Genomic DNA, 49,127 nt, shown 5'->3' with positions numbered 1-49,127 from the left:
TAATGATAAAAGCACTCGTACTTCAATTGGTACGAGTGCTTTATGATGTTTACTATTTAATAATATCAATCAATTCTTTTTTAGAAGCTGCTCTAGCTGGGATCCAACCGAAGACGATACCAATTAATGTGGATACGCCCACTGCTAAGATGACTGACCCGAGACTGACGGAACTCTTAACCATATCTGGTGTTGCTAAGTCGACAAGTGTGGCAATAATAATACCGAGTATCAGTCCGATAATACCACCGAGTAAACACAACACAACACTTTCTACTAAGAACTGGATTTCGATATCTCGACCTTTGGCACCAAAGGCACGTCGTATCGCAATTTCTTCTGTCCGTTCAGTTACAGAAATATACATCACATTCATAACACCGATTCCGGCTATAAATAATGAAATACCTGCCACAGCTGCGACGAAGTAGGTAATCATATCTAATACTTTGCCGATACCTTTCATCATCTCTTCATTATCCGCAAAGCTATATTGGCCATCAGATACGCCCGTACCTTTTTTATTCAGCTCTTTTTCAACTTTCTTACCAACATCTTTCTTATTTTCACCATCGTTAACAGTTACTAATAGTTGTGGCGTCCCTTGAGATAAGTTGCTCATGTAGTGATCCGCTGTTTTAGTTGGCATTTGAACGACCGATTCAAGTGGCATACCATTCGCATCTTGACCACTTGCATCGCCAACACCAACCACTTTAAATCCTTCACCATTAATATAAATGGATTTGCCAACAGCTGCTTTCGCATTGTGGAATACCTTTTTCGCCACTTTACTATCAATCACGACGACTTTCTCCTGTGTATCGTTATCATCTTTCGTAAAACCATGGCCTTCATCGACCCCTGACACATGAGAAGCCTTTTTTAAACTGATTTCACCACTGCCATGTGTATTCGTTACTTTGGCAGAGTATGTACTATCTTCGCTTTCTTTAATTTTTGCACTTTTGACACCATTAATTTGTTCTACAACACTAATATCTTCTTGTTTAAATGGATTGTCTTTCGGTGCGCTCATGTCTTGTGTCATATATGATATCGATGCCTGATTTTTACCTGCACCAGCGTCGTCAAACTGTTCTGTCGTTGATTTTTTAAAGCCATTACCTAAAGCCATAATTGTAATCACGGCCGCTATACCGATAATAATACCAATCATCGTAAAGATATTACGACGCTTATTTTTTAAAATAGAGCGAAAGGCGACGGATAAAATATTAGAAAAGTTATTCATGCGTCAACACCTCTTCCTCTTTCACACGACCATCTAAAATATGAATAATACGATCAGCTTTATTCGCTACCTCACGATCGTGGGTTACCATAATCATGGTTGTTCCTTTTTCTTTGTTTAACGACACAAACAAATCCATAATATCTTTTGATGTTTTTGAATCTAATGCCCCTGTTGGCTCATCGGCAATGATAAATTTAGGTTCATTAATAATCGCTCTCGCAATCGCTACACGTTGTTGTTGTCCACCTGATAATTTATTAGGAAGTAAGTCTTCCTTCTGATGTAGACCAACATCTTCCAATCCTTTTAACACTTTGGCTTTACGGTCTTTACTACTCATTCCATTATATATGAGTGGAATACTGACATTTTCAAGAATGGTATTATTTTGAATTAATTTAAAGTTTTGAAACACAAATCCTACTGTATGATTTCGTATCGTTGCGAGACGATTATCTGATGCTTTTTTATAATTGTCACCGTTAAAAAGGTAATTGCCTTCATAACCACGGTCAATAAATCCTAGAATATTAATTAATGTACTTTTACCTGACCCTGATGGCCCCATAATGGCGATAAATTCACCTTCATCAATATGAATATCAATATCTTTTAAAATATGATTCGTTTCGTCTCCATTTTTGAAATGTCGATTGATTTTTTTCAATTCAATCATGATGACACCTCAACTTTTTCTCCATCATTTAAATTACCTTTAGGATTTTTGATGACTTTATCACCAGCTTTAAGTCCTTTTTTCACAATAATTTGGCCATTGTTGCGGTCGATTTTAATATCACGTTTGTGAACTTTATTTTTTTTATCTAATACAAAGACATCGTTATCTTTTGTTAAAACATCGTTAGGTAGTTTTAAAGATTTTAATGGAATTTTCGCGTCCATTGAGAACCCTGAACGTACTGGAATATCTAAATCACCAATAATGACATTGTATTTAGATGTATCACCTTCTTTGCCACCAGATGGATTATTTACCGTTGGATTTGAAGCTTGTGCGGCACTACCACCCTCTTGACCTTCGTCACCTTGGCTACCTGCACCTGCTTGTGCGCCACTTGCTTCACCACTAGCGCTGTCATCATAACTCGTTGGTAATTCATCTATTTTAAGAATCTTACCTTTACCTTTTTTACCATTACTATTAACTGTGACATCGACTTTGTCACCTTCTTTGATTTTCTCAACATCAAACTCCGTGACAGTTGATTTAATTTGTGGATTGTCTGAAATAAGTTGTAAGACAGGTTGTCCGTCACCAGCATCTTCCCCATTTTTAATATTGACCTTACCATCAAATGCAGCATAAATACTATCGTTCATTTGTTTATCATGTTGTGCCAGTTGTTGTTGTGCTTCGTTAAGTGAACTTTGATCTTGTGTCAGTTTAGATTGTAGTTGATTATTGTTAGGACTTTGATTGATTTTTTGATAATCATCATTCACTTGTTGTTGTGCTTGATCCACTTTGTTTGCGAGTTGTTGACGCTTACTATTGTTCGTATCATAACTTAGGAGACGATCCCCTTGTTTGACCTTTTGACCGTCATCAACGGCTGGACTCTGGAATGTGCCAATTTGACTATTGTTGTTATATGTTTTGACCGATTTCGGAGATGCCTTACCCTCTAGACTAATCGGTGTTTCTTTCTTAACTGTATATGTATCGTAACCTTTACTATCTTTATTACCAGAGCCAGTTGTCTGTTTCACGATGAACGCTGCAATAACTAGAAGTAGAATGATTGCCACGCCGATAATACTCCATAATATGTTTTTCTTCATGTCCTATGCTCCTTAAAATGTATTATATTTTGCATGATAACATACTTTAATTATTATATATATTTAATTTAAGGAGATTTAAGCTTATTTTAAGTTTAATAATAATGAAAAAGTTTTTGTATTTCTTTTACTTACTCTATTTTTTATACTTATTTAAAATAAAAATTGATATTTTAAAAATTATTTAACAATGTTATTCTGTTATTAAAATAACAATAAGGGGAGATACATATATGGAACAAACGAATACAACACAACCTGAAGCATCACAATCTAACTTACCTTTTTTAGACCATTTTAGAAAGATACGACAAAATCCAAAATGGCTTGTAAAGTTAATCATATTTATTGTTTTAACTTTTGTATCTATGGCATTAGCATTAAATATTACAGATAATACCAAAGCCTTGAAGCAAGCAGGTTTAAGTCAATCTGAAATTGATAAGCAAAACCAATTTAATGTAGCAACTTTTATCGGGCAATCTATTGGAGCAATTATTTTTGGATTACTAATAACTTTCGTTATCTTCTTAGTTATTACAAAAATTATGAAATCTGATGCAAGTGCTATTCAGATTTTTTCCGCTACAATTTCATATTCAATAATTACAGTAGTTTTTACAATTATCGTATACGGTATTCAAGCCTTGTTTGGTTTAACTATTCCAGAAACACAATTAGATAGTCTCAATGTATTTGATAAAGGAAATAATTACTTAGTACCATTCAGTTTATCTAATTTATTATCAGCTTATTTAATATTTGCAGTTTATTTTGGTACTAGTAAATTATCTAAAAAAGCATCTATTATTTGGGCAGTAGTTGCCTTAGTATTAACTATTGGCTCTGGCTTAATTGGTGCAGGTATGCAGGATTCTATGCAAAGTTTATCTGGTATGTAATCAATATTAAAAATTCCCAGAACCGCTTCGGAACTGGGAATTTTTTATTGATTATATTCAATTACTTTTCAAATGCTTTTGTTTCAATATCTTTATCTTTTAAGAAGTTCTCTACTTTCTTCTGTTGTTTACCGTTTACTTTATCTTTATATTTTGAATTTAATTTATCGATTTCTTTTGTATCTTTTTTATCTAACTTTTGTAATTTTGAAGTTAATTGATTTAAATAGTCATTGGTTTCTTTAGTATATTTTCCTGTTAATTCAGTACCTTCTTTATATCCTTTAGGTAATTCATTTTTTCTAATATAATCTTCAAAGTTTTGATCATTTTCTTTAGACATATGTTGCAATTTGTTTAGTTTCTTTTGATCTTTTTTATTGAGTTTAGTTTCTGAGCCTAAATCAGTGATATTGTCTGCTAAATCCTTATTCGTATTTAAGTATGTCTTAATACTTTTCTTTAATTCCTTTTCAGATAATTGCTTATTTGATTTTTGATCTACAAACACTTTCTTAGGAATAGGTGGTAACTTTTCATCGTCATTTTTATTTATCTTTTCATGATCATCATGTCCAGAACATGCTCCTAATATCAAAGATGACGTAAGTAATACCGAAGTTAGCCTTTTATAACGCATGCAACCATCCTTTAAATTATATTTATTATTAAAATATATGCTATCAAAGGACTTTTAAAATGTAAAAATATTTTCTATTTCACTTACAAAAATTTAAAAGCTAAATAAATACTTAGCCCTCCTATTGCTCCATAGCCACCACTTACTAGAATAAAGATGATAATATCCGTTAAGACTGCTCTTCGTTTACTAACATTTACTTCATTAGGATCTTTTCCATTCATAAAAGCAACAATTCTATCGTAATTATCCATGCCATTTTTATATTTAATTTTATCAACATTTCCACCTGCATATATCCCGACCAAATACAATAATAAAAATATAGCAAAGCCCCACCAACTTAAATACACAATTAAGGGCCCTAATAATATCAGTGAACCTATCAGAAGTATTAACATTATATACGTCCAAAAATCAAACTTCTTTTTTACTAATTCTCTTTGCTCCATATGAATTTCTCCTTGAACTAGATCATCCAAGGACACATTGAATAACTCACACATCATTATTAAGTTATGTACATCTGGATAACTACGCTCATTTTCCCAATTCGAAATAGTTTGTCTAGATACATATAGTTTCTCAGCTAAATATTCTTGAGAATATCCTTTATTTTCCCTGCATAATTTAATTTGATGGCTTATATTCATGCTTCTGTCTCCTTAATTTTCTAGTTAAAAAGTATTTCACTTTTCTTCAAAGTGATACTCATATAGAAACGTTTTCTTTAAAATAAAACTACCAAATTTGATTTACAATTTCATTAATTGTTCTGTCAAAATGTTTTTACACCATGTCATAACAAGATTTCAAAGACTTACCTTAGACTACCCTTTATATATTATTTCAAAATAAAAACGCTCCTTAGTCAGGAACGCTATCGAACTATAACTATACGTCATATGCTTTTAAAATCATTTTTAACATTTTCTCAATATATGCTTCTGTCAGAGACTGCGGTTTGATTAATATATTGAAATAGATAGGAGAGAATATGATATCGATGAATAAATCTTGATTGTCTTCTTCGATATGTTGACTAATGATGGATTTTAAAATCGTTCTATTATGTTCAAAGTAATCTCTCATAAATTTTTCTCGTGCTTCTGTCTGTTGATTACTTATCAATATTTCAATAACAGCACTTCCTAATGGTGTCTTATAGATTTTCATAACTTTAATTAGGAAATCATATAGATTATCAAACAGATTATCATATTCTGGTTCAATGATTCGTGATTGATCTACAAACATATCTACAATCATAGACTCTTTGTCTTTCCAACGACGATATATCGTTGCCTTAGAAACACTTGTATTCTCAGCAATTTGATCTATCGTCATATTTTTAAAATGTGTTGTTTCTAATAAACGATTAATTTCTTCATAAATTTTTTTATTTACTGTTGGGTCTTTCGGTCTTCCAGCCATATTTTCCCCTTCTTTTACGTGCTACGTACTCCACGATTTCAAATATTATAAATGCACTTACAAACCATACTATAAATCCAACAATAATGCTAAGCAACCACATATGTGTTACGTTGAGCATTGCCCATGTTGCTAATATACTAAACAGAACGCCAGTCATACCAAAGACTGCTCCTCGACTCACATGCATTGCCACTTTGTTACCATATTGCATTCCAGAAATGCACATAGATACTAAAAATACTGCCGGGAAAGTAGCAAATATTCCTCCAAATTCTTTCCAAGGAAGTACCACTGAGACGATATAACTAATTAATACTGCTAATCCACCAACTAAAAATTTAATAATTGTTAATTTCATTAAAATGTACCTCCTTTTATATATGTCTTACTACAAAAATCGCCACAGAAATCACAAGCCAACACAATATGGCAAATACTGTACCACTTTTATAGTCTTTCTTATAAATAAAAATTGAGGTAAAAAATACAGTTAAAATACACGATATAATGCCTACTATCGCACCTGTACTTAAATGCATAGACATTTTAATGAGTTCATCGCCCTCATGATCTATGGTTAATGCTATCACTGCTGCTAAGTAGACTGCGGGCATTGTAGCTATAATACCACCTAGTTTACCGCCAACTTTCTCTGCCATAATTGATGCTAAAGCAACCGCAAATCCACCGATTACAAAATGAAGTATCGCACTTGATATAGATATTCCGAACACAATAATCCTTCTTTGCTAATTATTAAACGAAACGTTTCGTTTACTTTTAGTGTAAAACGCACTTTATCAATTGTAAACAATAAAATCAATAGACCTAATTTTCTAATTATTACTTAGCTAGTTTGAACTCTCTATAAATATAAAATCATAATAAAAACTCCTTTCATCTCAATGACAAAAGGAGTTCTACTTACTTCTTATAAATTCTGATTTTAATTTCATAATAATCATCGTGATCTCTATCTTTTTGCTCAACGTGTAAGCCCGATTGTTGAATTGCTTCGATACTTTTACCTACTTCATCTCTTGCTTGCGTTACATCTTGTGAGAATTGGAATGACTGTGCTTTAATCTTTTCAGGTCCTGTCTTTTGACGTACTTTATCTTCTGTTTGCTTCACATTAAGCTTTTGAGCTATGACCTGTTCAATTAATGCTTCTTGATCTTCTTCGGATAATACGAGTACAGCACGTGCATGTCGTTCAGTTATTTTACCTTCTCTTAATCTTGTAATGACTTTAGGTGCTAATTTTAGTAAGCGTAGCTTATTAGCAATGAAGCTTTGGCTTTTACCTAAACTTTTCGCTAATTCACTCTGTGTCACATCACCAAGTTCAAGTAGCTTTTTATATGCTTCCGCTTCTTCGACTACGGATAAGTTTTCACGTTGAATATTTTCAATTAATGCAACCACTGCAGTTTCTTCATCATCCATATCTCGGATAATGACATCTGCTTGAGACATATTTAAAGATTGCATTGCTCTAAATCTGCGTTCACCTGCAATAATTTCGAACATATCTTCTTCAATAGGTCTAACTACAATCGGTTGTAATAATCCATGTTCTTTAATTGATTCTGCAAGTTCATGTATTTTACTTGGTTCAAATACTTGTCTAGGTTGATAACGATTAGGTACGATACGTTCAATATGAATGGACTCAACATTATTATTTCGGTCTTCTTCAATAGAACCCATGATGTCATCTTTGTTTTTTAAACCAAATAATTTTGAAAAAGGTTTCTTCATAATCCATTCGCTCCCTCTCATTCATTTCTATATCATCATATCTTACTTTTCAAGTAAAGGAGATTTATTGGGTGTACCTGGTTTTCTTGGGTATTTCTTAGATGTTTGGCGTCGTTTATCAATGACAATCATTTGTCTTTCTCCCGCTTCTTCTGGCAATTCAAAGTTAAAGGTTTCTTTAACATTGCCACCTAATACATTAATTGCAAATTGAGCTTCGTCTAATTCTTCTTCACCTTTAGATGATTTTAAAGCTATGAATTGACCACCTTTTTTAGCTAAAGGTAGACACAATTCACTTAATACAGTTAGACGCGCAACAGCGCGGGCAGTAACGATATCGTAAGACTCCCTGTAGTCTCCCTTACCAAAGGTTTCTGCACGATCATGCACAAAACTCACATCTTGGAGACCTAAAGCGTCTGCTAAATGATTTAAAAATTGGATACGCTTATTTAATGAATCGACTATTGTCACTTTCAACTCAGGGAAGATGATTTTCAATGGAATACTTGGGAAACCTGCACCTGCACCCACATCACATATTGATAATGAACCCTTAAAGTCATAATAGAAACTCGGTGTGATTGAATCATAAAAATGCTTTAAATACACTTCATGTTCATCCGTAATACTTGTCAAATTCATCTTTTCATTCCATTCAACAAGTAGCTGATAGTATGTTTGAAATTGTTCTTTTTGAGTGTTCGATAATTCGATGTTGTGTTCTTTTAATTTCTCAGATAGCCATTCTATACTCATTATTGATTCACCCTTTGAAGTTTTCCTTGTTCTAAATATACAAGTAAAATTGAAATATCAGCTGGGTTAACGCCAGAAATTCTTGAAGCTTGCGCAATATTGAGTGGCTTAACTTCAGCTAGTTTTTCTCTAGCTTCTGAAGCTAAACTATCAACTTTACTATAGTCTAAGTCTTCAGGAATTTTCTTTTGTTCCATACGTTTTACTTTTTCAACTTGTTGTAATGATTTATTGATATAACCTTCATATTTTGTTTGAATTTCAACTTGTTCTTCAACTTCTGAAGGTAATTGATGATCTTCTTCCAAGATTTCTAATATCGTATCATATGTCATTTCAGGTCTACGTAATAAATCGATAGCTAATATACCATCTTTAAGTTTAGAACCACCATTTGCTTCGATCACTGATTGCGTATGGTCATTTGGTTTGATACGGATATCTGTTAATCTTTGAATTTCATCTTTTATTTGTTGACGTTTATGATTAAACTGCGCATAACGTTCATTCGAAATTAAACCTAGCTCATGTCCTAAATCTGTAAGACGTAAGTCAGCATTATCATGACGTAATAATAAACGGTATTCTGCACGTGATGTTAATAAACGATATGGTTCATTTGTACCTTTTGTTACTAAATCATCGATAAGGACGCCAATATACGCATCCGAACGACTTAAGATCTTCTCTTCTTTACCTAATACTTTACCTGCTGCATTAATACCAGCCATAATACCTTGTCCAGCCGCTTCTTCATAACCTGATGTACCGTTAATTTGGCCAGCAGTATATAAATTCTTAATCATTTTTGTTTCTAGTGTCGGCCATAATTGAGTTGGAACAATTGCATCATATTCAATGGCATAACCTGCACGCATCATATCTGCTTTTTCTAACCCAGGTATCGTCTCTAACATTTGTCTTTGAACGTGTTCAGGTAGACTTGTTGATAATCCTTGTACGTATACTTCATTAGTATTACGTCCCTCTGGTTCTAAGAATAATTGATGGCGTGGTTTATCATTGAAACGTACAAATTTGTCTTCGATTGATGGACAATATCTTGGACCTGTACCTTTTATCATTCCAGAGTACATTGCAGATAAATGTAAATTGTCGTCAATCACTTGATGTGTTTTATCATTAGTATAAGTTAACCAACATGGTAACTGCTCTAAAATATATTCTGTCGTTTCATAACTGAAAGCACGTCCTACATCATCACCAGGTTGGATCTCAGTTTTTGAATAATCGATTGTTTTAGAGTTAACACGTGGTGGTGTTCCCGTTTTAAAACGTACAACCTCGAAACCTAATCCTCTTAAATTATCTGCTAATGTGACAGATGGTAATTGGTGATTTGGACCACTTGAGTACTTCATGTTACCTAAGATGATTTCACCACGTAAAAATGTACCAGTCGTAATAACCACTGCTTTAGAGCGATACTCTGTACCGATATTTGTACGTACACCTTTAACTTCGTCATCTTCAATAATTAATTCATCTACCATACCTTGCATGATATCTAAGTTATCTTCATCCTCGATAACATTCTTCATCTCTTGTTGGTATAGCACTTTATCAGCTTGTGCACGTAATGCTCTAACAGCTGGTCCTTTACCTGTATTTAACATACGCATTTGGATATGCGTTTTATCTATTGTCTTAGCCATTTGGCCACCTAATGCATCAATTTCACGTACAACAATCCCTTTAGCCGGACCACCTACTGATGGATTACATGGCATAAAGGCAATATTATCTAAATTGATTGTTAACATTAATGTTTTAGCGCCACGTCTTGCTGATGCTAAACCTGCTTCAATACCAGCATGACCTGCACCAATTACAATTACATCATATTCTTGAACCAATTGTTGAACCTCCTTATTAAACATTTACCTATTTGTCTGAGAAATATACCCCTGCTGGATGAACTTCCCTATTTATATTCGCTATTTACCTAAACAGAATTGACTAAATAACTGATCAATTAATTCATCACTTGCAGATTCGCCAATAATTTCACCTAAAATCTCCCAAGTGCGTGTTAAATCGATTTGTACCATATCCATCGGTATACCTGATTCAGCTGCATCAATCGCATCTTGGATTGATTGTCTTGCTTGTTTAAGTAATGAAATATGGCGTGAGTTAGATACGTATGTCATGTCTTGATTTTGAACATCTCCACCAAAGAATAAGTCTCTGATTTGTATTTCTAATTCATCAATACCTTCTTGTTTTAGCATAGAAGTTTGGATTAATGGTGTGTCACCAATCATTGCTTTGACTTCATTAATATCTAGATGTGTTTCTAAATCTGTTTTATTGATAATTACAATAACATCTTCATTTTTAACAACATCATATAACGTTTGGTCATCTTCCGTTAGTGCTTCATTATTATTCAATACAAATAAGATTAAGTCAGCTTGACTTAGTGCTTTACGTGAACGTTCGACACCAATTTTCTCTACTATGTCTTCAGTATCTCGAATACCTGCTGTATCTACTAAACGAAGTGGTACACCTCTGACATTAACATATTCTTCTAATACATCTCTTGTAGTACCAGCTACTTCCGTCACAATCGCTTTATTATCTTGAATAAGGTTATTTAGCATTGAAGACTTACCTACGTTTGGTCGGCCTACAATAACAGTGGAGAGACCTTCTCTCATTATTTTACCCTGTGCACCTGTTTCTAATAGTTGATTAATTTCTTGTTTAATATTTTTAGATTGTTGTAATAAGAACTCTGTCGTCGCATCCTCTACATCGTCATACTCTGGATAATCGATATTTACCTCAACCTGAGCAAGTATCTCTAATATTGACTGACGTTGACGTTTTATTAAATCACTTAAACGTCCCTCTATTTGATTCATTGCAACTTTTGAAGCACGATCTGTTTTAGAACGAATAAAGTCCATCACTGCTTCTGCTTGAGATAAATCAATTCTTCCATTTAAGAATGCACGTTTTGTATATTCACCTGGTTCAGCCATTCGAGCGCCATGCGTCATTGTTAATTCCAAAATACGATTAATAGTTAAAATACCGCCATGACAATTGATTTCAATGATATCTTCTCTAGTAAATGTTTTAGGTGCTCTTAAGACGGAAATCATGACCTCTTCAACTGTCTCACTTGTTTCTGGGTCAATAATATGACCGTAATTTATTGTATGTGAATCAACTTCTGCTAATGGTTTCTTACCTTTATATAGTTTATCTCCAATTTCAACTGCTTGTGGACCAGAAAGTCTCACAATACCAATCGCACCTTCGCCCATTGGCGTTGAAATACTAGTAATTGTATCAAAGTCCATTGTTAGGCTGGCCTCCTTATTCAAGTAATTTTTCAATACTATATTGTAAATTGTTTCATTTCAAAAATCTATTATATTGTTCGGAATGTTCGGGTTAGACTTCGGGTTGTCTGAGGTTAGACTTACGTTAGTATAAAATCTATCTCCCCTACCCTATTGAATTTTCTTATTAAATACTTTAGCTATTTTAAGTACATGCTCTAAACTACCTTGAATTTCTAAAGTGGACATAGATTTAGCTGGTTGTCTTGCAATAACGATAATATCTTTCGTTATAATATCTTGTTTATGCACTTTAAAGTTTTCTCTTATCGCTCTTTTAATTTTATTTCTAGTAACAGCGTTACCTAATTTTTTCGAAACGCTAATCCCTAAGCGAAAATGTTCTTGTTCTTTATTATCATAGGTATATACTACGAATTGTCTATTTGCGACAGACTTTCCTCTTTTATATATTTTTTGAAAATCTGCATTCTTTTTTATACGGTACGCTTTTTCCACCAAACATCACTCGCTTATCAAATTCTCTTACCTTAGTATTATAAACCATCTAAATTTTAACCAAAAATAAACCAGCATTTATATTGAAAACGCTGATTTCAGTCAAAAGTTCTTATCTATCATCTATCAATTAACCCAATCAACAATACGTTTGATCGTTAATGTTTGAATAAAATTACTGTATTCAAAACGAAAAAAAAGACCACTGATGAGTCAGTGATCTTATGCAGATAAAACTTTACGGCCTTTACGACGACGGCGCGCTAAGACTTTACGGCCATTTTTAGTGCTCATGCGTTTTCTGAAACCATGAACTTTACTATGTTTACGTTTATTTGGTTGATAAGTACGTTTTACCATGTAAAAACACCTCCATCTTTATTAAGTTATCTAACATCTCCAGGATCAAAGCCCTGTTAAATTTATAGATAGATAATTGTTAAAGTGTGTAACTATTAATATAATAGCAACAAACTTATACATAAGAGATTCCTCTTATTAACTGACTGCTATAAGAAATTCTTGGTTTAATATACTTATTATCTAATCATATTTCAAGCAACTACTACAATATAACAAATTACTACTTATAAAGCAAGCTCATTTTAAATTGATTCTTCCATATTACTATCAAACCAACCATCCCCATTTTACCTATCGTTATATTATATATTCATTTTTCATACAGCTTTATAAATTATTTCCCAAACTGTTATACTCCCCGTTTTTAAACGATTATGAATATTGTGCGAAGTTATCCACTTATCAACAAAGAATCTTATTTAATTTGTGGACAATTACGTTGATATTCACAAGTTTTCACATCTTTTACGAACATATTCACAGTCATTTGACATCTATATTACTGAAAAAGTATAATTGTGTGGATAAGTCGTTTAATCATTGATTTTATAAGGATTTATTTATTAGATTTATATACAAATTGGCTGTGCATAAATCATAGTGTGCTTTAAGTTATCCACTGTCTGTGATTAACTTGTGGATAATTATTAACATGCTGTGATTATTTTTATCCACGGGTGTTATTTTTGTGTATAACTAAAAAAATTTGAGAAAGATGGAGTTATTTATGTCTGAAAAAGAAATTTGGGAAAAAGTATTAGACCTCGCCAAAGAACGAATTTCAAAAATTAGTTTTGATACTTTCGTAAAAGATACGCAACTCTATTCACTCCAAAATGATAAAGCCATCGTATTAGTCAGTGAATCTTTCAATGCGAATTGGCTCAATCAAAAATATATTGAGATTATGCAAAGCATCATATATGAAGTGATTGGTTATGAAGTCAAACCTCGTTTTATAACTGAAGAAGAACTGTCAAAATATATGAAGACCGATCAAAAACAACCTGAAGAACCTGCAACTCCAGAAACGCATCAACATCAGAATGTCGATAATCCAGGTGGTATTGAACAATTTAATACACACAATACATTTGACACATTTGTAATCGGACCAGGCAACCGTTTTCCACATGCTGCGAGTTTAGCAGTAGCAGAAGCACCAGCCGAAGCATACAATCCATTATTTATTTATGGTGGAGTTGGATTAGGAAAAACCCATCTAATGCATGCCATTGGACATCATGTTTTGGATAATAATCCTAATGCTAATGTGATTTATACATCTAGTGAAAAGTTTACAAACGAATTTATTAAGTCAATTCGTGATAACCAAGGTGATGCTTTTAGAGAGAAATACCGTAATATCGACGTTTTACTAATCGATGATATACAGTTCATTCAAAATAAGGAACAAACACAAGAAGAATTCTTCCATACTTTTAATGAACTGCATAACAATAATAAACAAATTGTTATTTCTAGTGACCGTCCACCAAAAGAGATCTCTAAATTGTCAGATCGACTCCGTTCTCGCTTTGAATGGGGCTTAATCGTGGATATTACACCACCAGATTATGAAACAAGAATGGCTATTTTACAGAAAAAGATTGAAGAAGAGAATTTAGATATACCAATGGAATCATTAAACTACATTGCAAATCAAATTCAATCCAATATTCGTGAACTTGAAGGTGCATTAACACGTTTACTGGCTTATTCACAATTACAAGGTAAACCTATCACGACTGAATTAGCTGCGGAAGCTTTAAAAGATATTATACAAGCACCTAAATCTAAAAAGATTACTATTCAAGATATACAAAAAGTGGTTGGACAATACTACAATGTTCGCATAGAGGACTTTAGTGCCAAAAAGCGTACAAAATCTATTGCCTATCCACGACAAATAGCGATGTATCTTTCACGTGAACTTACAGATTTTTCATTACCTAAAATTGGTGAAGAGTTTGGTGGACGTGATCATACAACCGTCATTCATGCTCACGAAAAAATTGTAAATGATATTAAAGCAGATCCTACTTTTAAACAAGAAGTGGAAAATTTAGAAAAAGAAATCAGAAACCAATAGTTGGGAAATAATTTTAAAAATTAAGCTGTTATAGTACAGTTCGAATTGAAGATTAAATTTGATTATAAAAGGGAATAATTACATCGAAAAGCGCATGTCATTTTGTTGTCGTTTTATTATTCTAGAAAAGATAATCAAGTTGTGGATTGTGGACAATGTTGAAAAGGTGTACACAGTATACACACTTTATCCACATGTGCATAACTTTTATATGCCAGACTTATTGTCACTTATCCACTAATTCACAGGCCCTACTACTATTACTATGAATTTAAAACCTATATAATTATATATAAACGACTGGAAGGAGTTTAAATTTTAATGATGGAATTCACTATTAAAAGAGATTATTTTATTAATCAACTAAACGATACATTAAAAGCTATTTCACCTAGAACAACTTTACCAATTCTTACTGGTATTAAAATTGACGCTAAAGAAAATGAAGTCATTTTAACTGGATCAGATTCTGAAATCTCAATTGAAATCTCAATACCAAAACAAATAGATGGTGAAGATATTGTTGATATCTCAGAAACAGGATCAGTTGTACTTCCTGGTCGTTTCTTCGTTGATATTATTAAAAAATTGCCAGGTAAAGATGTTAAATTATCTACTAATGAGCAATTCCAAACACTCATTACATCTGGTCATTCTGAATTCAACTTAAGTGGTTTAGATCCAGATCAATATCCACTATTACCAGAAGTATCAAGAGATGACGCTATTCAATTATCTGTAAAAGTATTAAAAAACATCATTGCACAAACTAATTTTGCAGTGTCCACCTCAGAAACACGCCCAGTATTAACTGGTGTGAATTGGCTTATACAAGATAATGAATTAATATGCACAGCAACTGACTCACACCGCTTGGCTGTAAGAAAGTTAAAATTAGAAGATACATCTGAAAATAAAAATGTCATCATTCCTGGTAAAGCTTTATCTGAATTAAATAAAATTATGAGCGATAGTGATGAAGATATTGATATTTTCTTCGCATCTAACCAAGTATTATTTAGAGTAGGTCATGTTAATTTCATTTCTCGTTTATTAGAAGGTCATTATCCAGATACAACGCGTTTATTCCCTGAGAATTATGAAATCAAATTAGGAATTAACAATGGTGAGTTTTACCATGCGATTGATCGTGCATCATTATTGGCTAGAGAAGGCGGTAATAATGTCATCAAATTAAGCACTGGTAATGAAGTTGTTGAACTATCATCAACATCTCCAGAGATTGGTACTGTAAAAGAAGAAGTAACAGCAACTGATGTAGAAGGCGGCAATCTTAAAATTTCATTCAACTCAAAATATATGATGGATGCATTAAAAGCGATTGATAATGACGAAGTCGAAGTCGAATTCTTTGGTACGATGAAACCGTTCATTTTAAAACCTAAAGACGATGATTCAGTTACTCAATTAATCTTGCCAATCCGTACGTACTAATCATGACTTAAAAAGCGAAAACGAATAATAGCTGAGACAAGATAAAATGTCTCAGCTATTTTTTATTTAAAGTTCATTTTAAAGTGTGTGAGCCTTTGTTTAAGCGTAAGAAATTATTTTTAGGAGGAATTTATCGTTTTATAGAAAAATAAGCTAATATGCCCTTTAAAATTAAAATGACGTTAATACAACTCCAAAAACGTAAGTAAAATAGCATTGAAATTTAAAATAGAGAAATTATCACTATAAGTAAACGTTTACATTCTTTTTTTTACATGAAATTTGAGCGCAAAACAGGTATAATATATTAATGACATAAAAAGAAATGGAGTGATGAATTTGATTCAAGAAGTTGTTGTAGAAGGTGACATTACTTTAGGTCAATTTCTGAAAACAGAAGGTATTATTGAATCAGGTGGCCAAGCGAAATGGTTCCTACAAGATTTCGAGGTTTTAATTAATGGTCAACGTGAAGTTAGACGTGGCAAAAAATTAGAACATCATGATCGTATCGATATACCTGAATTGCCTGAAGATACGGGTGCTTTTTTAATCATTCACCAAGGTGAACAATGAAATTAAATACACTCCAATTGGAAAACTATCGTAACTATGAACAGGTTACAATCGATTGTCATCCTGAAGTGAATATTCTCATAGGTGAGAATGCACAAGGAAAGACGAATCTCCTTGAATCAATTTACACTTTAGCTTTGGCAAAAAGCCACAGAACTTCTAATGATAAGGAACTCATACGTTTTGATTCTGAGTATGCTAAAATAGAAGGTGAGCTAAACTATAGACATGGCACAATGCCACTGACGATGTTCATTACTAAAAGAGGTAAGCAAGTGAAGGTCAATCACCTAGAGCAAAGTAGGCTAACACAATATATCGGACATCTAAACGTGGTTCTTTTTGCGCCGGAAGATTTGAATATCGTGAAAGGATCACCTCTAATACGCCGTCGTTTTATAGACATGGAGTTAGGACAAATATCAGCTGTCTATTTGAACGACCTTTCTCAATATCAACATATTTTAAAACAAAAGAATAACTACCTAAAACAGCTACAAATTGGTAATAAGACTGACACCACTATGCTGGAAGTCTTAAATCAACAATTTGCTGAATATGCGTTAAAGGTGACGTTGCGTCGTGAACATTTTATTAAAGAACTAGAACAATTAGCTCAACCTATTCATGCAGGCATTACGAATGAGCGTGAAGCATTGGCGCTTAAGTATTTACCAAGTTTGAAATTCAGTCATCAAGATCAATCAGAATCAGAAATGTTAGAAGAGATTCTGACATTACTTAATGACAATCTTCAAAGAGAAAAAGACCGTGGTGTGTGTCTCTTTGGACCACATCGTGACGACTTAGGTTTTAACGTTAACGGCATGGATGCGCAAACTTATGGTTCACAAGGTCAACAGAGAACAACCGCATTGTCGATTAAGTTAGCTGAAATTGAACTAATGAATATAGAAGTTGGAGAATATCCAATTTTATTACTAGATGATGTGTTGAGTGAATTAGATGACTCACGTCAAACGCACTTATTGAGTACAATTCAACATAAAGTACAGACATTTGTAACTACGACATCCGTAGACGGTATTGATCATGAAATTATGAATAATGCTAAGTTATACCGTATAAATCAAGGTGAAATTATAAAGTAACAGAAAGTGATGGTGAATACATTGTCAGATGTAAACAACACAGATAATTATGGTGCTGGGCAGATACAAGTATTAGAAGGACTAGAAGCGGTCCGTAAACGACCTGGTATGTATATCGGTTCAACTTCAGAAAGAGGCTTGCACCATTTAGTATGGGAAATTGTTGATAATAGTATTGACGAAGCATTAGCAGGCTATGCTGACGAAATTAACGTAACAATTGAAAAAGATAATTGGATTAAAGTTACTGACAATGGTCGTGGTATCCCAGTAGATATTCAAGAAAAAATGGGACGTCCAGCAGTTGAGGTTATTTTAACTGTACTTCACGCCGGAGGTAAATTCGGTGGCGGCGGATACAAAGTATCAGGTGGTCTACATGGTGTAGGTTCATCTGTTGTTAACGCCCTATCAGAAGATTTAGAAGTATACGTACACCGTAACGATACGATTTATCACCAAGCCTATAAAAAAGGTGTACCTCAATTTGATTTAAAAGAAATTGGTAGCACAGATAAGACGGGTACAGCAATACGTTTTAAAGCAGATAGCAGTATCTTTACCGAAACAACAGTTTACAACTATGAAACATTACAACAACGTATTCGTGAGTTAGCATTCTTGAACAAAGGTATTCAAATCACTTTAACTGATGAGCGAGACGAAGATGATATCAGACAAGATTCTTATCACTATGAGGGTGGGATTAAGTCTTATGTAGAAATGTTGAATGAAAATAAAGAACCTATCCATGGCGAACCTATTTACATTCACCAATCTAAAGATGATATCGAAGTTGAAATTGCGATCCAATATAATAAAGGCTATTCAACGAATTTATTAACATATGCCAACAATATCCACACGTATGAAGGTGGTACGCATGAAGATGGCTTTAAACGTGCGTTAACGCGTGTGTTAAATAGTTATGGTATGAACAGTAAAATAATCAAAGAAGATAAAGATAGACTTTCAGGTGAAGATACACGTGAAGGTTTAACAGCTATTATTTCTATCAAACATGGTGATCCTCAATTCGAAGGTCAAACGAAAACAAAATTAGGAAACTCTGAAGTACGACAAGTTGTAGATAAATTATTCTCTGAACACTTTGAACGTTTCTTATATGAAAACCCTAGTGTTGGTAGAATTATTGTTGAAAAAGGTATTATGGCATCTCGTGCACGTGTTGCTGCAAAGAAAGCACGTGAAGTGACACGTCGTAAATCAGCATTAGAGATTTCAAGTCTACCTGGTAAACTTGCTGACTGCTCTAGTAAAAACCCTGAAGAAAGTGAAATTTTCTTAGTCGAAGGGGACTCTGCCGGTGGGTCTACTAAATCAGGCCGTGACTCAAGCACACAGGCGATTTTACCATTGAGAGGTAAGATTCTTAATGTTGAAAAAGCACGTCTAGATCGTATTTTAAATAACAATGAAATTCGTTCTATGATCACAGCATTTGGTACTGGTATTGGTGGAGAATTTGATATTAGTAAAGCACGATATCATAAAATTGTAATTATGACAGATGCCGATGTTGATGGTGCTCATATTAGAACATTATTATTAACATTCTTCTATCGTTTCATGAGACCGCTAATTGAAGCGGGATATGTATATATTGCTCAACCACCGTTATACAAATTAACGCAAGGTAAACAAAAATACTATGTCTTCAACGATAGAGAATTAGATAAATTAAAAGCAGAATTAAATCCAACACCTAAATGGTCTATTGCCCGTTATAAAGGTCTTGGTGAAATGAATGCCGATCAATTATGGGAAACAACGATGAATCCAGAACACCGTTCAATGTTACAAGTAACATTAGAAGATGCAATTGATGCCGACCAAACATTTGAAATGTTAATGGGTGATGTTGTTGAAAACCGTAGACAATTTATTGAAGATAACGCGGTCTATGCCAACCTAGATTTCTAAGCACTATGAACTGAACTTTTGAAGGAGGATCTCTTGATGGCTGAATTACCTCAATCAAGAATTAATGAACGAAATATAACCAATGAAATGCGCGAATCATTCCTAGACTATGCAATGAGTGTTATCGTTTCTCGTGCATTACCAGACGTCAGAGATGGATTGAAACCAGTACATCGTCGTATACTGTATGGATTAAATGAGCAAGGTATGACTCCAGATAAGCCATATAAAAAATCCGCACGTATCGTTGGGGATGTTATGGGTAAATATCACCCACATGGTGACTCATCTATTTACGAGGCTATGGTAAGAATGGCACAAGAATTCAGTTATCGTTATCCACTTGTGGATGGACAAGGTAACTTTGGTTCCATGGATGGTGATGGCGCAGCTGCCATGCGTTATACCGAAGCACGTATGACTAAAATTACGCTAGAATTACTACGTGATATTAATAAAGATACAATTGATTTTATTGATAACTATGATGGTAACGAAAGAGAGCCGTCAGTCTTACCTGCACGTTTCCCTAACTTATTAGTTAATGGTGCGGCAGGTATCGCCGTAGGTATGGCGACTAATATACCACCTCATAATTTGACAGAGGTGATTGATGGCGTACTTAGTTTAAGTAAGAACCCAGACATCTCAATCAGTGAATTAATGGAAGATATTCAAGGTCCAGATTTTCCAACTGCTGGTCTTATCTTAGGTAAAAGTGGTATTAGACGTGCTTATGAAACAGGTAGAGGTTCTATACAAATGCGCTCACGTGCTGAAATTGAAGAACGTGGTGGCGGACGTCAACGTATTGTTGTTACAGAAATTCCATTCCAAGTTAACAAGGCACGAATGATCGAAAAAATTGCTGAACTTGTACGTGATAAAAAAATTGATGGTATTACTGACTTACGTGATGAAACAAGTTTACGTACAGGTGTAAGAGTTGTCATTGATATTCGTAAGGATGCTAACGCAAGTGTTATCTTAAATAACTTATATAAACAAACACCATTACAAACATCATTTGGTGTAAATATGATTGCCTTAGTTAATGGCAGACCTAAGTTGATTAATCTTAAAGAAGCATTAGTCCATTACTTAGAACATCAAAAAACGGTTGTACGTAGACGTACAGAGTACAATTTAAGAAAAGCAAAAGACCGTGCCCATATCTTAGAAGGTTTAAGAATTGCACTTGATCATATTGATGAAATCATTAGTACCATTCGTGAATCTGAAACAGATAAAGTGGCAATGGAAAGCTTACAAGAACGCTTCAAATTATCTGAAAGACAAGCACAAGCTATCTTAGATATGCGTTTAAGACGTTTAACTGGTTTAGAAAGAGACAAAATTGAATCAGAATATAACGAATTATTAGCTTATATTGATGAATTAGAAGCGATTTTAGCGGATGAAGAAGTATTACTACAATTAGTTCGTGACGAATTAACAGAAATTAAAGAACGTTATGGTGACGAACGTCGTACAGAAATTCAACTTGGCGGATTAGATGATTTAGAAGATGAAGATTTAATCCCAGAAGAACAAATTGTAATTACATTAAGTCATAACAATTATATTAAACGTCTTCCAGTATCTACATATCGTGCACAAAACCGTGGTGGTCGTGGTGTACAAGGTATGAATACATTAGAAGAAGACTTTGTGAGTCAATTAGTTACTTTAAGTACTCATGACAATGTCTTATTCTTTACGAATAAAGGCCGCGTATACAAACTTAAAGGTTACGAAGTACCAGAATTATCTCGTCAATCCAAAGGTATCCCAATTGTTAATGCGATTGAACTTGAAAATGATGAAAGTATCAGTACAATGATTGCTGTTAAAGACCTTGAAAGTGAAGACGATTACCTAGTATTTGCAACACGTAAAGGTATCGTTAAACGATCATCATTAAGTAACTTCTCTCGTATTAATAAGAATGGTAAAATTGCGATTAACTTTAAAGAAGATGATGAGTTAATTGCAGTTAGACTAACCGATGGTGAAGAAGATATCCTTATTGGTACTGCACATGCTTCATTGATTAGATTCTCTGAAAAAGCATTACGTCCACTTGGCCGTACAGCAGCAGGTGTGAAAGGTATCACATTACGTGAAGGTGATGAAGTAGTCGGTTTAGACGTCGCACATGCGAATAGTGAAGATGAAGTATTAGTTGTTACTGAAAATGGATACGGTAAACGTACACCAGTTGCTGATTACCGATTATCAAATCGTGGCGGTAAAGGTATTAAGACGGCAACAATTACAGAACGTAATGGTAACATCGTGTGTATTACAACTGTTACAGGTGAAGAAGACTTAATGGTTGTAACGAATGCAGGTGTGATTATACGTCTAGATGTACATGACATCTCACAAAATGGTCGTTCTGCACAAGGTGTTCGACTTATGCGTCTAGGTGATGACCAATTTGTTTCAACAGTAGCTAAAGTAAAACAAGAAGATGATGCTGATGAAGCAGAATCAGATATTGAAAGTGATAATGCTCAAGGTGAGTCTAATAGCGAAGAAGTTATTGAAGGTGGCGCACCAGGCAAAGCAATTCAAACTGAAGTTACTGATGAAGAACAAGGTTCAGAAGACACTCAAGATGGCGATGAACGAATCGATGTAAGACAAGACTTTATGGATCGTGTAAATGAAGATATCGAAAACGATTCAGAAAATAATGAAGATGAATAAACCATAATATAAAGTGAAAAATAAGACTCCCCTATCATCAGGGGAGTCTTATTTTTTATCTAATAAAAAGGGATATGGCGACTGTTAAATGTGACCATATTCCCTATATAAGCTATTCTTCTAATTGTTTCATTGCGAATGGAATTTCATTGATTAAACGTGATGGAGGTACGACATACATCGTTTCAGAAAGCTTTTCTCCGATATAACTATGTGTATAAGTCGCGCTCATCACCGCTTCTTTAATACTATCGAATTGACCTACGAAGCTAGTAATCATACCTGCTAAAGTATCACCCATACCACCAGTTGCCATAGCTGGGCTACCGATAGATAGTTTATAATCTTCATTTCTAAAGTAAATCTCTGTACCATGTTTTTTAAGAACAACTGTCGCGCCAATACGATCAACCGCTTCACGATTACGCTCATATGTTTGTTCTTCAATTGGGGTACCACTTAAACGTTCCCACTCTTTTTGATGTGGCGTAAAAATTACTCGACATGAAGGTAGTTGAGGTTTAAGTTTACTAAAAATCGTAATAGCATCACCGTCTACTATTAAATTCTGATGAGGTTGGATGTTCTGCAATAAGAAAGTAATCGCATTATTTCCTTTAAAGTCTACGCCAAGTCCTGGACCAATTAAGATACTGTCTGTCATTTCAATCATTTTAGTAAGCATCTTTGTATCGTTAATATCGATAACCATTGCTTCCGGGCATCGAGAATGTAATGCAGCATGATTAGTTGGATGTGTAGCTACAGTAATCAATCCACTACCACTGAATACACATGCACGTGCTGCTAACATGATTGCACCACCTAAATTGGCAGATCCTCCAATTAATAGGATTTTACCGTAATCCCCTTTATGAGACTCTTCTTTTCTTTTAGGAATATTAATAGTATCTAAAGTTTCCATCTACCTAAACCTCCTTTTACCGGATTATTTATTTCTATTATACTGACCGGTCTATGTTCAATGATTCATTTTATATTGAATATAAGTCACAACGATGCGTGTGCTTTTAAATACAATAATGAATACTATACCTGTAATACACTTTCGTCAATAGAAATTTAAGAAATGTAACGATATAGAAACCTAATATAACAGTGACAATATTTTAGCGTATTAAATAATTAAATTGTTAATGTATTATAAAAATTGTAAAAAGTATTGTTTATATAAAAATGAAAACGTATACTTTTTGATAATGGAAGTTTTAATTCTACATAAAGGGGAGCTGTTTCTATGACTTTATTTTTAAATGGAGATGCTTTAACGATTGAGGATATTAAACAATTATTACACCAAGATTTAAAAATTGAAATCACTGAGGAAGCATTAGAAAGAGTTAAAAAAAGTAGAAATGTAGTAGAAAGAATTATTAATGATAAAGAAACCATTTATGGGATCACTACAGGGTTTGGTTTATTTAGTGATGTGCGTATTGATTCGACTCAATATAATGACTTACAAGTTAATTTAATACGTTCACACGCTTGTGGGATGGGCGAACCATTTTCTGAAGAAGTATCACTCGTGATGATGATTTTACGTCTTAATACATTATTAAAAGGAAATTCAGGTGTAACGTTAGAATTGGTCGATCAGCTCAAATATTTCATTAATGAGCGTATTATACCTGTGATTCCTCAACAAGGCTCACTCGGTGCATCAGGGGATTTAGCACCATTATCTCATTTAGCTTTAGCACTTATTGGTGAAGGGCTTGTTTACTTTAAAAACGAAGAAGTTGATAGTCGTTATGTCTTAAATGAATTAGGAAGAGCACCATTACATTTACAAGCTAAAGAAGGATTAGCATTAATTAACGGCACACAGGCTATGACTGCTCAAGGGGTCATTAACTATATTGAAGCGGAAGACCTAGGTTACCAAGCAGAGTGGATTGCGGCGCTCACGCATCAAGCGTTAAATGGTATTGTTGATGCATATGATCATAGAGTGCATGCATTTAGAAACAGTCAAGAACAAGTAGATGTCGCAGCACGTATGCGTGATTGGTTAGAAGATTCAAAGTTAACAACAAGACAAGCTGAGATTCGTGTTCAAGATGCGTATTCTTTACGTTGTATTCCACAAATTCATGGCGCTAGTTATCAAGTGTTTAACTACGTAAAAGAAAAGTTAGAGTTTGAAATGAATGCTTCAAATGATAATCCACTTATCTTTGATGAAGACGGTGAAACAACAGTTATATCTGGTGGTAACTTCCATGGACAACCTATCGCCTTTGCGCTTGATCATTTGAAGTTAGGTGTCAGTGAATTAGCGAATGTTTCAGAACGACGTGTGGAACGACTAGTGAATCCGCAATTGAATAACGGTCTACCTGCATTCTTAAGTCCTGAACCTGGTTTACAAAGTGGCGCGATGATTATGCAATATGCGGCAGCAAGTTTAGTATCAGAGAATAAAACACTAGCACATCCAGCGAGTGTAGATTCTATCCCATCTTCAGCTAACCAAGAAGATCATGTATCTATGGGTACAATTGCTTCAAGACATGGTTATCAAATGATTGAAAATGCACGACGTGTTATTGCGATTGAATGTATTATTGCGTTACAAGCAGTTGAGTTAAAAGGGGTTAATCAACTATCACCTAAAACACGAGACAAATATGACGAATTTAGAAACATTGTGCCATCTATCAAACAAGATAGACAATTCCATAAGGATATAGAAGCCGTAGCACAGTACTTAAAGGATAGTGCGTATCATTAAGACATTCATAAAATGAAAATGATTGAATTTTAAAATAACTTGAAAATTACAAAAAACTTTGCTATATTGTGAGTAAGTTAATAAAACATTGTTCGTAGGCCAAGTAGTATTATTGATGGATTTCAGAGAGCTTGTGGTTAGTGAGAACAAGTAATCCACTTTAATGTGAATCTACCTACATTTAGTGAGCAATCGGCGAATAACCGTTATTTTAGTTAAGTGCAAATGAAGTAACATTTTATTAAGTGTTTGCTTTGTTTGTTAAATAGGGTGGCAACGCGTAGACCACGTCCCTTGTCGGGGCGTGGTCTTTTTGTATGCTTTTATATACATAGTTGGCATGCTAAATATATATTTTTTATGGGAAAGGATGAAGGTTTCATGTTAGATATTAAACTTTTTAGAACAGAGCCAGACAAAGTTAAGAGCAAAATTGAATTAAGAGGAGACGACCCTAAAGTAGTCGATGAGGTATTAGAATTAGATGAAAAGCGTCGTACATTAATAAGCAAGACAGAAGAGATGAAAGCGAAACGTAATAAAGTAAGTGAAGAAATCGCTCAGAAAAAACGTAATAAAGAAAATGCTGATGATGTTATTGCTGAAATGCGTCAATTAGGTGATGACATTAAAGAATATGATACACAATTAAATGAAATTGATAATAAAATGACAGACATTCTATGTCGTATTCCAAACCTTATCAATGACGATGTACCACAAGGTGCTTCAGATGAAGAAAATATCGAAGTAAAAAAATGGGGTACACCACGTGAATTTGATTTCGAAGCGAAAGCACACTGGGATATCGTAGAAGATCTTAAAATGGCTGACTTCGATCGTGCCGCTAAAATTTCTGGTGCACGTTTCGTTTATCTAACAAGAGACGGTGCACAATTAGAACGTGCATTAATGAACTACATGATTACGAAACATACAACACAACATGGTTACACTGAAATGATGGTACCTCAATTAGTTAACGCTGATACAATGTATGGTACTGGTCAATTACCTAAATTCGAAGAAGATTTATTTAAAGTAGAAAAAGAAGGACTATATACAATTCCAACTGCTGAAGTACCTTTAACAAACTTCTATCGTGATGAAATCATCCAACCAGGTGTCTTACCTGAAAAATTCACTGGACAATCTGCATGTTTCCGTAGTGAAGCGGGTTCAGCTGGTAGAGATACAAGAGGTTTAATTCGTTTACACCAATTCGACAAAGTTGAAATGGTACGCTTTGAAAAACCTGAAGATTCTTGGGATGCTTTAGAAGAAATGACTACAAACGCTGAAGCAATCTTAGAAGAATTAGGATTACCATATCGTCGTGTTATCTTATGTACTGGAGACATTGGTTTCAGTGCTAGTAAAACATACGACTTAGAAGTATGGTTACCAAGCTATAACGACTACAAAGAAATCAGTTCATGTTCAAACTGTACTGACTTCCAAGCACGACGTGCCAATATCCGTTTCAAACGTGATAATGCAGCTAAACCTGAATTAGCGCATACGTTAAACGGTAGTGGTTTAGCTGTAGGTCGTACATTCGCAGCAATCGTTGAGAACTACCAAAATGAAGATGGTACAGTAACAATCCCTGAAGCCTTAGTACCATTCATGGGTGGTAAAACTCATATTCAAAAGCCAACTAAATAATTTAGATTGTTAGCGAATAAATAGCTATACAATGCGCGGTAATGAAGAGCCATCATTGCCGCGTATTTTTTATGCGAATAATCAAAAGTAAGAGGGTAGGGGAGGGTCATTAAGTAAAATTTAGATGCAAAAATAGAGGGGACGTCTAATTGTTTACGGAAAATTCTGTCATATTATAAACGCTTTAGTTGCGACGTTTTTAAACCGATGGTTGTCTTACGTCACACATACCGACGTCTAAAGTGATTGCCGTTTTCATCATTGTATATTAGACTTGAGTTTATTATTTAAACGTAAATGCATTTGGTACTAGAAAGGGGAGGCAAGATGACCCATCTCACATTTAGACAAGGTGTTAAAGAATGTATTCCAACATTATTAGGATATGCAGGTGTTGGTATTTCATTCGGTATTGTTGCTGCATCTCAAAAGTTTAGTTTATTAGAAATTATATTACTTTGTTTAATTATTTATGCTGGTGCGGCGCAATTTATTATATGTGCGTTAGTCATAGCTGGAACACCGATAACAGCGATAGTGTTGACAACGTTTATTGTTAATTCACGTATGTTTTTATTAAGTATGACGTTAGCACCTAATTTTAAGTCTTATAGTTTATGGAATCGAATTGGACTTGGTTCTTTAGTGACCGATGAAACATTTGGTGTAGCCATCACACCTTATTTAAAAGGTGAGCCAATTAACGATCGTTGGTTGCATGGTTTAAACATTACAGCATATTTGTTTTGGACCTTTTCTTGTGTAGTTGGTGCTATATTCGGCAAATATATTTCGAATCCAGAGATGTTAGGATTAGATTTTGCGATTACGGCTATGTTTGTATTTTTAGGTATTGCTCAATTTGAATCTGTTAAAAAGTCTAAGATCAACATCTATCTTGTGCTTATTCTATGTGTCATTGTGATGATGTTAACGTTAAGCTTTGTTATGCCTTCATATGTAGCGATTATTATATCTGCGGTTGTCGCTTCTACATTAGGGGTGGTGATGGACAGATGATGACAGATCAACATATGTTAATCATTATTATTCTATGTGGTATTGTTACGATTTTAGTTAGAGTGATTCCATTTATGATGATTTCACGAGTGAATTTACCTGACGTTTTGATTCGATGGTTATCCTTTATTCCAATTACACTTTTTACAGCGCTCGTCTTGGACGGTTTGATTCAACAACATGAGGGTAGTGTAGGCTATACACTCAATGTGCCATTCATTATTGCATTAATACCAACTATATTATTAGCCATCTATACGAGAAGTCTAACCTGGACGATTTTAGGTGGTATTGCATTTATCGCTCTGTTGAGATTCTTTCTATAGAAATCAAGGTCTACATATTGAATTTCGTGATGGAGTTAGTTAAAATTCAAGTAGTTAGAAAATTTAGATAATTAATGTATTTATTCAAAACTTAATCATAAAATCTTATTCAGAGAAGTTGAGGGACTTGGCCCATAGACGCTTCAGCAACCGGCTACAAAGAATACGAGTACGGTGCTAAAACCAACGAGCACTCGAATGATAAGTACTGAACCGCTTCTTACTTTTCATAGAGTAAGAAGCTTTTTTTATTTAAAGGAGGATGGATTCATATATGTCGAATTATACAGTTGATACATTAGAATTAGGCCAATTCACGACAGAGTCTGGAGAAACGATACAAAACTTAAAATTAAAATATGAACATGTAGGTTTTCCTGGACAACCATTAGCATTAGTTTGCCATGCACTAACTGGCAATCATCTTACATATGGTACAGATGAACATCCAGGTTGGTGGCGTGAAATTATTGATGGCGGATATATGCCTATTAATGATTATCAATTTTTAACATTCAACGTGATAGGGAGTCCATTTGGTTCAAGTTCAAAGCATAATGATCCACATTTTCCAGATCATTTAACATTAAGAGATATCGTACGTGCACTTGAGAAGGGGATAGAAGCACTAGGATTTAATAAAATAGATATTTTAATCGGTGGTAGTCTAGGAGGTATGCAAGCACTAGAATTACTTTATAACCGACGATTCCAAGTGGATAAAGCGGTCATACTTGCTGCTACAGATAAAACATCATCGTACAGTTGTGCCTTTAATGAGATTGCTAGACAAGCGATTCATATCGGAGGTAAAGAAGGTTTAAGTATTGCCCGACAATTAGGATTTTTAACTTATCGTTCTTCTAAAAGTTATGAGCAACGCTTCACGCCTGAAGAGGTAGTTAGTTATCAACAACATCAAGGTAATAAGTTCAAAGAATCATTTGATTTATCATGTTATTTAACACTGCTGGACGTCTTAGATAGTCATAATATTGATAGAGGTAGAGATGATGTTGATGAGGTATTTAACTCATTAGACACAAAGGTATTAACGATGGGATTCATAGATGATTTGTTGTATCCAGATGATCAAGTATTAGCGACAGGGCAACGTTTTAAATATCATCGACACTTTTTTGTACCAGATAATGTGGGGCACGATGGTTTCTTACTTAATTTTGAAGATTGGGCACCTAATTTATATCACTTTTTAAATGCGAAACATATTCGACGATAATGACTAAAACCATGTTCTAACGTTAATTTTATAAGGTTGAATATCGATTTTAAAAGTATAGTATATAAAGAGAATACAAATCGAGAAATTAAATAGGTGACTATGAGATGAAACAATTGATAATTATATTAAATGCATTGAATTATATAGTTATAGCATCATTAATAATATTCAACTTCAATAATCTATCTGAAAAGGGATTAGATATATGTAGATATTTCCTATTTATTAGTTGTGTTTTACTTATATTTTCATTAATTATGTATTTATTAACTAAGAAAGAATTTGTTTTAAAAAGTAGTTTTATTAATCTAATTAATTTAATTGCCATATTTCCAATTCTACTTTTAATAATGATTTGATTTTCATATTACTATGCTTGCTTTTAAAAGGTTTATCGTAATGAATTTTAATTAAAAATTTGTAAAAACTATAGATTATTTCACTCTAAAGTACTGCTGGAATTGACCGACATAAATATCAGTAGTACTTTATTGTTTATTTTTTTCAAAGAGGTTAAAATGGTAATTATAGTCAAAAAAAGTATGGGAGTGGCGTGTGTGTTTTCAAAAATACAACCTAAAGCAACTATTATAGGTACATTAGCATTAGTGATAGTCGCTTTAGTAACACATGTATTACCTATTCTCGGCTTAATTTTATGTTTATTTGCAACAATCCCAGGTGTCGTATTATGGAACAAATCTATTCAGTCATTTGGAATTAGTGCCTTAGTAACAGTTATAATTACAACATTATTAGGTAATACATTCGTCTTAAGTATAATGGTTTTAGTGATTTTAACGAGTTTAATCATTGGACAATTACTTAAGGAAAGAGCAACAAAAGAAAGAATTTTATATGTAACAACGGTATCTCTAAGTTTAATGACATTGATAGGATTCATGTTATTACAAGTATTTGATAAAATCCCAAGAGCAGCCGCATTAGTTAACCCTGTTAAAGAAACCGTTCATAACATGTTATTAACAAGTGGAGCAGATGCTGATTACAGACAGATGCTTGAAGAAAGTATCCGCCAAATGACGGTCCAACTCCCTAGTTATCTCATTATTATCGTTTTTCTTTTCGTTTTAATTAATCTGATCATAACATTTCCAATCCTTCGCAAATTCAAAGTAGCTACGCCAATATTCAAACCACTATTCGCTTGGCAGATGAATCGTACGCTATTAACAATCTATATTATTGATTTACTTTGTGTAATGTTTGCGACCCAACCAAGTACGTTCCAGAGTATCGTCTTAAACTTTGAAGTTGTGTTATCATTAGTGATGTACATTCAAGGGATGAGCGTGATACATTTCTTCGGAAAAGCGAAGCGACTACCGAATGTAGTAACTATCATATTAATGGTTATAGGGACATTATTAACGCCAATGACTCACATTGTAGGGTTATTAGGTGTCATCGATTTATGTATCAATTTAAAACAACTAATGAACAATAATAATAAAAAGTGATGAGAGGTGGAAGAATGAACCGTCAATCCACTAAAAAAGCTTTGCTCATACCATTTATTATAATGGTACTGACTGCTATAGCATTAGTCATCGTTTGGTTTATATTTAACCAAATCGTGGCAGGCATAGCTGCAGGAATATTACTAGTAATGATTATTGCTAGTGGATTCTTGCTAAGACAAGCTTTTATGAAAATGGACAGTTATGTGGATGGTTTAAGTGGTCATATTACAACAAGTAGTAATAAGGCGATTAAACACTTACCGATCGGGATGATTGTGTTAGATGAGAACGACCATATTGAATGGGTTAACCAATTTATGTCTGAACATTTAACAACTAATGTTATTTCAGAATCGGTAAACGAAATATTTCCTAATATCTTAAAGCAATTGGAGAAAGTTCAAGAAGTAGAAATTGAACATGAAAATTATCATTATAGAGTACGTTATTCAAGCAATGAACATTGCTTATACTTCTTCGATATTACAGATGAAGTACAAACGAACCAACTATATGAAGATTCAAAACCCATTATTGCAACATTATTCTTAGATAACTACGATGAAATTACGCAAAACATGAATGACACACAACGTTCTGAAATTAACTCAATGGTTACACGTGTAATTAGTCGTTGGGCATCAGAATATAATATTTATTTCAAACGTTATAATTCAGACCAATTCGTAGCCTATTTAAATCAAAAGATTTTAGCAGAAATCGAAGACTCAAATTTCAACATTTTAAGTCAATTACGTGAGAAAAGTGTTGGTTACCGAGCACAATTGACATTAAGTATTGGTGTCGGTGAAGGTACTGAAAATCTTATCGACTTAGGTGAATTATCACAATCAGGTCTAGATTTAGCACTAGGTCGTGGTGGTGACCAAGTCGCTATTAAAAACATGAACGGCAACGTACGTTTCTACGGTGGTAAGACTGACCCTATGGAAAAACGTACACGTGTAAGAGCACGTGTTATCTCACACGCATTAAAAGATATCTTAACCGAAGGCGATAAAGTCATCGTAATGGGACATAAACGACCTGACTTAGATGCCATTGGTGCAGCCATCGGTGTGTCTAGATTCGCTTTAATGAATAATCTAGAAGCATATGTTGTGTTGAATGAATCTGATATCGATCCAACATTACGTCGTGTCATGGATGAAATTGATAAGAAACCAGAACTTAAAGAACGATTTATTACATCTGACGATGCATGGGATATGATGACATCTAAAACAACAGTTGTTGTCGTTGATACGCATAAACCAGAAATGGTTCTAGATGAAAATGTCTTAAACAAAGCAAATCGTAAAGTGGTAATTGACCATCATAGACGTGGTGAAAGCTTTATCTCAAATCCACTACTGGTTTATATGGAACCTTATGCAAGTTCAACAGCCGAACTTGTCACAGAGTTGCTAGAATATCAACCAACTGAACAGCGTTTAACACGTCTTGAATCTACTGTTATGTATGCAGGTATTATTGTTGATACAAGAAACTTCACATTACGTACGGGTTCAAGAACGTTCGATGCCGCAAGTTATTTAAGAGCACATGGTGCAGATACCATTCTGACACAACACTTCTTAAAGGATGATGTGGATACGTACATTAACCGTTCTGAATTAATTAGAACAGTCGAAGTACAAGATAACGGTGTTGCCATTGCACATGGCTCAGATGATAAAATTTATCATCCTGTTACAGTTGCACAAGCAGCCGATGAGTTGTTAAGTTTAGAAGGTATAGAAGCTTCATATGTCGTTGCCAAACGTGAAGATAACCTAGTCGGTATCTCAGCCCGTTCATTAGGGTCAGTTAATGTTCAATTAACAATGGAAGCCCTTGGTGGCGGGGGTCACTTGACGAATGCAGCGACACAATTAAAAGGTGTCTCAGTCGAAGATGCCATTGTACAATTACAACAAGCAATAACAGAACAAATGAGTAGGAGTGAAGACGCATGAAAGTAATTTTCACACAAGATGTTAAAGGTAAAGGTAAAAAAGGCGAAGTTAAAGATGTACCAGTAGGTTATGCAAATAACTTCTTATTAAAAAATAATTACGCCGTTGAAGCTACACCTGGTAACTTAAAACAATTAGAACAACAAAATAAACGTGCTGAAGCAGACAGACAACAAGAAATTGATGATGCTAAAGCATTAAAAGAAAAATTAGCTAACATCGAAGTTGAAGTATCTGCTAAAACAGGTGAAAGCGGTAAATTATTTGGTTCAGTAAGTACGAAACAAATTGCCCAAGCCCTTAAAGATCAACATGACATTAAATTAGATAAACGTAAAATGGATTTACCACAAGGTATCCACACATTAGGTTATACAAACGTACCTGTTAAATTAGATAAAGAAGTTGAAGGTACTATTCGTGTGCATACAGTAGAACAATAAAGATGGATTGAAAATAGAGGTGTAATCAATAATGGATAGTATGTACGAGCAAAATCAAATGCCACATAGCAATGAAGCCGAACAATCTGTCTTAGGTGCCATTATTATTGATCCGGAATTAATTAATACAACTCAGGAAGTGTTACTTCCTGAGTCATTTTATAGAGGCGCCCATCAACATATTTTCCGTGCGATGATGCACTTAAATGAAGATAATAAAGAAATTGATGTAGTGACGTTAATGGATCAATTAACGACTGAAGGAAGTTTGAGTGAAGCGGGTGGCCCGCAATACCTTGCAGAATTATCTACTAATGTTCCTACAACAAGAAATGTTCAATATTATACTGATATCGTATTTAAACATGCACTTAAACGTAAGTTAATACAGACTGCAGATAGTATCGCCAATGACGGATACAATGATGAGTTAGAATTAGATACGATTTTGAGCGATGCAGAGCGACGTATTTTAGAACTATCATCTACACGTGAGAGTGATGGTTTTAAAGATATTCGAGATGTGTTAGGACAAGTGTATGAAACTGCAGAGGAACTCGATCAAAACAGTGGTCAAACACCAGGTATTCCAACAGGTTACAGAGATTTAGACCAAATGACAGCAGGTTTTAACCGAAACGACTTAATCATTTTAGCTGCACGACCATCTGTTGGTAAGACTGCCTTCGCACTTAATATTGCCCAAAAGGTAGCGACACATGAAGATTTATATACAGTAGGTATCTTCTCTCTTGAGATGGGTGCAGACCAATTAGCAACACGTATGATATGTAGTTCAGGTAACGTTGACTCAAACCGATTAAGAACGGGTACAATGACCGAAGAGGATTGGAATCGATTCACGATTGCAGTTGGTAAATTATCTCGAACTAAAATATTTATTGATGATACGCCAGGTATTCGAATCAATGACTTACGATCTAAATGTCGTCGACTTAAACAAGAACACGGTTTAGACATGATTGTGATTGACTATTTACAATTAATTCAAGGTAGTGGTTCACGCTTCTCAGATAACCGTCAACAAGAAGTATCTGAAATTTCACGTACGCTTAAAGCTATTGCACGTGAGCTAGAATGTCCTGTCATCGCACTGAGTCAGTTATCTCGTGGTGTTGAACAACGTCAAGATAAACGTCCGATGATGAGTGACATCCGTGAATCAGGGTCTATCGAGCAAGATGCTGATATTGTTGCCTTCTTATATCGTGATGATTATTATAATCGTGGCGAAGATGAGGATGACGATGATGATTCAAGCTTTGAGCCACAAACTAATGATGATAACGGTGAAATTGAAATCATCATCGCTAAGCAACGTAACGGCCCGACAGGTACCGTGAAATTACACTTTATGAAACAATACAACAAATTTACTGATATAGATTATGCTCATGCAGAAATGTCATAAAATATTTTAAATATAAAAACCGTACAATAAACAACTTTACAGTTTTATTGTACGGTTTTTGTTTTGTATAAAGGTATTTAAAAATTACTAAGTATGTGTCTTGAATTTTTGAATAAACATTTTAAATACCGTCATGAAAGGTTTTATATACATTTTGACTTTCATTATAAAGAAAAACAGATGAATTTGATTATACGAAATCAATGTTCGATTTTTATTTGCATTATAGTATCTATATTGGTAAAATACTTCATGGTTAAATGAGAAAAATTTGGAGGTGCTCTTATGTCATCAATCGTAGTAGTTGGGACACAATGGGGAGACGAAGGTAAAGGTAAAATTACAGATTTCTTAGCAGAACAAGCAGACGTGATTGCACGTTTTTCAGGTGGTAATAATGCAGGACATACCATCCAATTTGGTGGAGAAACATATAAATTACATTTAGTACCATCAGGTATCTTCTATAAAGACAAATTAGCAGTTATTGGTAATGGTGTGGTAGTTGATCCAGTTGCATTACTTAAAGAATTAGACGGTTTAAATGAACGTGGTATTTCAACAGATAACTTACGTATTTCTAACCGTGCTCAAGTGATTTTACCTTATCATATTGCACAAGACGAGTATGAAGAGCGTCTTCGCGGTGATAATAAAATCGGTACAACTAAAAAAGGTATCGGCCCAGCATACGTAGATAAAGCACAACGAATTGGTATCCGTATGGGAGACTTAGTCGAAAAAGAAACATTCGAAAGACTATTAAAACAAAATATTGAACATAAAAATGCATATTTCAAAGGTATGTTTAACGAAACATGCCCAAGCTTCGATGATATATTTGAAGAATATTATGCTGCAGGTCAACGTTTAAGAGAATTTGTTACAGATACACCTAAAATCTTAGACGACGCAATTGTTGCAGATGAAAAAGTACTATTCGAAGGTGCCCAAGGTGTGATGTTAGACATTGATCACGGTACATATCCATTCGTCACTTCAAGTAACCCAGTAGCAGGTAACGTTACTGTAGGTACGGGTGTAGGTCCAACATACGTATCTAAAGTCATTGGTGTATGTAAAGCTTATACATCACGTGTTGGTGATGGTCCATTCCCTACAGAATTATTTGATGAAGATGGTCATCACATTAGAGAAGTTGGTCGTGAATACGGCACAACAACTGGTCGTCCACGTCGTGTAGGTTGGTTCGACTCAGTAGTATTACGTCATTCACGCCGTGTAAGTGGTATTACAGACTTATCAATCAACTCAATTGATGTGTTAACTGGCTTAGATACAGTTAAAATCTGTACAGCATATGAATTAGATGGTAAAGAAATTACTGAATATCCAGCTAACCTAGATCAATTACAACGTTGTAAACCAATCTTCGAAGAGTTACCAGGTTGGACGGAAGATATTACAGGTTGCCGTACTTTAGAAGAACTTCCTGAAAATGCACGCAAATATTTAGAACGTATTTCTGAATTATGTGGCGTACGCATTTCAATCTTCTCAGTAGGTCCAGATCGTGAGCAAACAAACCTATTAGAAAAATTATGGTAATTAATACCGATAGCCGTTAAATGATGTAACAATCATTTAACGGTTTTTTTTATGGGAAAAATGCTTGAATATACTACAAAATAACTAATCAATTGTTCTTTATGATTACTGTCTCAGGCCTAATTAAAAATAATGTTAAAATTATGTAAAAAAATATCTTGTCATTCAAATATTGGCTGTGCTATAATCTATCTTGTGCTTAAGAACGGCTCCTTGGTCAAGCGGTTAAGACACCGCCCTTTCACGGCGGTAACACGGGTTCGAGTCCCGTAGGAGTCACCATTTTTTAGGTCTCGTAGTGTAGCGGTTAACACGCCTGCCTGTCACGCAGGAGATCGCGGGTTCGATTCCCGTCGAGACCGTATTGCCTACCCAAGAGGGTAGGCATTTTTTTATGTCCTTTTATTATCAATGAAAGTAATGCCACTTTATTTAATAATTGTTCCCCATTTTACAAGTCGATGACATTTGGCAATCGAAACTTAACATTTCCCTAATTATCGTTAGAAGCAAATGAAAAACATTGAATTAATCGGTTTTATACTAAATTTTAATATTACAAAATTATGAATTTAATATCTTTTGAATTCTCAGCTTACTGAAAGCATTCAACTTATTTTGTGATATAGAATTTTGGTGGTAAACTTATATATAATATTATTCTATAATTTTTTATACAAAAATAGAATTAACCGTTCATAAATGGTAAATTAGATAGTAGTAACTGTGTTAAAAAAGCACATGCGTTTGAGCCTCGTGAAAGGTCTCAAGCGATACGAATTAAGATAAGTCGAACGGTAGAATTATACTTTGAGAAATGAGGTTTATATATATGGCTAGAAAAGTTGTGGTAGTCGACGATGAAAAACCAATTGCTGATATTTTAGAATTTAATCTTAAAAAAGAAGGATACGATGTATTTTGTGCGTACGATGGTAACGACGCTGTAGATTTAATTTATGAGGAAGAACCAGACATCGTATTATTAGACATTATGTTACCTGGTAGAGACGGCATGGAAGTCTGTCGTGAAGTACGTAAAAAATTCGAAATGCCTATCATCATGTTAACTGCGAAAGATTCTGAAATTGATAAAGTTTTAGGATTAGAATTAGGTGCAGATGACTATGTGACGAAACCATTTAGTACACGCGAATTAATTGCACGTGTAAAAGCAAACTTACGTCGTCATTATTCTCAACCAGCGCAAGAAGTTAATGACGCAACAAATGAAATTTCTATTAAAGATATCGTCATTTATCCAGATGCATATTCAATTAAAAAACGTGGTGATGACATTGAGTTAACACACCGTGAATTTGAATTATTCCATTATCTTTCTAAACATATGGGCCAAGTAATGACACGTGAACATTTACTACAAACTGTGTGGGGCTATGATTATTTTGGAGATGTACGTACTGTAGACGTAACGATTCGCCGTTTGCGTGAAAAAATCGAAGACGATCCATCACACCCAGAATATATCGTGACACGTAGAGGCGTTGGATACTTTCTCCAACAACATGATTAGAGGTTTAGTTGAATGAAGTGGCTAAAACAACTCCAATCCCTTCACACGAAACTGGTCATTGTCTATGTCTTACTGATTATTATTGGTATGCAAATTATTGGTCTCTATTTTACTAATAGTTTGGAAAAGGAATTACTCGATAATTTTAAAAAGAACATTACACAATATGCGAAACAATTAGATGTAAGCATTGAAAAAGTATATAACGAAAAAGGTTCGGTCAACGCTCAAAAGGACATACAAAATCTTTTGAGCGAGTATGCCAACCGTCAAGAAATTGGTGAAATCCGCTTTATAGACAAAGACCAAATTATTATGGCAACAACTAAGCAGTCTAACCGCGATTTAATCAATCAAAAAGCCAACGATAGCTCTGTTCAAAAGGCATTATCACTTGGTCAAAGTAACAACCATATGGTGTTAAAAGACTATGGTAATGGTAAGGAACGGGTTTGGGTTTATAACATACCAGTTAAAGTTGATAAACAAACGATAGGTAATATTTACATAGAATCGAAAATCAATGATGTATATAACCAACTTAACAATATTAACCAAATCTTTATCGTAGGTACCGCTATTTCATTATTCATTACTGTGATACTCGGTTTCTTCATTGCGCGAACCATTACCAAACCTATTACCGACATGCGTAACCAGACGGTCGAGATGTCTAAAGGTAACTATACGCAACGTGTTAAAATCTATGGTAATGACGAAATCGGTGAACTCGCACTTGCATTTAATAATTTATCCAAGAGGGTACAAGAAGCACAAGCAAATACTGAAAGTGAGAAACGTCGTTTAGACTCTGTTATCACACATATGAGTGATGGTATCTTAGCGACAGATAGACGTGGACGTGTCCGTATTGCCAACGATATGGCACTTAAAATGCTAGGCATGGCTAAAGAAGACCTTATCGGTTATTACATGCTAAGTGTATTGAATTTAGAAGAAGAATTTTCATTAGATGAAATTCAAGAAAATAATGACAGCTTTTTATTAGATATTAACGAAGAAGAAGGCATCATTGCGCGTGTTAACTTCAGTACGATTGTTCAAGAAACAGGCTTTGTGACAGGTTACATTGCCGTATTACATGATGTAACAGAACAACAACAAGTAGAACGTGAACGTCGTGAATTCGTAGCTAACGTATCACACGAATTACGTACACCATTAACTTCTATGAACAGTTATATTGAGGCACTTGAAGAAGGTGCTTGGAAAGATGATAACTTAGCACCACAATTCTTATCCGTAACACGTGAAGAAACAGAACGTATGATTCGACTTGTTAACGACTTACTTCAATTATCTAAAATGGATAATGAATCAGATCAAATTACCAAAGAAATCGTCGACTTTAACATGTTTATTAATAAGATTATTAACCGACATGAAATGGCTGCTAAAGATACAACATTTGTCCGTGAAATTCCACAACAAACGATTTTCGCTGAAATAGACCCTGATAAGATGACACAAGTATTTGATAACGTCATTACTAATGCAATGAAGTATTCTCGTGGTGATAAACGCGTCGAGTTCCACGTGAAACAAAATGCACTTTACAATAGAATGACAATTCGTATTAAAGATAATGGTATCGGTATCCCTATTAATAAAGTAGATAAAATTTTCGATAGATTCTACCGTGTCGATAAAGCACGTACACGTATAATGGGTGGTACAGGTCTTGGACTAGCCATCTCAAAAGAAATTGTTGAAGCACATAACGGTCGTATTTGGGCCAATAGTGTGGAAGGCCAAGGTACATCTATCTTCATAACACTACCATGCGAAATCATTGAAGACGGTGATTGGGATGAATAGTAAAGAACACATCAAAACGATTATCCTCGTCTTACTCGTGCTAATGAGTATCGTCTTAACTTATATGGTTTGGAATTTCTCGCCTGATTTATCTAATGCAGATAGTACACCGGAGAATAAGAGGGACAACACTAAACCCATTAGTAAACCGGGAACGGCTAAAATGGATAGTACCATCACACCGTTTCAAATTATTCATTCTAATGGTGAGAAAACAGAAGGTATGCCCGCAACAGGACATGCTATTTCAAAAATAATTAGTCCTTTAAAAGATAAAGATATTGTTTCAGTACAACATTTAAAACGAAATCACAATTTAATTATTCCAGAACTGAGTGATAATTTTATCGTTCTTGATTTTACGTATGATCTACCGTTATCAACATATTTAAGCCAAGTTTTAGATATTGATGCAAAAACACCGCGTCATTTTAACTTTAATCGACTACTAATAGATCAAGACCACGAAGGACGCGTCGTATTATATGCAATTAGTAAAGATAGACATCAAGTCGTTAAAATGAAGACATCCGTTAAAGGTCAAGATGTTAATCAATCATTAACTAATCTGAAACCAGATATGGAGAAATATACTGAAATCATTACTAATAAAGAAACAATTGATAAAGCCACACACATTTTTGCACCTAAAAAGCCAAAAGATATTAAGACATATCGTATGGTATTCAATATTATTAACGTTGAAAAAATGAATTCCGTATTATTCAATGATTCAACGATTGTGAGAAGTGCACAAAGTGGTGTGACAACTTACAACAATAATACAGGTGTAGCCAATTACAATGATAAGAGTGAGAAATACCATTATAGAAACTTATCAGAAGATGAGAAGAGTTCAACTAACATGGAAGATACTATTGGTGGGACATTCGAATTCCTCAATGCTCACGGTGGTTTCTTAGGCGAAGACTACCGTCTGTTTAGTACAGATAATATGAGTGGTGAATTAACATATCAACGCTTCTTAAACGGTTATCCTACGTTTAACAAACAAGATTTAAATGAGATTCAGGTCACTTGGGGTGAAAAAGGCGTCTTTGATTATCGACGTTCATTGCTAAGAACGGATGTAATCTTGAATAGTGGTGATAAAAAGTCACTTGAAAGTGCAGAATCTGTTCGTTCAGGACTTGCTAACAATAGTAATATCGACTTCGAGCGTGTGACTAACATCGCGGTAGGTTATGATATGGATGATCGACCTAACAATGATGATATCGAAGTGCAACGCAATAGTGAGTTTACACCTCGTTGGTATGTCGAATATGACGGTAAGTGGTATGCGTATAAAGATGGGGGGCTAGAATAAATGAACTGGAAATTGACCAAGACCTTATTCATTTTCGTATTTATTCTTGTAAACATCTTCCTCGTCGTGATTTATATTGATAAAGTAAATAAATCACAAATTAATGAAGCGGAAAGCGATAATCGCGTAAACTTCCAACAAGAAGAAATTAAAGTCCCTGAAGACGTCTTGAACAAAGATGTGAAAGATACGCAGATGCAACAAATCACAGCAGAATCTAAAGATTTCTCAAGTTATGCCAAAGAACGTTCAAGCTTAAGCGCATCGGAATCAGGAAAGTTACTTGATGGCGATATCGGTAGTACCGTTAACGTCAGTGATAAAAACCTTAAAGATATTAAGAATTACATGAAAGACAATGTTTATAAAGGTAAATATTATCAATTGAGTAAACTTGGTTCAGATACAATGACCTTTGAGCAAACCTATCAAGGTTACCCAATTATGAATAATAGTAGAGCTAGACTTAGCTTCAATATAGATAATGGCAAAGCAACAAGCTACAAACAGACAATGATGGACAACATTGAAGCGGCTAAAGGATCAAACAGTAGTAAAAACCAAGTCATAGGCCCTAGAAAGGCTATAGAAGCTTTATATTACAACCGTTACCTCAAACGTCATGATGAAGTGATAGACGCACGTCTAGGCTACTATTCAGTCGTTAAAGAAACAAACGTGCAACTACTACAACCTAACTGGGAAATCAAAGTCAAACACAACGGCAAAGACAGCACACAAACCTATTACGTCGAAGCCACAAGCACTAATCCAAAAGTAATAGACAAGTAGGGAGCAAGACTGAATATTAAACTGTCGACAACGTTTTTAACATTGTCGGCAGTTTTTTATGTATATTTTTAAGTTATGAATAAGATTGTGCTTTTTTGAAATATTAAATAGTGAAGATAAAAAATAAAATTATCATTATGCGAGTAGTTTAAAAAACGGAGTATTGGCAGATTAATATAAGAATTGGTATAGTATAATATAAGCTATTTTAAGAACGGGTGGGAGTGGGACAGAAATAACATTTTATTAAAATTGATTTCGTTGTTCCACCACGGCAAGATTGACTAGAATTGAAAAACTTGATTCAAGTGGAATTCAATTCAGTCAGCTACTGCCAATACAAAATGATAGCCTGAAACATTTGTTTATGTCTCCGGCTCAAAAAGTTAATTACTAACTAAAAGAATAATAGAAAAATGATACGGAAGGCACTCTTACGTCACTAAGAGGGATGAGTGCTTCAATTAGAAAGGATGAGCCGCTTGATACGCATGAGTGTATTAGCAAGTGGTAGTACTGGTAATGCCACATTTGTTGAAAATGAAAAAGGAAGTATCCTTGTCGATGTAGGCCTAACGGGTAAGAAGATGGAAGAACTCTTTGGCCAGATCGACCGAAATATTAAAGATTTAAACGGTATATTAGTGACTCATGAGCACATTGATCATATTAAAGGTCTAGGAGTCTTAGCACGTAAATATAACTTGCCTATATATGCGAATGAAAAGACATGGCAAGCAATTGAGAAGAAAGATAGCCGTATTCCAATGGATCAGAAATTTATTTTTAATCCATATGAAACGCAATCAATTGCTGGGTTTGATATTGAGTCATTTAACGTCTCTCATGATGCGATAGATCCACAATTTTATATTTTCCATAATGATCATAAGAAATTTACGATTTTAACTGATACAGGTTATGTTTCAGATAGAATGAAAGGTATGATTCGTGGTAGTGATGCCTTTATCTTTGAGAGTAATCATGATGTGGATATGTTACGTATGTGTCGTTACCCTTGGAAGACGAAACAACGTATTTTAGGAGATATGGGGCACGTATCTAATGAAGATGCAGGTTTAGCAATGACTGATGTGATTACCGGCAATACCAAACGTATATATCTATCACATTTATCTCAAGATAATAACATGAAAGATTTAGCGCGTATGAGTGTAGGACAAGTGTTAAACCAACATGATATAGATACTGAAAAAGAAGTATTGTTATGTGATACGGATAAAGCACAAGCAACACCTATTTATACTTTATAATGACATTTTAGACGGGAGTGAGACGGAAAGTCTCGCTCTTTTTTTTATACTATTTCTGTGGAAAAGTGGTAGAAGTAAGTCTTAAAAGTCATATTTATAGGGGATAACTTGATAAAAATAATTAAGACTATCGGGAAGTTATCCACTGAATTGTTCATAGTTACCCACAACTGTGTACAATACACACAGAAATACCCACATTGTACACATACTTATCCACAAAATAACAGGTTATTCCACAGTTTTTGTGCATAAATCATAAAAATTTATAAAAAATACGAGGGGAAACTGATACAATAAGAGGGAATAGTGTGAACAAGTTGATAACTTGTGGATAACTCTAACAAGTACATCTCGGAGGATATTATGAAAATTACAATTCTGTCAGTTGGAAAACTTAAAGAAAAATACTGGAAACAAGCAATCGCTGAATATGAAAAGCGATTAGGTGCATATACCAAAATTGAAATGATAGAAGTGCCAGATGAAAAGGCACCAGAAAACATGAGTGACAAAGAAATTGAACAAGTCAAAGAAAAAGAAGGCCAACGTCTATTAGCTAAAATCAAACCACAAGCAACTGTGATTACCTTAGAAATTGAAGGTAAAATGTTGTCCTCAGAAGGCCTCGCTAAAGAACTAAACCAACGCATGACACAAGGCCAAAGCGACTTTGTATTTGTGATAGGCGGATCCAACGGCCTACATCAAGACGTCTTACAACGCAGCAATTACGCCTTATCATTTAGTAAAATGACCTTCCCACACCAAATGATGCGCGTCGTGTTGATAGAACAAGTATATCGAGCATTTAAGATAATGAGAGGCGAAGCGTATCATAAATAAAACTAAAAATTAGATTGTGTATAATTTAAAAATTTAATGAGATGTGGAGGAATTACATATATGAAATATTGGAGTATACCTTGCAATATCATACGATGTTTATAGAGTGTTTAATAAACCATTTTTCAACTATTGATGATCTAGAATATATAATAACTGTACAAATTATATTGATTATGGAACTACAATTCAATTAAGAAATTGATGATGAAATTTTAAATTTAAACTAATGGAATCAAGAAAGAATGAAAGGAAATATACAATGCCCACGATTAATAAAAGGAAGTTTATTAGATTTTGTGTTAGAAACAGTAGATGTTTTTGTAAATGGAAGTAAAAATGATTGCGAATTAGTAAATTTTAATTATAAAGAAGGAAAAGTAGTTTCACGTTATAGTACAAAATTTGAAAGCAATCCTAAATTAAGAAAAAAGCAATTGATATCGACGGTAAAAGTTGTAAGGTATGTTATTTTTGATTTTGAGAAAATTTTATGGGGCATAGGGAAAGTTTTATTGAAGTTCATCATATTAAGGCAATGTTTACTATAAGAAAGTTGAAATACACTCAGAAACAGACTGGATTCCCGTTTTTTTCAAATTGGCACAAAATGATACATAGGCCCACCTATATATTGAAGATTTAAGTTAAACGATAAATAATATTTTTCTCTTTTGTATAGAAATTTTTTTGGGAATGATATTAATTAGTATAAAAATGAATATGTCTACAAAGAAGGAGAGATTTTATTGAAACACATTAATCAATTTTCTGAATCGACACTAGCACAACTAGAAAAAGATCAACAACACGTATTTTATGTATACTGTTTGATGGACCCAAGAAATGATGAATGCTTTTATGTTGGTAAAGGTAAGGGGAATAGAATATTTAAACATAAACAAGATGCGCAGAAAAAAGTATTGTACGAAGATATATTTATAGAAGAAAATAAAGATAACTTGAAATTTAATAGAATTAACGAAATTTGTAGCAATGATTTGAATGTTTTAGGATATATAATCAGTTATGGATTAACCGAATCTGAAGCATTTTCTGCAGAAAATGTTCTTATAAACTTTCTTAACCTAACAAATAAAACTACATTAACAAATATGATTAACGGTCATGGATCTAAGGCATACTTAGTTGAAGATTTAGAAAATGAATTTGGCTACGATTCAATTAATCTTGAAAACATAAATACGAATGAATTAATTTTAGCAGTGAAAATCAGAGATGCATTTCTATTAGATAAGGATGAAAGTAAAGAGTATCCTATTAATGAAAGTAAACGTGATAGAAATAACCTTAAATCGCGTACATTAGGTAGTTGGATAATAGGAAAAGATAAAATACATAAAATAAAATATATTATTGGTATCAATACAGGTGCTAATAATGCAGTTGTCTCAGCTTATGAAGTATCATTTGAACAAGCGGAGAGTATCGAAACAAATAATGGTAGAATGAGATATGCGTTTATTGGGCTTTCAGAAAGAGATGCTACTCTAAAAAAATTGAATTTATACAAAAAAGCACTACCAGATTTAAGATTTGGTAGTGGTAGCGCTACAGCATATATAAATAATGGGACAATGAAAGTTGATTAAATGAATAAAAACATCCAATTCCTTAAATTAGCCTTTGAAAATTTTATACTCGTATATATAAGTGAAAAACTTAAAAGAATTAGATGTTAATTAAAGGAGAGAATGCTATGCCATCAGATGATATTGTAAAAAAACTATACTCAAAAGAGGATATTCGATTAGAATTAGGACTTACTCCGCATAAGTTTAATAAAAAAATGGAAACTATTGCTAAGCTTTTTAAAATTGATATGAAAATTTTTCACAATTACAAAGGCCAAGATAAAAATAATCAGTATACATTTAATGGTGTCGCAAAAGAATTAATCAAAGTGTTGCTAAAAAGTGTTGATTATTACCCAGTGGATATCAATTCCAAAAAATTTAAACAAAATGGAAAATCTAAAAAAGAAATGATTGAAAATATAGATAACTCTAGTTACATGAAATATATTTATCAGTTAATGAAATCTATCAATGAAATTCAATACAAAAGGTTAATTGCTGATATACATATGAAAGATGTGTACCAGAATACAAAAGCATGGTTAAATAATGGTGAATCAATTAATAAAAAAGAACAAGAGCTATACCAATATATGACAATTTTACCATTACATAAAAGAGTTGAACTGCAAAATGAGGTATTAAAATCTATAGACGAAACAATTTTTCAATTTCTCGCAAAAGAACATAGAAATAATCAAATTGAAGAAAATAATGAATTAGAAGCATATACAAAAGCAATAAAAGAAGGTAGAAATCCTAAAAATGATTATGAATTAAATCATCTCCTATATAAAAAAAATCAATTACCCTTAGATAGTCTAATAGAAGATATATGGGACTATGAGGAAACAGAGTATACTGAGCTTGATTGGTTAATTGCAGATATGCTAAAACGTTCACAAAGAGCTGATAGTAATTTTATCGAAAGTTTAGAGAAGAAAAACAAATTGAGAAAAAATATTCATAAAGATTCCATTAAAAGTATATCTAAGTTGATTGATCATGAATTAGTTAAAAATAATAGAAAGTGGGACGTAGCAGAATTTTATAAAAATCAACAATTTTGGAATAATAGTACATTAAGACGTAGCTCTCAAAATTTTGGAATTTTATATTACAAAAAGAATAGGTTACATACAATGAATCAAAGTAATATTATTAAGAAAATAAAAATTATCGAAGCTAATATAGAGAGTGCAAATAAACAGCCGAGCTATTTAGATTTCTTTTTACAAGCTAAGTTTGATTTAGAGAGGTTAGAAAGTGAATTAATGAAATATAGCATTAATCCGAAATATTTTAATAAGATAAATAGTGATTACGTAAGATATGCTATTGAAGATGTACATAATGCAATTATTAAAATTGACAGATATATAAGTAACGATAAAGTGAAGTTAAACTATTCAAATGTCCAAATGGTAGTGAGAAACGAAATAACAGAACAAGGAAGCTACTTTGTAACCCAGGCATTGAATACACTGTCAAAGGTAGAAGAGTCTGGCTACAGCTTTGATAATTTCATGGTAGGACCTTTCGTAGAAGACTTTAAAAAAGCAATTAAAAATCGTAGATTTGGTTCTAAAAAAGATTAAGATTGTTTTTTAGAGTTAAACATAAGAATAAATTTAAATAAAAAAATAAACCCAACAAACCTTGTTATATCAATGTTTGTTGGGTTTATTTTTTTTGGTGATTTTTTAATAACTCAATTACATCTTAGGATAATATCGCTAAATTATACATTGTCGAGGCCAAGACAAATAAAAAATTAAAGCAAAAGTTAGCGCGCAACTTTCTGCTATAAAGGAGCAAATTTATATGGAGACAAGAGACAAACTGATGTCATTGACTCAAAGTGACAAAACACAGCAATGGCTAATGGACAAGTCATCTAACCAAGATGACATTCAACAATTGCAGCAACAATTCAGTCAGCAGCTTGATCAACAATATAATGCACTTTTAGCTGATGAAAAAGCTAAGTTAGACCAATACGTGGAAGTACATCAAGGATTGGAATCATTAAAGGAAGAGATTGAATCAGAACCTATTACGCTTAATATCGATAAATTACCCGATATCAAAGCAACAATGCTTGAAAGAGCCAAGAATGATGAACATTCTGATAAAATCGAAAAGCTATTTGATAGGTTAGAACAGGCATTAAATGGTACGAATCGATTATATACGCAATTATCGTTGATTGGTACACGAACACATCGAATTACAACTAAAAATTTTAATCTTCAAGGCTTACCTAAAGCAGTCCAACATACGATTTTACCTTCAAAATTTAAGAAGGTGTATACAGTCGATTTTAAATCGTTTGAACCATCAGTTGCAGCGTACATGACTCAAGATTCAAAACTGATTGACTTGTTAAATCAGAAAGACGGACTGTATGACGCATTGCTAAGTGAATTAGGCTTATCAGATGAGCTACGTGTATTTGTTAAACGTGCATTTATTGGTTCGTTTCTATTTGGAGGTAACTTCAAAAATCCTAAATTCAAGCTGAATCAATATGTAAGTGAAGTACAATGGTTGGATGCGGTCAGCCAATTTACAAAAGTCATTGAACTTAAGAAGCACGTTGAAAAGAGTAATTCCATGCCTATGCCTTATAGTATTGAGCATGATATGAGCGCATTTCAAGGTAGCAGTATTATGGCAATCTACGTACAAACTGTAGCGAGTTATATTTTCAAGCACATTCTGCTAAAAGTGTACAAAGCTCAGTGCGATCAAAAAACGTTCAAGATTATAGTACCTATACACGATGCGATTATGATTGAATGTGAAGATGAAGAAATTGCACAAAATGTGGGTCAGTTAATGAAAGATACGGCTAACCAGTTGTTCAATGGTGAATTTGCACATGTGACAGTGGAAGAAATAGGAGGCGTAGACCATGAATAATGATAGAGGACAAAGCCTACACATCCCAAGTAGTACACCAATCAAAGAAAATAATATATATGTAGCTACGTTACATTCTGTGATCCAAACAGATTTCTCAGGTGAAATAAAGCACCAATTCACGTATGAAATTGAAGTGAACAATCAGATTGTATATGCGAATCGTAATATTCCAACAAAACCGAGCGCTAATCAGTTGTCAATTCATGATTGGCTGAAACGTCATAGCAACTATAGCGTGGGTCATGATACGTATGAACCTTATATTGACCGTAAGCATTTAATCCATATTGGTCAATATAGCGGTAACTATTATGTACAAGATGTAGCATCGTTAGATGCGTTTGGAGGCGTATTATCATGAATCATATATTACAAATGTTATCTAAGCTATTAAGTGTGGCC

At 33.8% G+C, this 49,127-nt stretch carries 43 protein-coding genes, 2 tRNA genes, 1 riboswitch and 1 other annotated feature; of the genes, 30 read left to right on the top strand and 15 right to left on the bottom strand.

Translation table 11 applies throughout. The features are described 5' to 3' along the window. Positions 1-52: 52 nt before the first annotated feature. From AC2D8K_RS10785 to AC2D8K_RS10775, 3 genes are read right to left on the bottom strand one after another with little or no spacing between them, the layout of a single operon-like run. Entirely contained in the window at positions 53-1,255 is a 1,203-nt protein-coding gene (locus AC2D8K_RS10785; RefSeq protein ID WP_002451534.1) for an ABC transporter permease, read from the bottom strand. Then, positions 1,248-1,934 (bottom strand): ABC transporter ATP-binding protein, encoded by a 687-nt coding sequence (locus AC2D8K_RS10780; protein ID WP_002451535.1) that lies wholly within the window; start codon positions 1,932-1,934, stop codon positions 1,248-1,250. Before AC2D8K_RS10780 ends, AC2D8K_RS10785 begins: the two co-directional genes overlap by 8 nt. Beyond that, positions 1,931-3,061, bottom strand: a complete 1,131-nt coding sequence (locus AC2D8K_RS10775) for an efflux RND transporter periplasmic adaptor subunit (protein WP_002451536.1) — start codon at positions 3,059-3,061, stop codon at positions 1,931-1,933. The genes AC2D8K_RS10780 and AC2D8K_RS10775 overlap by 4 nt, the downstream gene beginning before the upstream one ends. A gap of 233 nt (positions 3,062-3,294) precedes the next feature. Here AC2D8K_RS10775 and AC2D8K_RS10770 point away from each other — a divergent pair, with 233 nt between their 5' ends. After that, positions 3,295-3,963 carry a YIP1 family protein gene (locus AC2D8K_RS10770; RefSeq protein WP_484698690.1) on the top strand — a complete coding sequence of 223 codons (669 nt, stop codon included), beginning with the start codon at positions 3,295-3,297 and terminating at the stop codon, positions 3,961-3,963. A 61-nt stretch (positions 3,964-4,024) separates the two neighbouring features. On the opposite strand, the gene AC2D8K_RS10765 is transcribed toward AC2D8K_RS10770, so the two are convergent. The 11 genes from AC2D8K_RS10765 to rpmH form a co-directional block, all read right to left on the bottom strand. Continuing rightward, the gene (locus AC2D8K_RS10765; protein ID WP_207023208.1) at positions 4,025-4,603 is read right to left on the bottom strand and encodes an NDxxF motif lipoprotein; all 579 of its coding nucleotides are present in this window, start codon (positions 4,601-4,603) and stop codon (positions 4,025-4,027) included. An 83-nt stretch (positions 4,604-4,686) separates the two neighbouring features. Then, the gene (locus AC2D8K_RS10760; RefSeq protein ID WP_002451539.1) at positions 4,687-5,256 is read right to left on the bottom strand and encodes a helix-turn-helix transcriptional regulator; all 570 of its coding nucleotides are present in this window, start codon (positions 5,254-5,256) and stop codon (positions 4,687-4,689) included. Between the two features lie 241 nt (positions 5,257-5,497). Beyond that, entirely contained in the window at positions 5,498-6,037 is a 540-nt protein-coding gene (locus AC2D8K_RS10755; RefSeq protein WP_002451540.1) for a TetR/AcrR family transcriptional regulator, read from the bottom strand. Further along, complete coding sequence (locus AC2D8K_RS10750) at positions 6,003-6,398, bottom strand: DUF3147 family protein (protein ID WP_002451541.1); 396 nt, start codon at positions 6,396-6,398, stop codon at positions 6,003-6,005. The genes AC2D8K_RS10755 and AC2D8K_RS10750 overlap by 35 nt, the downstream gene beginning before the upstream one ends. A 16-nt stretch (positions 6,399-6,414) precedes the next feature. Next, entirely contained in the window at positions 6,415-6,774 is a 360-nt protein-coding gene (locus tag AC2D8K_RS10745) for a DUF3147 family protein (protein WP_002451542.1), read from the bottom strand. A 190-nt stretch (positions 6,775-6,964) separates the two neighbouring features. Then, a complete protein-coding gene (noc, locus tag AC2D8K_RS10740; RefSeq protein WP_002451543.1) occupies positions 6,965-7,804 on the bottom strand; it encodes a nucleoid occlusion protein in 840 nt (279 codons plus the stop codon). Between the two features lie 42 nt (positions 7,805-7,846). Beyond that, entirely contained in the window at positions 7,847-8,566 is a 720-nt protein-coding gene (rsmG, locus tag AC2D8K_RS10735; RefSeq protein WP_002451544.1) for a 16S rRNA (guanine(527)-N(7))-methyltransferase RsmG, read from the bottom strand. Next, a complete protein-coding gene (gene mnmG, locus AC2D8K_RS10730) occupies positions 8,566-10,443 on the bottom strand; it encodes a tRNA uridine-5-carboxymethylaminomethyl(34) synthesis enzyme MnmG (protein WP_002451545.1) in 1,878 nt (625 codons plus the stop codon). Before mnmG ends, rsmG begins: the two co-directional genes overlap by 1 nt. Positions 10,444-10,524: 81 nt before the next feature. Further along, the gene (mnmE, locus tag AC2D8K_RS10725) at positions 10,525-11,904 is read right to left on the bottom strand and encodes a tRNA uridine-5-carboxymethylaminomethyl(34) synthesis GTPase MnmE (RefSeq protein ID WP_002451546.1); all 1,380 of its coding nucleotides are present in this window, start codon (positions 11,902-11,904) and stop codon (positions 10,525-10,527) included. A gap of 153 nt (positions 11,905-12,057) precedes the next feature. Continuing rightward, positions 12,058-12,405, bottom strand: coding sequence for a ribonuclease P protein component (gene rnpA, locus AC2D8K_RS10720; protein WP_002451547.1), 348 nt, complete (start codon positions 12,403-12,405; stop codon positions 12,058-12,060). A gap of 222 nt (positions 12,406-12,627) precedes the next feature. After that, positions 12,628-12,765, bottom strand: coding sequence for a 50S ribosomal protein L34 (gene rpmH / locus AC2D8K_RS10715; protein WP_000240855.1), 138 nt, complete (start codon positions 12,763-12,765; stop codon positions 12,628-12,630). Positions 12,766-13,495: 730 nt separating this feature from the next. Between rpmH and dnaA the strand changes: the two genes are divergently transcribed. The 6 genes from dnaA (at position 13,496) to gyrA (ending at position 22,662) form a co-directional block, all read left to right on the top strand. Next, positions 13,496-14,860: a chromosomal replication initiator protein DnaA gene (gene dnaA / locus AC2D8K_RS10710; RefSeq protein WP_002451548.1), complete on the top strand. Its 1,365-nt coding sequence runs from the start codon at positions 13,496-13,498 to the stop codon at positions 14,858-14,860. A 321-nt stretch (positions 14,861-15,181) separates the two neighbouring features. Further along, positions 15,182-16,315, top strand: a complete 1,134-nt coding sequence (gene dnaN / locus AC2D8K_RS10705) for a DNA polymerase III subunit beta (protein ID WP_002451549.1) — start codon at positions 15,182-15,184, stop codon at positions 16,313-16,315. Between the two features lie 330 nt (positions 16,316-16,645). Further along, complete coding sequence (gene yaaA, locus AC2D8K_RS10700; protein WP_015364547.1) at positions 16,646-16,891, top strand: S4 domain-containing protein YaaA; 246 nt, start codon at positions 16,646-16,648, stop codon at positions 16,889-16,891. Beyond that, positions 16,888-18,003 (top strand): DNA replication/repair protein RecF, encoded by a 1,116-nt coding sequence (recF, locus tag AC2D8K_RS10695; RefSeq protein ID WP_484698685.1) that lies wholly within the window; start codon positions 16,888-16,890, stop codon positions 18,001-18,003. Before yaaA ends, recF begins: the two co-directional genes overlap by 4 nt. A gap of 9 nt (positions 18,004-18,012) precedes the next feature. Further along, positions 18,013-19,947 (top strand): DNA topoisomerase (ATP-hydrolyzing) subunit B, encoded by a 1,935-nt coding sequence (gyrB, locus tag AC2D8K_RS10690; RefSeq protein WP_037552329.1) that lies wholly within the window; start codon positions 18,013-18,015, stop codon positions 19,945-19,947. 36 nt (positions 19,948-19,983) lie between these two features. After that, positions 19,984-22,662, top strand: a complete 2,679-nt coding sequence (gene gyrA / locus AC2D8K_RS10685) for a DNA gyrase subunit A (RefSeq protein WP_002451553.1) — start codon at positions 19,984-19,986, stop codon at positions 22,660-22,662. A 112-nt stretch (positions 22,663-22,774) separates the two neighbouring features. Here gyrA and AC2D8K_RS10680 read toward each other — a convergent pair whose 3' ends face one another. Beyond that, positions 22,775-23,587 (bottom strand): NAD(P)H-hydrate dehydratase, encoded by an 813-nt coding sequence (locus AC2D8K_RS10680; protein ID WP_002451554.1) that lies wholly within the window; start codon positions 23,585-23,587, stop codon positions 22,775-22,777. A 333-nt stretch (positions 23,588-23,920) separates the two neighbouring features. Here AC2D8K_RS10680 and hutH point away from each other — a divergent pair, with 333 nt between their 5' ends. The 23 genes from hutH to AC2D8K_RS10565 all read left to right on the top strand — a co-directional run bounded on the left by hutH (position 23,921) and on the right by AC2D8K_RS10565 (position 49,086). Further along, positions 23,921-25,420 carry a histidine ammonia-lyase gene (gene hutH, locus AC2D8K_RS10675; RefSeq protein WP_484698684.1) on the top strand — a complete coding sequence of 500 codons (1,500 nt, stop codon included), beginning with the start codon at positions 23,921-23,923 and terminating at the stop codon, positions 25,418-25,420. An 83-nt stretch (positions 25,421-25,503) separates the two neighbouring features. Beyond that, positions 25,504-25,718, top strand: a binding site (T-box leader). Positions 25,719-25,801: 83 nt separating this feature from the next. Then, positions 25,802-27,088 carry a serine--tRNA ligase gene (serS, locus tag AC2D8K_RS10670; protein WP_002451556.1) on the top strand — a complete coding sequence of 429 codons (1,287 nt, stop codon included), beginning with the start codon at positions 25,802-25,804 and terminating at the stop codon, positions 27,086-27,088. A 327-nt stretch (positions 27,089-27,415) separates the two neighbouring features. Beyond that, on the top strand, positions 27,416-28,108 hold the full coding sequence (locus AC2D8K_RS10665) for an AzlC family ABC transporter permease (RefSeq protein ID WP_002451557.1): 693 nt from the start codon (positions 27,416-27,418) through the stop codon (positions 28,106-28,108). Further along, the gene (locus AC2D8K_RS10660; protein ID WP_002451558.1) at positions 28,105-28,434 is read left to right on the top strand and encodes an AzlD domain-containing protein; all 330 of its coding nucleotides are present in this window, start codon (positions 28,105-28,107) and stop codon (positions 28,432-28,434) included. The genes AC2D8K_RS10665 and AC2D8K_RS10660 overlap by 4 nt, the downstream gene beginning before the upstream one ends. A gap of 102 nt (positions 28,435-28,536) precedes the next feature. Beyond that, positions 28,537-28,642: riboswitch (SAM riboswitch) on the top strand. Between the two features lie 66 nt (positions 28,643-28,708). Further along, entirely contained in the window at positions 28,709-29,674 is a 966-nt protein-coding gene (metX, locus tag AC2D8K_RS10655) for a homoserine O-acetyltransferase MetX (protein WP_484698683.1), read from the top strand. A 545-nt stretch (positions 29,675-30,219) separates the two neighbouring features. Next, positions 30,220-31,158 carry a YybS family protein gene (locus AC2D8K_RS10650; protein ID WP_100066980.1) on the top strand — a complete coding sequence of 313 codons (939 nt, stop codon included), beginning with the start codon at positions 30,220-30,222 and terminating at the stop codon, positions 31,156-31,158. Between the two features lie 14 nt (positions 31,159-31,172). Then, complete coding sequence (locus tag AC2D8K_RS10645; RefSeq protein WP_002451561.1) at positions 31,173-33,140, top strand: DHH family phosphoesterase; 1,968 nt, start codon at positions 31,173-31,175, stop codon at positions 33,138-33,140. Then, positions 33,137-33,583 carry a 50S ribosomal protein L9 gene (gene rplI, locus AC2D8K_RS10640; RefSeq protein WP_002451562.1) on the top strand — a complete coding sequence of 149 codons (447 nt, stop codon included), beginning with the start codon at positions 33,137-33,139 and terminating at the stop codon, positions 33,581-33,583. Before AC2D8K_RS10645 ends, rplI begins: the two co-directional genes overlap by 4 nt. A gap of 31 nt (positions 33,584-33,614) precedes the next feature. Continuing rightward, complete coding sequence (gene dnaB / locus AC2D8K_RS10635; RefSeq protein ID WP_002451563.1) at positions 33,615-35,015, top strand: replicative DNA helicase; 1,401 nt, start codon at positions 33,615-33,617, stop codon at positions 35,013-35,015. 285 nt (positions 35,016-35,300) lie between these two features. Beyond that, positions 35,301-36,584, top strand: a complete 1,284-nt coding sequence (locus tag AC2D8K_RS10630) for an adenylosuccinate synthase (protein WP_002451564.1) — start codon at positions 35,301-35,303, stop codon at positions 36,582-36,584. Between the two features lie 207 nt (positions 36,585-36,791). Continuing rightward, positions 36,792-36,866 (top strand) — tRNA-Glu (locus AC2D8K_RS10625). A 7-nt stretch (positions 36,867-36,873) separates the two neighbouring features. After that, a tRNA-Asp gene (locus AC2D8K_RS10620) sits at positions 36,874-36,946 on the top strand. A 470-nt stretch (positions 36,947-37,416) separates the two neighbouring features. Beyond that, complete coding sequence (yycF, locus tag AC2D8K_RS10615; RefSeq protein WP_002451565.1) at positions 37,417-38,118, top strand: response regulator YycF; 702 nt, start codon at positions 37,417-37,419, stop codon at positions 38,116-38,118. Between the two features lie 12 nt (positions 38,119-38,130). Next, positions 38,131-39,957 carry a cell wall metabolism sensor histidine kinase WalK gene (gene walK, locus AC2D8K_RS10610; RefSeq protein ID WP_484698681.1) on the top strand — a complete coding sequence of 609 codons (1,827 nt, stop codon included), beginning with the start codon at positions 38,131-38,133 and terminating at the stop codon, positions 39,955-39,957. Further along, the gene (gene yycH / locus AC2D8K_RS10605; protein WP_124228173.1) at positions 39,950-41,287 is read left to right on the top strand and encodes a two-component system activity regulator YycH; all 1,338 of its coding nucleotides are present in this window, start codon (positions 39,950-39,952) and stop codon (positions 41,285-41,287) included. Before walK ends, yycH begins: the two co-directional genes overlap by 8 nt. Beyond that, entirely contained in the window at positions 41,288-42,079 is a 792-nt protein-coding gene (locus AC2D8K_RS10600; RefSeq protein WP_124228172.1) for a two-component system regulatory protein YycI, read from the top strand. It begins immediately after the preceding gene. Positions 42,080-42,552: 473 nt separating this feature from the next. Continuing rightward, a complete protein-coding gene (locus tag AC2D8K_RS10595) occupies positions 42,553-43,353 on the top strand; it encodes an MBL fold metallo-hydrolase (protein WP_015364556.1) in 801 nt (266 codons plus the stop codon). 366 nt (positions 43,354-43,719) lie between these two features. Further along, on the top strand, positions 43,720-44,199 hold the full coding sequence (rlmH, locus tag AC2D8K_RS10590; RefSeq protein WP_050969469.1) for a 23S rRNA (pseudouridine(1915)-N(3))-methyltransferase RlmH: 480 nt from the start codon (positions 43,720-43,722) through the stop codon (positions 44,197-44,199). A gap of 245 nt (positions 44,200-44,444) precedes the next feature. Next, the gene (locus AC2D8K_RS10585) at positions 44,445-44,750 is read left to right on the top strand and encodes a hypothetical protein (protein ID WP_000677988.1); all 306 of its coding nucleotides are present in this window, start codon (positions 44,445-44,447) and stop codon (positions 44,748-44,750) included. 198 nt (positions 44,751-44,948) lie between these two features. Then, positions 44,949-45,812, top strand: coding sequence for an LEM-3-like GIY-YIG domain-containing protein (locus AC2D8K_RS10580; RefSeq protein ID WP_000680580.1), 864 nt, complete (start codon positions 44,949-44,951; stop codon positions 45,810-45,812). 107 nt (positions 45,813-45,919) lie between these two features. Continuing rightward, positions 45,920-47,395, top strand: coding sequence for a DUF6038 family protein (locus tag AC2D8K_RS10575; protein WP_001138664.1), 1,476 nt, complete (start codon positions 45,920-45,922; stop codon positions 47,393-47,395). Between the two features lie 226 nt (positions 47,396-47,621). Further along, positions 47,622-48,722: a DNA polymerase family A protein gene (locus AC2D8K_RS10570; protein ID WP_000449985.1), complete on the top strand. Its 1,101-nt coding sequence runs from the start codon at positions 47,622-47,624 to the stop codon at positions 48,720-48,722. Beyond that, the gene (locus AC2D8K_RS10565; protein ID WP_001058157.1) at positions 48,715-49,086 is read left to right on the top strand and encodes a hypothetical protein; all 372 of its coding nucleotides are present in this window, start codon (positions 48,715-48,717) and stop codon (positions 49,084-49,086) included. Before AC2D8K_RS10570 ends, AC2D8K_RS10565 begins: the two co-directional genes overlap by 8 nt. The last annotated feature ends 41 nt before the right edge of the window (positions 49,087-49,127 follow it).

The organism is Staphylococcus sp. 510 (genome assembly GCF_057219715.1).
The sequence above is the reverse complement of the archived record's forward strand: the minus strand, read 5'-3'. Positions and strand labels throughout refer to the sequence as shown.

What these genes read in the sequence shown, in the direction of transcription:
- hutH (WP_484698684.1), top strand. Translation starts at nt 23,921, where the DNA reads ATGACTTTATTTTTAAATGGAGATGCTTTAACGATTGAGGATATTAAA.
- AC2D8K_RS10775 (WP_002451536.1), bottom strand. Translation starts at nt 3,061, where the DNA reads ATGAAGAAAAACATATTATGGAGTATTATCGGCGTGGCAATCATTCTA.
- yycH (WP_124228173.1), top strand. Translation starts at nt 39,950, where the DNA reads ATGAATAGTAAAGAACACATCAAAACGATTATCCTCGTCTTACTCGTG.
- AC2D8K_RS10660 (WP_002451558.1), top strand. Translation starts at nt 28,105, where the DNA reads ATGATGACAGATCAACATATGTTAATCATTATTATTCTATGTGGTATT.
- AC2D8K_RS10770 (WP_484698690.1), top strand. Translation starts at nt 3,295, where the DNA reads ATGGAACAAACGAATACAACACAACCTGAAGCATCACAATCTAACTTA.
- AC2D8K_RS10755 (WP_002451540.1), bottom strand. Translation starts at nt 6,037, where the DNA reads ATGGCTGGAAGACCGAAAGACCCAACAGTAAATAAAAAAATTTATGAA.
- AC2D8K_RS10785 (WP_002451534.1), bottom strand. Translation starts at nt 1,255, where the DNA reads ATGAATAACTTTTCTAATATTTTATCCGTCGCCTTTCGCTCTATTTTA.
- recF (WP_484698685.1), top strand. Translation starts at nt 16,888, where the DNA reads ATGAAATTAAATACACTCCAATTGGAAAACTATCGTAACTATGAACAG.
- gyrA (WP_002451553.1), top strand. Translation starts at nt 19,984, where the DNA reads ATGGCTGAATTACCTCAATCAAGAATTAATGAACGAAATATAACCAAT.
- walK (WP_484698681.1), top strand. Translation starts at nt 38,131, where the DNA reads ATGAAGTGGCTAAAACAACTCCAATCCCTTCACACGAAACTGGTCATT.
- dnaA (WP_002451548.1), top strand. Translation starts at nt 13,496, where the DNA reads ATGTCTGAAAAAGAAATTTGGGAAAAAGTATTAGACCTCGCCAAAGAA.
- AC2D8K_RS10760 (WP_002451539.1), bottom strand. Translation starts at nt 5,256, where the DNA reads ATGAATATAAGCCATCAAATTAAATTATGCAGGGAAAATAAAGGATAT.
- metX (WP_484698683.1), top strand. Translation starts at nt 28,709, where the DNA reads ATGTCGAATTATACAGTTGATACATTAGAATTAGGCCAATTCACGACA.
- AC2D8K_RS10680 (WP_002451554.1), bottom strand. Translation starts at nt 23,587, where the DNA reads ATGGAAACTTTAGATACTATTAATATTCCTAAAAGAAAAGAAGAGTCT.
- rpmH (WP_000240855.1), bottom strand. Translation starts at nt 12,765, where the DNA reads ATGGTAAAACGTACTTATCAACCAAATAAACGTAAACATAGTAAAGTT.
- AC2D8K_RS10750 (WP_002451541.1), bottom strand. Translation starts at nt 6,398, where the DNA reads ATGAAATTAACAATTATTAAATTTTTAGTTGGTGGATTAGCAGTATTA.
- dnaN (WP_002451549.1), top strand. Translation starts at nt 15,182, where the DNA reads ATGATGGAATTCACTATTAAAAGAGATTATTTTATTAATCAACTAAAC.
- rlmH (WP_050969469.1), top strand. Translation starts at nt 43,720, where the DNA reads ATGAAAATTACAATTCTGTCAGTTGGAAAACTTAAAGAAAAATACTGG.
- gyrB (WP_037552329.1), top strand. Translation starts at nt 18,013, where the DNA reads ATGGTGAATACATTGTCAGATGTAAACAACACAGATAATTATGGTGCT.
- AC2D8K_RS10600 (WP_124228172.1), top strand. Translation starts at nt 41,288, where the DNA reads ATGAACTGGAAATTGACCAAGACCTTATTCATTTTCGTATTTATTCTT.
- AC2D8K_RS10570 (WP_000449985.1), top strand. Translation starts at nt 47,622, where the DNA reads ATGGAGACAAGAGACAAACTGATGTCATTGACTCAAAGTGACAAAACA.
- AC2D8K_RS10585 (WP_000677988.1), top strand. Translation starts at nt 44,445, where the DNA reads ATGAAAGGAAATATACAATGCCCACGATTAATAAAAGGAAGTTTATTA.
- AC2D8K_RS10665 (WP_002451557.1), top strand. Translation starts at nt 27,416, where the DNA reads ATGACCCATCTCACATTTAGACAAGGTGTTAAAGAATGTATTCCAACA.
- AC2D8K_RS10595 (WP_015364556.1), top strand. Translation starts at nt 42,553, where the DNA reads ATGAGCCGCTTGATACGCATGAGTGTATTAGCAAGTGGTAGTACTGGT.
- mnmE (WP_002451546.1), bottom strand. Translation starts at nt 11,904, where the DNA reads ATGGACTTTGATACAATTACTAGTATTTCAACGCCAATGGGCGAAGGT.
- yycF (WP_002451565.1), top strand. Translation starts at nt 37,417, where the DNA reads ATGGCTAGAAAAGTTGTGGTAGTCGACGATGAAAAACCAATTGCTGAT.
- serS (WP_002451556.1), top strand. Translation starts at nt 25,802, where the DNA reads ATGTTAGATATTAAACTTTTTAGAACAGAGCCAGACAAAGTTAAGAGC.
- noc (WP_002451543.1), bottom strand. Translation starts at nt 7,804, where the DNA reads ATGAAGAAACCTTTTTCAAAATTATTTGGTTTAAAAAACAAAGATGAC.
- AC2D8K_RS10650 (WP_100066980.1), top strand. Translation starts at nt 30,220, where the DNA reads ATGGGAGTGGCGTGTGTGTTTTCAAAAATACAACCTAAAGCAACTATT.
- AC2D8K_RS10765 (WP_207023208.1), bottom strand. Translation starts at nt 4,603, where the DNA reads ATGCGTTATAAAAGGCTAACTTCGGTATTACTTACGTCATCTTTGATA.
- rsmG (WP_002451544.1), bottom strand. Translation starts at nt 8,566, where the DNA reads ATGAGTATAGAATGGCTATCTGAGAAATTAAAAGAACACAACATCGAA.
- AC2D8K_RS10565 (WP_001058157.1), top strand. Translation starts at nt 48,715, where the DNA reads ATGAATAATGATAGAGGACAAAGCCTACACATCCCAAGTAGTACACCA.
- AC2D8K_RS10575 (WP_001138664.1), top strand. Translation starts at nt 45,920, where the DNA reads ATGCCATCAGATGATATTGTAAAAAAACTATACTCAAAAGAGGATATT.
- AC2D8K_RS10780 (WP_002451535.1), bottom strand. Translation starts at nt 1,934, where the DNA reads ATGATTGAATTGAAAAAAATCAATCGACATTTCAAAAATGGAGACGAA.
- AC2D8K_RS10645 (WP_002451561.1), top strand. Translation starts at nt 31,173, where the DNA reads ATGAACCGTCAATCCACTAAAAAAGCTTTGCTCATACCATTTATTATA.
- rplI (WP_002451562.1), top strand. Translation starts at nt 33,137, where the DNA reads ATGAAAGTAATTTTCACACAAGATGTTAAAGGTAAAGGTAAAAAAGGC.
- dnaB (WP_002451563.1), top strand. Translation starts at nt 33,615, where the DNA reads ATGGATAGTATGTACGAGCAAAATCAAATGCCACATAGCAATGAAGCC.
- AC2D8K_RS10630 (WP_002451564.1), top strand. Translation starts at nt 35,301, where the DNA reads ATGTCATCAATCGTAGTAGTTGGGACACAATGGGGAGACGAAGGTAAA.